We start from the raw sequence: 57,671 nt of genomic DNA, 5'->3' as shown, positions 1-57,671 counted from the left end.
CCACCACCCCGCTGCCCGGCATCTCGTTGCCGGCCACCATCCATCTCGACACCCAGCCCCACGCCCATCACCCCGCCACCGATCCCACCGACCGCCACCGCGCCCGCCCGCTGCACACCCGCCACCCCGCCTACCTCATCTACACCTCCGGCTCCACCGGCACCCCCAAGGGCGTCACCGTCACCCACCACGGACTCGCCCACCTCCTCACCGCCCAAACCGAACGCTTCCACCTCACCCCCACCAGCCGCGTCCTGCAATTCGCCTCCCCCAGCTTCGACGCCGCCATCGCCGAGATCGCCGTCACCCTCACCACCGGCGCCACCCTCATCACCGCACCCCGCCACCACCTGCTGCCCGGCCCCGACCTGACCCGTCTCATCAACCACCACCACATCACCCACCTGACGCTGCCGCCCACCGCACTGCCCCACCTCGACCCCGCCACCCTGCCCACCCTCACCCACCTCATCACCGCGGGCGAACCCCTTCCCGCCCACCACGCCCGCACCTGGACCCGGCACCACACCCTCATCAACGCCTACGGCCCCACCGAAACCACCGTCTGCGCCACCACCGCCACCATCACCCCCGACACCCCCATCACCATCGGCACCCCCATCACCAACACCCACACCTACGTCCTGGACCACCACCTGCAACCCGTCCCCCCCGGCGTCCCCGGCGAGCTCTACATCACCGGCCCCACCCTCGCCCGCGGCTACCACCACCAGCCCGCGCTCACCGCCGAACGCTTCATCGCCAACCCCTACGGCGCACCGGGGGAGCGGATGTATCGCACCGGCGACCTGGCCCGCTGGAACCACAACGGTCACCTGGAGCACCTGGGCCGCACCGACCACCAGATCAAGATCCGCGGTCACCGCATCGAACCCGGCGAGATCGAGGCCGTCCTGCTCGCCCATCCGGCCATCGCCCAGGCCGCCGTCATCGCCCGCGAGGACCAACCCGGCGACAAACGCCTCATCGGCTATGTCGTGCCCACCGCTTCGACGGAGCTTCCTGAGGCCGCACCCGCCGCGGACCTCGACTCGGCCGCGGTACGCTCTCACCTCTCCCGCTTCCTGCCCGACTACATGGTCCCCTCAGCGGTCGTCATCCTCGACGCGCTCCCGCTCAACGCCAACGGCAAACTCGACCGGGCCGCCCTCCCCGCCCCCGACTACACCGGCGGTAGCACCGGCCGGGAACCTCGCAACCTTCGCGAAGGGCTGCTCAGCCGCATATTCGCCGAAATCCTAGACCTGCCGCAGGTGGGGATCGACGACAACTTCTTCGACCTCGGTGGGCACTCCCTGCTCGCCGTCCAACTGCTGAGCTGCATCCGGGATGCCACCGGGGTGGAACTGTCCCTCGTGAACATGTTCCAGCACCCGACCGTGGCGGGGCTCGCGTCGTTGCTGGACGGCGGCGTCGAGGACGACCCGTTCCAGCCCGTGCTGCCGCTACGAAGCCACGGAGAACGGCCGCCGCTGCTTTGCTTCCCGCCCGCCAGCGGTCTGAGCTGGAGTTACACCGGCTTGATCAGGCACCTGCCCTCCGAACAGCCGGTGTACGGGCTACAGTCGCCGGCCTTCGACGGCACGGCTTCCCCTGCCGACCTGGACGCCCTGGTCACCCTTTACCTGGATCGCGTTAGGAGCGCCCAGCCGAGTGGTCCCTATCACCTGCTTGGCTGGTCCATCGGCGGCAATCTCGCCCATGCCGTCGCGGAGCGGCTGCAGCGGAGCGGGGAGAAGGTGGCCCTGCTGGCCCTCATGGACAGCTATCCGCCAAACCTCGAAGCCCCGATCATCGAGGTCGACGACCACGGCATCCTGCTCGATCTCCTGCGCTCGCTGGGGTGCGAGACGGAGGGGACCGAGCACCCGCTCACGGTAACGGAGACCTTGCACATCATTCAGCGCGAATTCGCCACCACCTGGGTCCTGGAGGAGGACCACATCCGCGCCTTCGCGCAGACCATCAAGGACAACCTCCGGCTCTTCCAGCGCAGCACGCCGGGAGTTTTCGAAGGCGACATCCACCACTTCCCCGCCACGGAAGGACGCGTCCCGGAGGAAGGGGTCATGGCCCAGTGGCGTCCCTTCTTCACAGGGAGCCTGCACACCTACCCGGTCAACTCCACGCACAGCGACATGACCAGGCCGGAGCCCCTGCGCCAGGTGGCCGCGGTACTGGCCGACCTCCTGGGAGGACGCCCGGAGTGACCCGCACGTGCTGACGTCCGACTCTTTCCCCACCCGCAGGAGAGCCGGATGCGTACGGCCTGCTCCGGAAAGGCGGCGGAGAAGCCACGCAGGTCCCCGACGAGCCCAACTGAGCCCTGACGCAAGAAAGGTTCGTGGTCAGGAGGAGGAGGCCGTCCGCCTCGTTCATGAGGAATTGGCGATGTTCCGAGAGGTGACGGGCTGGACAGAAGCCATGCGACCGGATGGCATCGTGGCGCTCTGCAGGTTGCTTCTGATGAAGCGCTCATCACCGTGGTGACCCTGGTCGAAAAACCGAAGGTCGGCGGCCGGTACGGTAGCCGATCTGTCGGCGGGGCTGCGAGTCTGTGCGGTGCTGCGTCACGTTACCTTTGCGGGGTGATCCGCGCCGTGGTGATTGATGTGGACGACACGCTCTGTCTCACCGAGGCGGTGTGTTTCGAGTTGGAGAACGAGGTGCTGGCACGCATCGGCCGCGAGCCGATGCCACGTGCGGTGCATCTGTCAACGTGGGGACTGCCCCTGCTCGATGCGATGCCGCAGCGTTCACCAGGCGTGGACCTCGAGAGTTTCGAGACTGTTTATCACGTCGTGCTCCGGGAGTACGTAACAGACGGCCGGTTGGATGTCGTCGTTCCGGAAAATCTTGAAGCGCTCGACGAGCTCGCCGTCGCAGGGCGCAGCATCATGCTGCTGACGTCGCGCACCGAAGTCGAGGTGGAGCACCTGCTCGCTCCAGACCATGTGCTCGCCGACCGGCTCACCGCTGTCTACCACGGGGGCAACATGCGCTTCAGCAAGCCCGACGCCCGAGCCTTCGACGAACTCCTCGCAGTCACCGGGCTGCGGCCCGGCCAATGCCTGTACGTCGGTGACTCACCCGGCGATGCGCAGGCCGCAAATGGCGCGGGACTGCGCTTCATCGCGTGCCTGCAGAGCGGCGTCAGACGGCGTGACGACTTCGATGATCACCATGTCGACGCGTTCATCGACGCGTTCCCGGATGTGGTCGACGCCGTGGCGCGTCTCGAAGGCGGCCACATCCGGGGTTAGCGGTTACAGGGCCCTCGCAACTCGCCTCTGACGGCCCGCATGTTTCGCGGCGCGCCGGCCTTCATCGAGACCAAAAAAGGTGAGGGATCACCTGACGAGTTCCTCGCCGAGCTCTAGGCCGACGGCGGTTCACCGCTGAAGCCGACAGGCCACTCGGGCGGAGACAGATGCGATCAGTCTCTGCTGCGGGGCGGGGTGGCGGTTCCGTGGATGAGTTCGGAGTAGGACGCGAACGCCTGCGAAGCCAGGTCCTTGATGACCGGGCGCGCTTCCGCGGGCATGCTGGAGACGGCGATCTCGATGACGTCGGGATCTCCTTCGTACATCATCATGCCGAACAGCAGGGGAAGGTGTTCCGGAGGAGTGTCGGCGCCTCCCTCCTGAACCATCTGACCCCACTCGGCCGCGGTGATGGTCTTCGCGATAATCGGAAGGACGCGCTCCTCCTCCATGCCCATGTGCTCGTTGAGCAGGGGGATCAGCCGGTCGATGGTGTCGGCCAGAGCCTTGCGGGGCTCGGAGGCGGCGCTGCCGCGCCAGGCTTCCAGCGCCGCGTTGATCTCGTTGTGGGCTTTCTCGATGCCTTCGTGCTGCTCTTCCATCACGTGGACGATCGGAGCGATCTCCGTGGAGCCGCGCTCCAGCAGCCTGGGCCACAGGTGCTTGTCCTCGCCGTGGTGATGGTGATGCAGGGAGGAGTTCAGGAGCCCGATGTGATCGGCGATGAGCTGCGAGCGCTCCTTGTCGCCGACCGTCACCCCGCGCACCAGCGCCGGCAGCAGGGCGAACTCCCGCCGGAACACGGTGTGCACCATGTACATCTCGCGGATATCGGCGTACTGCTCGTCAGCGGTCGTCATTTTTCCCCGTGATCACTTCGCGTGTGCCGATACCGCAGGCCCAGTACGGCTGTAGTAGGAACACGGGGCCGCAGGCCCATCAGTTCAATTAGGACGAACTCCTCGAAAGCGTCGTTATCTCCCGCCGCCGCATCGGTCGAGGAAGCCGTGCCGAACATGAAAAAGGCCACTCCCGAGGCGGAAGTGGCCTTCTCATCGAGCCGAACGGTTACCTGGTCAGCCGCAGTGCTCGAAGACGCTGTTGTAGACGGTGGCTCCGACCTTGCCGCCCCACTTGATGCACTTCTTCGCCCCGGCGGCCGTCACCGGGCCGGCGTAGTAGTCGAAGTTGCCCGCGTCGGTGACCCGGCTCTTCCCCTGCACCTCCAGATAGGCCGATACGGCGCTGGCCTTGCCGAGCGACGTGCTCTTGACCGTGGTCACGCAGTTGCGGCCGTTGGCCTTGTTATAGAGCAGGTAAGCCTTGCCGGCCGAGCCGAGAGCGGCCGAGTCGATCACGGTGTATCCGCTGCCGCAGATCTTCTCGGGGGTGTAGGGGTTGGTGCTGCCACCGCCACCGCCACCGCCACCGCCGCCACCGCTGCCGCCGCCACAGTTCTTCGAGGTCAGCGTCTGTCCGGGGTAGCCGAACGTGACACCGTTGAAGACGGCCTTCTGGATGTTCGCGGGATAGGACCCGCTCGTACGGACCTCGAAGTGCAGGTGAGGCGGGACGCTGGCGCCCGGCTTGGTGGTGTTGCCGACCTCGCCGATCTTCTGCCCCATGGCGACGCGGGTACCGGCGCTCACCGAGCGCACCCGCAGATGCGCGTAGAAGGTCGTCCAGCCGCCGCCATGGTCGATCTTGACCAGGTTACCGAAACCGTTTACAGAACCCTGGTTGGCCGACGTGACGACCGTGCCGGCGGCGGCGGCGACCACGGTGTCACCGAGATCGGCGGTCGCGGAGCTGCCCCGGTTGAAGTCGATCTCCCATGATTGGTGGGCGCCGCTGCCGTTTTTGCCGGTCCAGCTCTGGCCGCAGGGGAAGGGCATCTGAAAGCTCGGTCCCGCGCTGGCCGTGCTGGCTGCGCCGGCCGTACTGCCTGTGCCGGTCGCACCGGCTGCGGGGGCCAGTGCGACCGCGCCTGCCAGGCTGAGCAGCAGGGCTGCCCCTGCTGTGAAACCTCTGATCTTCACGTGGATTCTTCCTCACGCCAGTCGTGATCTTCTTGGATTTCCAGAACGGCACCTTAGGCGATCTTGCCGCCGTATCGGGCATACGGAAAACGTCGATAGGGACACAACTAGGTGGGACCGAGGGCAGGAATGAAGGGCCAACGCCGCCCAACGGAGGTGGCCCTTCGGCTCGCCCGCCGGATGGACGTCCTGGCCACCCGCACCGCCGCGGGCGGGAGGTCCGCAACAACTGCCGGCGGCGCTGCCCCGCTCATCCGGCGACCTCGCGCTCCGAAACGCCGGTGTTCCGGCTCCTCTTTCCGGTCCCGGGAACCTCCTCCTAGTTCGTGGAGGCGGCGGTCGGCGGCTGGTAGCGCAGTCCGTCGAGGGCCATGCCGAGAACGCGTTCGAGCTGTCCGGGTTCGGCGAAGTGGATCATCGTGATTCCGCTGAGGAGTCGTAGGACGTCGTCGAAGCTCGTGTCTGTTCGCGCGGCGCCCGCCTGCTGGGCTCGCTGCAGCAACGGCTCACCCGCGGCGTAGATCTCCGTACGGCAGTTGCGGAAGGTCGCGCTGTCATGGCTGAGGGATTCCGCGAGGGCGCGTTTGGTGGCGGTGTAGCGGACGAAGCGGTGCAGCCAGCCGACGAGGGCGTCCCAGGGGGGCTGGTCGGCGAGGTCGCCGGCGGTGCGGCACAGGGCTTCGACCTCGTCGACGTAGACGCTTTCGAACAGGTCCTGTCGGGTGGGGAAGTGCCGGTACAGCGTGCCGATGCCGACGTGTGCGCGGCGGGCGATGTCCTCCAGCGAGGCTGACACGCCGTCTTCGGCGAAGGCGTCGCGTGCCGCGGAGATCAGCGTCTCGTAGTTGCGCCGGGCGTCGGCGCGCTTGGGGCGCCGCGAGAAGACCTCGGAAACCTGCTCCGCACTCGTCATGGGCACGACTCCTTACTCCACTCGCGAGCGGAGGCGGCTTCTCCGCATGCTTCGGAGGCGGGCCTCCATTTTAGCGTCGCAGTCAACAGATCGGCGATCAAGAACAGACGACGAAGGAATCACCATGATAAAGACCTGGTTCATCGCCGGCGGTTCCCGCGGTCTGGAGTGCACGCTCGCCAAGGCCGCGCTCGACCTCGCCGACGCCGCGGCCGTTCGGGCGGCGATCGACGTGTTCGGGCTCCTCGGCGTCGTGTTACGCGAAGATCATGGCCAGTGACGCTGTGTGGGCAGGTCGAACCAGACGCCGGTTCCGCTCTGTCCGGTGCCGCACAGCCGGGTCCAATGGGCGCCGCAGTTCCCGCCGGTGAGCTCGGCGACAATCCGCAGGCCCCGCCCGCCGAGCTCCAGTTCGTCGACGCGGTCCGGGATGCTGAACGGGCGGTGCAGCAGGTGTTCGATCAGCGTGGACCCGGTGCCGGCGTCGACGACCTCGGCCCTGATCGGCAGGCCGTGATCGTGCAGGATGCGCAGCTCGTAGGGGCCGGAGGCGTAGGAGGCCGCGTTGGTGGCCAGCTCGGTGACGACGACCTCGAGCTCGGCGATCACATCGGCTGCGAGGGGGAGCCGGGCCAGGCGCTCGCGGAGCAGTTTGCGGGCGCGGCGGGCCGCGCTGTCCGGGGGCAGGCACCAGGCGATCATCCGGAAGCGGCTGCGGGACTTGCCGTGCACGCCTGAGTTTGGTGCGGGAGCGTGCTCGGTGAGCATCGTTGCTCCTGTGAGGTAGAGGACGGGAACGTTGGACCGGCGGCTGGGGCCGGGGTGCCGAGGCCGGCGCCTGTGAGAAGGAACCGAATCCTCCGGCACCGGCCCCGGGATATATCCCTGCTGGAAGCGAGGGAAGCGTTGGAGGTGGACGAGTCAGATGGATGGGCGCAGCCTGATTACGATCTGGTTGCGATCCTGCGCCACGGGGCCCATGTACGGACAGTTGCTGAACTCATACTCTCCGCATGTCACGTTGGCGATCGGCGTGGCCGATTACCTTGAGTGATCGGTCCTGCCGATACGGCTACGGACCTGGTGGAGCACTGGCTACCGTGACGTCAACGCAACTCGGCCTTGGAAGGGTCGGCATGAACGTCAGCCATGCGAATGAGCAGGAAATCGACCCCGCCGTCTGGGAACGTCCGCAGATGCGGCAAGCCCTGGCGGCCAGGGACATGGCCGCCGTCTACGGACTGCTGCAACGAATCGGGATCTCTCAACGCCACATAGCCGCGCTTACGGCGCAGTCACAGTCGGAGATATCCGAGATCCTCAAGGGCCGCCAGGTGATGGCGTACGAGGTGCTGGGCCGGATCGCCGACGGGCTGGGGATCCCGCGCGGCTACATGGGCCTGGCCTACGACGCCTCCTCGGCCAGGCTCGTCGGGACGGCGGTGTCCAACCACTACGGCGATTCCGATGAGGACGAGCAAGTACGACGGATGCTCGCCCACGCCGCGCAGGTGACCATCGGCGTGGCGACCGGAGACGCGGAGGAGTGGGCGGAGCCGCTGGCGCCGGTGGAAACCCCGGCCCCGCACAGGATCGGCATGGCCGATGTCGAGCAGGTCGAGACGGTGACCCGCACGCTGCGGGCGCTGGACTACAAGCATGGAGGCGGAGTCTGCCGGGACGCGGTGGTGGCGCAGCTGGCGTGGTCGCAGCGGCTGCTGCATGCCACGTGCACGGAGAAGGTCGCCCTCCGGCTGCACGAGGCGCTGGCGGACCAGCACAACCTGGCGGGCTGGACCTCCTTCGACGTCGGGCTGTACGGCCCGGCCAGAGGTCATCTGGCCCGCGCGCTGGAGCAGGCCAAGCACGCCAGAAACTCCTCGCTGGCGGCCAACGTCCTGTACCGGATGGGCCGCGTCCACCTCCACTGCGACCGGGTCATGGACGCGCTGCGGTTCTTCCAGCTGGGGCAGATCTGCGCGCAGGACGCCAGCTGCGAGCGGACGGTGGCGATGCTCTGTGCCAACGAGGCCTGGGCCTACGCCCTGCTGGGCGACAGCGAGCTCGCCCTCAAGTCGATCAGCAGGGCCCGCGACGAGCTGGCCCGCGCCAGCGCCCGAGACCGGAAGCCCCCGGTGTGGGTGAGCTTCTTCGGCGCCGCCGACCTCGACGCCACGAACGGCATGGTCTACGCGGGCCTCACCGACGCCCATCTCGAAACCGCCGAGCAACTGCTCACCAGCGCGATCGAGAGCCGCGACCCGAGCATGACCAGGAGCAGGGCGTTCGAGCTGACCGCCCTCGCGACGGTCCAGCTCAGGTCCGGTGATCTGAGCGCCGGAATCACCACCGGTCGCGAGGCCGTCGCCCTGGCGGCCCAGATCCGTTCTGCGAGGATCATCGATCGCCTCGCACCCCTGGAAGACGCCGCCACACGGCGGACACATAACTGCGACGCCCAAGGCCTCGCCCGGAGCATCTCGGAAGTGCGCGCGGCATGACGACGACCACCGAAACAACGACCACCGACTACACGGGAGGGCTCACCTATGACCGGCTCCACTCGCTGCTGGAAACCGTCTGCGAAAGGGTGGGGCTCGCACCCGGCGGCGCCGAGCTGATCAAGTTCACCAACAACGCGGTCTTCCGCCTCCATCGGGCGCCCGTCGTGGTGCGCATCGCCGGATCCACCGCCGTCCAGGAGAGCGTGCCGACGGTGGTGCGGGCCGCCCGCTGGCTGGCCGGCCATAATTTTCCGGCGGTACGGCTCCTGCCCGGCTGCGAGCAGCCGATGCGGGTGGAGGGTCACCTGATCACCCTCTGGGAGTACGTCCCGGAAGTGGGGCCGCGTCCCGGCGGAGCGGACGTGGCGGTCCTCCTCAGACGCCTGCACGCGCTTCCCGGCGCGCCGCGCGACCTGCCGATGTGGAGGCCGATGACCGAGATCCGCCAGCGGCTGGCCGAGCCGGAGGATCTGTCCTCGGTCGACCACGCCTTCCTGCTGGACGAGTGCGACGAGGTCGAGGAGCGGCTCGCCATGCTCAGCTACGTGCTGCCCCCGGGAGTGATCCACGGGGACGTGTTCCTGGGCAACGTCATCGCCGGCCCCGGCGGGCCGGTGCTGTGTGACTTCGACGGCATGACGATCGGTCCCCGCGAATGGGATCTGACCCCGGTGGCGGTCGGCAGCCTGCGGATGGACTATCCCAAGGACGAGCACACACCACTCGCCGAGGGTTACGGCTTCGACGTGACCCGGTGGGAGGGGTTCGCGGTGCTGCGGCGCCTTCGGGAGCTCAAGCTGGTGACCAGCGTTCTGCCCATTCTGCGCAGTAATCCGGGGATCCGGCCGCAGTGGGAGAACCGCATGTACAGCTTCAAGGCCCGTGATCTGGCGGCCAGGTGGCAGCCGTACCGGTGATTGATCTTCCGTACCTACCTATAACGAAACGGGTACTGAAATGGGGATTCTCCCCGTCCCGTTCTCGCACCGGCGGAGACAAGGCTGGCGTTCAGGCATCGACACCCGGCCCGTACGGGCAGTACGAAGGGAGCTTCATACAGTGAGCCAGATCCAGATCCGCAAGCGCCGAGGCCTCTTCAACGCCGTCTCGTTGGACCTGCGGACTCCGTCGGGGCGGCCGATGCCGTACTAGTACTTCAATCCCTGCTTTCCCGAATCCCCCGCCCCACCGGGACGCCGGAGCCGATGAGGTCACCACATGGATCGGCTCCGGCGTCTCGTGTACTCCCTCCTCCGGAGGCGGCACCGCCGGGCGGGGTCACCCTTGGTCGTGATGCTCGTTCTGAGCGGCCCGGTTCCAGTCACCGACCCAGACCGCGATCTGGGCGCGCGAGGTGAAGCCGAACTTGCTCAGGATGTGTTCGACGTGACCTTCGGCGGTGCGCTGGGCGATCACCAGGGACGCCGCGATCTCCTTGTTGCTCATGCCCTGGGCGACGAGCTGGGCGATCTCCATCTCCCTGGGGGTCAGCAGCGACGGCCGCCCGGACCTGTCGGGCTGCTCATCCCCGGAAGCGCCTTCGTCGAGGGCGTAGGAGAGCGCCTCGTCGTAGGAGAGCCGGGCGCCTCGTTCGACGGCCATGGAAAAGGCCGACTCTCCCAGAGCCTGGCGGACCTGGGACTCGCATTCGTCGTGGTAGCGCATCAGGTGCCCGAATCCGGACAGCGGTGCTCCGATCGCCTGCCAGGCGGTCCGCAGGATTCCCAGCAGCCGGGCCGCCCTCCGATACCTGTGCTCCGTGGCGGCGATCCAGGCCAGCGCCTCCACGCTGAGCCCGATGCCCAGCGAGTCGTCGAGCAGGCGGGTGAACCTCAGGCTCTCCTTCGCGAGTTCGGCCGCGCGACCGACGTCGCCCCGACGCCATAACTCGATGCCGAGCGCCGTCGTCGCGTACGCCCGGTGCCAGCCTTCCTCGTGTTCGTCACACAGTGCGATGCATTCCTCGCTCACGGAGACGGCGCGTGACGAGTCGCCCAGAAAGGAGTGGGCCAGGGAGAGCCGGATGAGCGTCAGCGCCAGGCCTATCGGATCCCCGGTGGCGCGGTGGCGGGCCGCCGCCTCCTCGTAGAGAGCGACCGCCGATTCGGCGTCCCCCTCGTTCATGGCGACCATCCCTAAATAGAGCGCGACGTAGGCGAGGACCGGCTCCTGTCCCAGGAGCTCTCCGAGACCCCGGCTCTCCTCCAGCATCGCGGTGGCGGAGGGGATGTCATCCTGGAGGATGGCCAGCCAGCTGCCGGCCCACAGCGCCCGGGCCCGGACCTCGCTTGATGAGGTGTCGGCGGCGAGCCCCCGGTCCAGCCAGCGGCGCCCCTCACCGAGGTAGTAGCTGGTGATCCAGTGGTAGAGCAGGTCGGCGGCCATGCCCAGGCCGGTCCCGGGCTCTCCCGTTCTGGTGAAGCAGTGCTCCAGGGCGGCGCGCAGATTGGCGTGCTCAAGCTGCAACCTGCTGAACCAGGTCACCTGGGAGGGGCCGAACAGCCGGCGGTACGCCTCCGCCGACAGCTTCCGGTAGTAGTCGCAGTGCCGGTGCTGTAGCTCCCCCTCCTCACCGGACTCCCGCAGCCGGTCGCGGCCGTACTGCCGGATCGTCTCCAGCAGCCGGTAGCGCACCCCCGACGGATACTCCTCCCGGATCAGGATGGACTTGTCCACCAGCCCGATCACCAGGTCAATGATCTCCTCGCGATCGATGTCGTTCTCGGAGCAGACCGTCTCGGCGGCCTCCAGATCCAGACCGCCCGCGAACACCGAGACGCGCTCCCAGAGCAGTCGCTCCTGGTCGGTGCAGAGGGCGTAGCTCCAGTCCATCAGGGCGCGCAGCGTCTGGTGGCGGGGCAGCACCGCCCGCGAACCCGCGGTGAGCAGCCGGAACCGGTCGTCCAGCCGGTTGAACAGCTGCTGGACGGACATCGCCCGCAGCCGTACGGCCGCCAGCTCGATCGCGAGCGGGATGCCGTCCAACCGGCGGCAGATCCCCTCCACGGCCTCCCGGTTGTCGTCGGTGACGGCAAAATCGGGCAGGACGGCCTCGGCTCGCTCGGTGAACAGCCGTACCGCGTCAGAGTGCGCGAGCGCCTCGACGGACGGCGGCGGAACATCGGAGTCCGGCAGCGCCAGCGGCGGCAAGGTCAGCGTGTGCTCGCCGTCGATGCCCAGGGTCTGCCGGCTGGTGACGAGAATTCGCAGGTCGGGGGCGGCACGTATCAGTGCCTCTGTCATTACGGCGCACTCGTGCAGCAGCTGTTCGCAGTTGTCCAGGATGACCAGGGACTGGCTGCTCCGCAGGTGGTCGGTGAGCACCTCCATGAGCGACCGGGAGGAGAAGTCGCGGATCTCCAGAGCCTCCGCCACGGTCTGGACGAGCAGTTCCGGTCTGTCCAGCGCGGCGAGTTCGACCAGCCACACACCGTCTCGGAAGGCCCGCCGCACGTCGGCCGCGACCCGTAGGGCCAGCCGGGTCTTGCCGACCCCGCCCACACCGGTGAGCGTCACCACGTGGGCCCCGGACAGGAGGCGTTTGACCTCGGCCACCTCGTGCCGACGCCCCACGAAACTGGTCACCTCGGACGGCAGCTTCTGTGCCCGCCGCCGCTTGGAGGTGGCCGGTGCTAACGCATTCATCGGCGCCTCACGCCGGATTCGTCCGGTGGATCACCATGCACCGGAATCGAGCCGACAAAACCTAGGTTATGCCCTAACCGTTTCTGGTTATACATGCCCTTACGCGCCCTTGCTCATGCCTCGTGCACGGTGTGACCGTCGACACCGCCGTTGCCATCGGCGGCGTCGCGCACGAGACCGTGCTGCCCGGGGGTCGATGGGGAAGCTATGCGATCTTCATCCTCGGGGGAGCCGCTCGGTCGTTGACAGCGGCGCGGCGTGTGTCGGATTGTGAAATCAGCCGTTAATAACGTAAAGCGGAGGAATGGGCATGAAATTGCACGTCCTCGACTGTGGAGCGATGAGCTGCGACCTGACCTGGCTGCTGTTCAAGCCGGGCCGCACGATCAGACCCAGGTCGGAGCGGGACAAGCCGGTCGAATGGTATTCCTGCGCGACTCACGCGGTTCTGGTGGAGACGGACGAGGGCACCCTGCTGTGGGACACCGGTTGCCCACGTGACGGGGAGACCCGCTGGGTGCCGACGGGACTCCAGGAGTTCTTCCCCTACGACCAGGTCTCCGAGGAGCGGTATCTCGACGCCCAGCTCGGCGTCGGCGATCGTCAACGATCTGAGCGCCTGGTACGCCTCCGTGGAGAAGATCCGTTCGATCGCGGAGCGGTCCGAGGCCAATGTGATCTTCGGCCACGACGCGGCGCAGCTGCGCTCCATGCGTACGGCTCCCACGGGCTTCTACCAGTGAACGGCTTCCAACCAGTGAGAGAGAAGTGACGACGGTGTACACCGCTCCGAGCAATCCCGAGTCCGTCTTCACCTACGGAGCCCCCGCGCTGAAGTTCGGCCCGGGCGCTTCGGCCGAGATCGGGTTCGACCTCGGCCAGTACGGCGTCCGCCGGGCCCTCGTCATCACCGACCCCGGGGTGGCGGCTACCGGAGCGCCGCAACGGATCGCCGAGCAGTTCGCCGCGTACGGCATCGAGGCACGCGTATACGACGGCGTGCACGTTGAGCCGAGCGACGAGAGCATGCGCGCGGCCATCGAGCACGCACGCGCCTCCGGACCCTGGGACGCCTTCGTCGCGGTCGGCGGAGGGTCGAGCATCGACACGGCCAAGGCGGTCAACCTGCTCACCACCAATCCCGGCGAGCTGATGGACTACATCAATCCTCCGGTGGGAGGCGGCCGGGCGCCGTCGAATCCGCTCAAGCCGCTGGTGGCGGTGCCCACGACCACCGGCACCGGCGCGGAGAGCACCACGGTCTGCGTGCTGGACGTGCTGGAGCTGAAGGTCAAGACCGGGATCAGCCACGTACGGCTCCGCCCGGTCCTGGCGGTGGTCGATCCCGACCTCATGCTGACCCAGCCCGCGGGGGTGACGGCCGCCGCCGGGATGGACATCCTCTGCCACGCGCTGGAGAGCTACACCGCCCGGCCGTACACCTCCTACGAGCGCAAGCGTCCCGAGGAGCGCGTGCCGTACTGCGGCGCCAACCCCGTGGCCGACATGTGGTCCGAGCAGGCCCTGCGCCTGCTCTCCCGTTCCTTCCGCAGCGCCGTACGCCACGGGGACGACGTCGCGGCCAGGGCGGAGATGGCGATGGCGGCGACCTTCGCCGGGCTGGGATTCGGCAACGCGGGCGTGCACATCCCGCACGCCAACGCGTACCCCGTCGCCGGGCGGGTCAGGGACTTCCGGCCGGAGGGGTATCCGGACGAGGAGCCGATGGTGCCGCACGGAATGGCCGTCGCGCTGACCGCCCCCGAGGCGTTCCGGTTCACCTTCGAGGCCCATCCGGAGCGGCATTTGCGGGCGGCGGAGCTGCTCGATCCGTCCGCGGGCAAGCCGAACGACCTCGCGGAGTTCCTGCCCGGCGTGCTGATGAAGCTGATGCGGGACATCGGCATTCCCAACGGCATCGGCGGCGTCGGCTACACCAAGGCCGACGTCCCCGCGCTCGCGGAGGGCACGATGAAACAGCAGCGCCTGCTCGCCACCTCTCCGCGGCCGGTCGACGAGGACGACGTGGCGGGCATCCTGACGCGCTCCATCGAACTGTGGTGAAACGGGGACGTGGCCGTCTTGAGAAGGGCGACGAAGCCGCCTTATGAGGGCGGGGCGGTGGTTTTTACGAGGGCGGTGTGGCCTCTTACATGGGCGGGACGGTCGTCTTTTGCGGGGGCGAGGTGGAGGACGTGACCATCTTTGCGGGAGCGTAGAGAATGTGGCGATTTTTCGAGGAGGAGGTGAGGACGTGGCCATCTGCGAGTCCTTGGCCGGCGGGTCACATGCCGGGAGAGTGACGTCCTGAAGCCGTCCGAGCTGGCCACCGCGCTGCGCCGGGCCGGCGTACGCGACGTCGACGCCTCGTCGAGGAGCCGGGCGGAGTACTCCTCCGACGCCTCGCTGTACCGGGTCCCTCCCGCGGCGGTGGTCTTTCCCCGTGACGCGGAGGAGGTCGCCGCCGCCCTCGCGCTCTGCCGAGCCGAAGGGATGCCCCTGACCGCCCGGGGCGCGGGGACCTCCATCGCGGGCAACGCGGTCGGATCCGGAGTGGTCCTGGACTTCACCCGTCACATGGGACGGCTGAAGTCGCTCGACCCGGAGGCGCGGACCGCGACCGTCGAACCCGGGATCGTGCTCGACACGCTGCAGCGCCTGGCCGCGCCGTACGGCCTGCGCTTCGGCCCCGATCCCTCCACGCACAGCAGGTGCACGATCGGCGGGATGATCGGCAACAACGCCTGCGGGTCCCGCGCGCTCGCCTACGGCCGTACCGCCGACAACGTCCTGGCTCTCGACGTGCTCACCGGAGGCGGGGAGCGGCTCTCCACCGGGCGCGCCGCGGACAGGTTCTCCCCAGGACGCGGTGCGGATGGGTTTTCCACGGGACGGGATGCTCACGGGTTTCCTGCCGGGCGGGGCGCGGACAGGCCCTCCACGGGACGGGGTGCCCATGGGTTTCCCGCCGAGCACGGCGCGGGTGGGCTCTTCACCGGGCGTGACGCGGACGGTACCGGGCTTGGCGTGGACGGCTCGCCGACGCTGATCGGGCTCCAGCGGGTGGTTCGCAACAACCTCGCGGTGATCCGTACCGAGCTGGGCCGGTTCCGGCGCCAGATCTCCGGATACTCGCTGGAACATCTGCTCCCCGAGCGCGGGTTCGACGTGGCCAAGGCCATGGTCGGCACCGAGGGCACGTGGGGCGTGGTGCTCGGAGCCGAGGTGCTTCTGGTCGAGGCGCCCGCGCGCACCGTGCTGGTCGTGCTCGGTTACCGGGACATGGCCACGGCGGCGGACGCCGTACCCGCCCTGCTGCCGCACCGGCCCGTCGCGATCGAGGGCATCGACGCACGCATCGTCGACGTGGTGCGGACCCGGCGCGGAGCCGGGCGCGTACCGCCGCTTCCCGCGGGGGCCGGCTGGCTCATGGTCGAGCTGGGCGGCGATTCGGAGGCCGAGCTGAGGTCGGCGGCGGTCGCGCTGACGGCGGACTCGGCCGCCGACGACAGTCTCGTGATCACCAACCCGGCCCACGCGGCCGCCATCTGGCGGATCAGGGAGGACGGCGCGGGGCTGTCGGCGCGTTCGGCCGCCGGCGCTCCAGCCCACGCGGGCTGGGAGGACGCGGCCGTTCCTCCGGAGCGTCTCGGCGCCTACCTGCGCGAGTTCGAGGCGCTCATGATCGGTCATGGGCTGACCGGCGTGCCGTACGGTCACTTCGGGGACGGCTGCCTGCACATCCGCATCGACTTTCCCTTCGACCGGGCCGACGGCGCGAAGGTGTTCCGCGACTTCGTCTTCGACACCGCCCGTCTGGTCGCGTCGTACGGGGGCTCGATGTCCGGGGAGCACGGTGACGGCCGGGCGCGCGGTGAGCTGCTGCCGCTGATGTACTCCCCGGCCGCGCTGTCGGCCTTCGCGGCCGCCAAGGCCGTGTTCGACCCCGGTGACGTGCTCAACCCCGGCGTGATCGTACGGCCCGCCGCGGTCGACGCCGACCTCCGGCTCCAGCCGCCGCCCCCTCCCGTCAAGGGGACGGCCTTCTCCTACCCCGACGACGGCGGCGACCTCACGGCCGCGGTGCACCGGTGCACCGGGGTCGCGCGGTGCCGCTCCGACATCGTGGACAGCGCCGTCGTCATGTGCCCTTCCTACCTGGCCACCCGCGACGAGAAGGACTCCACGCGGGGCCGGGCGCGGGTGCTCCAGGAGGCGGTGAACGGCGCGCTGCCCGGTGGCCTGCGGGCACCCGAGGTGCGTGAGGTGCTCGATCTCTGCCTGTCCTGCAAGGGATGCAGGTCGGACTGCCCCACCGGTGTCGACATGGCCACCTACAAGGCCGAGGTGCTCCACCAGACCTACCGTCATCGCCCGCGGCCGGCCGCGCACTACACGCTGGGCCGGCTTCCGCGCTGGGCGCGGCTGGCCGGACTGGCTCCGAGGGCGGTCAACGCGATGCTGGGCGTGCGGCTCATCGCCGCGATCGCCAAGCGGCTGGGTGGGATCGACCACCGGCGCTCACTGCCCTCGTTCGCCGAGCGGCCCTTCCGCCGTCGCCGCCCGACGCAGACGGCGGGTCCTGGGACGGACCTGAACGCGGGGACGGGGACAGAGATGGGGACAGACACGGGAGCTGGGATTGGTACGGGGACGGGCCTGAGCGCGGGAACGGGAGCAGCGCCGGGGACGGGGACCGGGACGAGGGTGGTGCTCTGGGTGGACACCTTCACCGACTGCTTCTCTCCGGAGATCGCGATGGCCGCCGTGCGGGTACTGAACCGCGCCGGCATCGAAGTGGCCGTCCCGCGCGCCTCCCTGTGCTGCGGGCTCACCTGGATCTCGACCGGACAGCTCGACACCGCGCGGCGCAGGCTCCGGCGGACCGTGGACGCCCTGGCCCGGTACGCGGAGGAGGGAACGCCGATCATCGCGTTGGAGCCCTCGTGCACGGCGGTACTCCGTTCCGACGCCGTCGATCTGCTCGGCGGCGGAGATCGCGCCGCGAGGCTCGTCGCCGCGTCGGTCCGGACCCTCGCCGAGTTCCTGACCGACCTGCCGGGCTGGACGCCACCCGACCTCGGCGGCGTGGAGGTGCTGGCCCAGCCGCACTGCCACCATCACGCGATCATGGGGTGGGACACCGACAGGGAACTGCTCGTCCGGGCGGGCGCCTCGGTGACGTCGGTCGGTGGCTGCTGCGGCCTGGCCGGCAACTTCGGCGTCGAGCGGGGGCACTACGAGGTGTCGGTCGCGGTCGCGGAGACCCAGCTCCTGCCGGCCGTACGGCGGGCGGGGAAGGACACGGTCCTGCTCGCCGACGGCTTCTCCTGCCGTACCCAGCTCGACCAGCTCGCCGACGCCAGGGCCTACCACCTCGCCGAGCTGCTGGCCGGCCCGCCCCGATGACCGGAGAAACGATCCGCCAGGCCGCCGGAACCCGCCGAGCAGGCCGTCTCACCTGGAGGGACCTCCACGGGAGGACGGCGGGCAATCTCTCCGAAAGGACACGGGGAACCCCGCGGGGAACCTTCACGAAGGGCGCATGGAACACCTCCGGGAAAAGGTTGCCGGAGACGGTTTTCAAGCGTGTCGGGGGACTGCCCCTGCGGCCCCTGGGGCCCTAGGATGCCCGGAGGCTGGCGATAGAAGCCCTTAACATCCGACTTGACGGATGTTGTGCTCTATTTGTTACCAAAGAAGCACTTAATGCCTTATGTTACAGAGTCACGCTTCTGATGCATGTGTGTTCCGCCCCTCCCCCCATGAGGTGATTAGTGAAGAGGCGCCTGCTTCTTGCAGTGCTCGCGTCCGCGAGTATCGCCATTCCGCTGACGGTAATCCCGTCTGCGGCGACCGCGGACTCCATCCGGCCCTCCGGCTTCGAGCGTCTGGAGGGGGCATTCAGCTACACGAACTTCAAGCCTGCCGCCCTGGATCCCGCTCGTCAGCTCAAGGTCCTCATCCAGGTCACAGGCACACCGGTCGGTGACGCCACGGCCGACGCCGAGGAGGCCGGCAAGACCGTCGACAAGCCGTCCCTGCGCTCCGCGCTCAAGAAAGAGCAGCAGAGCGTCGAGCAGAAGGTGGAGACCGAGGGCGGAAAGGTCCTCGCCACCTACACCGACAGCTTCAACGGAATCGCCGCCACGATCCCCGTGCGCAGCCTGCCGGCACTCCAGCAGGCCCCCGGGGTCGTCTCCGTACACCCCACCCGCACGTTCAGCCGTGACAACACGGCCGCCGTCACCTACATCGGTGCCCCGCAGGCCTGGCAGGACCTCGGCAAGACCGGCACGGGCGTCAAGGTCGCGATCATCGACACCGGGCTCGACTACACCCACGCCAACTTCGGCGGCTCGGGTAACCCGGCCGACTTCGCGAACAACGACGGCACGGTGATCGAGCCGGGCACGTTCCCGACCGCCAAGGTCATCGGCGGCTACGACCTCGTGGGCGACGACTACGACGGCGCCATCCCGACCTCGTTGCCCAAGCCCGACCCCGACCCGCTCGACTGCAACGGCCACGGCTCCCACGTGGCGGGCAGCACCGCGGGCTTCGGAGTGGACACCGCCGGTAAGACCTACACCGGCCCGTACGACTCCACCACGCACGCCAAGGCCTTCAGGATCGGCCCCGGTGTGGCGCCGAAGGCCTCGCTGATGTCCTACCGCGTCTTCGGTTGCGAGGGCTCGGCGAGCGAGGAAGTCATCGTCTCCGCGATGGAGCGGGCTCTCAAGGACGGCGCCAACGTCGTCAACATGTCGCTCGGCTCGTCCTTCGGCCGCGTCGACGAGCCCTCCGCGCAGGCCGTGCAGACGCTGACCCGGGCGGGCGTGACCGTTGTCGCCTCGTCCGGCAACTCGGGAGCGAACGCCTACATCACCGGCGCCCCCGCCGTCGCCCCGAGCGCCATCTCGGTGGCCGCCATCGACGCCGCGCGTGCCCAGCTGCCCGCCGCGAAGATCTCGGTGGACGGTGTCGAGATCATCGCGCAGAACTCCAACGAGGCGCCCCTGCCCTCCGGAGCGCTGCCGATCGCGGTGCTCCGCACCAGCTACCCGTCGGGACCGGTGTCGCTGGGCTGCGCCCCGGCCGACTACGCGGCCTACCCGGGTGGCGTCGCCGGCAAGCTCGTGATCACGCTGCGCGGCACCTGCGCCCGGGTCAAGCGGGCCATCCTCGGCCAGCAGGCCGGCGCCGCCGCGGTCGCGATGATCAACACTGACGCCGCCTACCCGGCTCTGGAGGGTCCGATCACCTCCGACCCGGACACCGGTGAGGCGTACACGGTCACCATTCCGTTCCTCGGCATCAGGAGCACCGACGCCGCCGCGGCCGTCTCGCTGAACGGCAAGAGCACCACGCTGACGGCGCTGACCCTCCCCAACCCCGGCTACGCCCAGCTCGCCTCCTTCTCCTCGGGCGGCCCCGGCAACGGCAGCAGCTCGTTGAAGCCGGACGTGACCGCACCCGGTGTCGCGGTCGTCTCGACCGGTGTCGGCACCGGTTCGGGCCCCGCGACGATCTCGGGCACCTCGATGGCCTCCCCGATGGTCGCCGGTGTGGCCGCGCTCGTGAAGGAGGCCCACCCGCGCTGGAAGCCCGGCGTGATCAAGGCCGCGATCGTCAGCACGGCCGACGCCACCTCCAAGATCGTGGGCTACACCGCCAGGGTCGCCGGTTCCGGCGTTGTCGCCACCCGGCAGGCGGTCGGCGCCTCCGTGGTGGCCGAGACCAAGAAGGACGCGGGCAACCTGTCGTTCGGTCTGCAGAAGATGACCGGAGCGTTCAACGGGAGTGAGGACCTCACCCTCCGCAACACCGGCAAGACCTCGGTCACCTACGACCTGGCCGCCGCGTTCAACGGCCAGTCCTACGGCGCGCAGGTCGCGGTCTCTCCCGCGTCCGTGACCGTGGGCCCGGAGAGCAGCCGCACGGTGAAGGTCACTCTGTCGCTCAGCGCGCAGGCCGTGGCCGCGCTCCCCGCCGCCGAGGAGTCCAACTTCGGCACGCTCACCCACATCCAGGGTGCGGTCACCGCCACGCCGAAGCAGGCCGCCGAGGGCGTCTACCCCCTGCGGACCGCGTTCCTGCTCGTCCCGGACGCCCAGTCCCAGGTCTACTCCTCCAACCCGGGCAAGTACACCCCGGGCACCGGTGGGCTCACGACCTCCATCAAGGTTCAGAACGGCGGTAACCACTCCGGTGCCGCCGACGTCTACGCCTGGGGCATCACCGACGCCGATGACGTCACCGGCGCCGAGGACTCGATGGACGTCCGTGCGGCCGGGGTGCAGTCGCTCCCCGGCACGGTGCTCGGCGGCGCCGCCACCGACCGCTCGCTGGTCTTCGCGGTCAGCACCTCGGGCCGCTGGTCCAACGCGGCGGCCAACGAGTTCGACATCCCGATCGACACCAACGGTGACGGGGCGCTCGACTACATCCTGGTCGGCGCGGACTACGGTCTGGTCACCACGGGTGACCTCGACGGCCGGTTCGCCTCGTTCGTCTTCAAGGCCGACGGGTCCCTGGTGGACGCGTGGGTCGCCACGGCTCCGATGAACGGCGGCACGCTGCTGATGCCGGTTCTCGCCTCCGAGATCGGTCTGGCAGAAGGCGCCTCCCGCTTCACCTACTCGGTGACCGGCATCTCGCAGGTTCCCGAGGGTCTCGTCGACGACACCGAGGCGGCGGCGTTCGACGCCTTCGCTCCGGCGATCACGACGGGGACCTACGTGCCGCTCGCGCCCGGCGCCTCGTCCACGATCGAGCTCACCGTCGACCAGGCGAAGCTCGCGGCCACGCCGGCGAAGGGCTGGCTCGTGGTCAGCCTGGACAACAAGATCGGTGACGAAGCCGACCAGCTCGACTTCGGCAGGTTGCCGGCCGCAAAGCCGTAACCCAGCACGTACAGCAGTAACCCAGCAAACACAGCACACAGCACACAGGCGCCCGTCCCCGGATCCTCGGGGGCGGGCGCCTGTGCGTGGAGGGCCCGGCCGGAGGAGCGCCCGTGCGTGGATGGCAGAGGCGGAGGGCGACCGTGTCGAAAGGCGGCCGGCGGCGCGGGTCGCCGTGATCGGGCATGTCCGCGATGGGTGTCGATCTGTTATCTCCTATGACGTACGGTGACGGGGTCGCACAGCGTGTGCTGTTCTGTGATCCACGGTGGTTATCGTGCCGATGGTGAGCGAGGCGGAGGGCGAACTCATCGGCGGGCGATACCGGTTGGTCGAGCCGGTCGGGGTCGGCGGTATGGGCCGGGTCTGGCGGGGTCGCGACGAACTGCTGGATCGCGAGGTGGCGGTCAAGGAAATTCTGTTTCCGCAGGGTATGGATGCCGCCGAGCGGGAGGTGTTCGGTAGGCGGGCGATGCGTGAGGCGCGTTCGGCGGCCCGGCTGAATCATCCGGGCATCGTCACCGTGCATGACGTGATCACTCGTGACGGGGCTCCGGTGATCGTGATGGAGTTCGTCCGGGGTCTGTCGCTGGACCAGCGGATCAAGCGGCAGGGGCGGCTGGCCCCGGCTCAGGTGGCGCGGATCGGCGCGGTGATGGTGGAGGCGCTGGGGGAGGCGCACGCGGCCGGGATCGTGCACCGGGACCTGAAACCGGCCAACGTGCTGCTGTCGGGCAACCGGGTGGTCATCACCGACTTCGGGATCGCCAGCCTGGCCGGGGACGCCACGTTGACCGCGTCGGGGGTGCTGATGGGCACCCCGGCGTTCATGGCGCCCGAGCAGGTCCACGGTCTGCCGGTCACCGCGGCGTGTGATCTGTGGTCGCTGGGGGCGACGCTGTACGCCGCGGTCGAGGGGCGCCCGCCGTACACCGGCGCGAGCATGGTGGCGATCCTGGCGGCCCTGCTGAGTCAGGAGCCCGCGCCGTCGGTGCACGCGGGCCCGCTGGCGCCGGTGCTGGCCGGCCTGCTGCGCAAGGAGCCCGCCGAGCGATTCAGCGCCGACCAGGCCGCCCAGGCGCTCATCGCCCTCGCCCACCAGGCGTATCCGTATCCGTCCCCAGGTTCGCACCTGGAGCCGGCCCTCCCGTCAGTGCCTGCCGCCGGTGATCCCGGTGCGCTCGGCGCGGGCGAGCGGCGCCCGGGCGGCGGAGCCGACGGCCCGGGCAACGGCCAGGAGACCTCTCCCGTCCCCGCCGCGGCGGTGGCGCCGGCCCCCGTCGCGGACCGGTCCCTGCCACGGCGCCGTGTCCTGCTCCTGGCCGGGCTCGGCGCCCTCACCGTCGTCGGCGTGCCGGTCACGATCGCCCTCACCCGCGACTCCGATTCCGAACCGAGCACCACCTCCGTCACACCGAGCACCACCCCCAGCCCCACACCGAGCGCCGCCTCCGGTCCCGGACTGGTGACCACCCTCACCGACCACACCAAAGACGTCTGGTCGGTGGCCTTCAGCCCGGACGGCAGGACCGTCGCCACCGGCAGCGAAGACAACACGGTGCGGTTGTGGGACGTGGCCGATCGCAAAAACGTCGCCACCCTCACCGGCCACACCGAGGTCATCTACTCGGTGGCCTTCAGCCCGGACGGCAAGCTCCTCGCCACCGGCAGCTACGACGACACGACGCGGTTGTGGGACGTGGCCGGCCGCAGCAGCGTCGCCACCCTCAGCGGTCACGCCGACCACAAGGGCGCCGTCTTCTCGGTGGCCTTCAGCCCGGACGGCAAGCTCCTCGCCATCGGCGGCAACGACACGGCACGGTTGTGGGACGTGGCCGGCCGTCAACCCGTCACCACCGTCACCGGCCACACCGAAAACATCTGGTCGATGGTCTTCAGCCCGGATGGGGGGCTTCTCGCCACCGGCAGCGACGACAAGACCGTGAAGTTGTGGGATGTGGCCGGTCGTAAAACGGTCGCCACCCTCACCGGCCACGCCGACGGTGTCCGCTCGGTGGCCTTCAGCCCGGACGGCAAACTCCTCGCCACCGGCAGCGGCGACGATACGGTGCGGTTGTGGGATGTGGCCGGTCGTAAAACCGTCGCCACCCTCACCGGTCACACCGGAACCGTCCAGTCGATGGCCTTCAGCCCGGACGGGGCGGTTCTCGTCACCGGCAGCAACGACAAGACCGTGAAGTTGTGGCGGACCCGCTGACCCGGCAGCGGGCCGCTACGGCCGGGAAACCCGGCGGCGACCCGGGGAGACGCCCCTTCTCCCCACCCCACTCCGAGGCGACCCGGCACCCCCCGAGCTTCTCCCGCTTGCCTCGCCCCGAGGCGACCTGACAATGCCCGAAGGGCTTTTGGCGCGGATCGCTTAGATCGCGGAGCGATTCTCGAGCGCGGCGGATAGCACTGCCGAGTGGCAGGTAGCATGCGAATGTCCGGAAAGCGGCGGTGAGGCTTTCCGTGAACATCGAGATCCGCGCCGGAGCGTAACCCTCCAGGCTCCTCAAACAATCAAGAGACGATCAGCGGCAGCCGGTTTTCATCGCTACGGCCAGCTTTATCGCGTCGCTTCTCCGTATAAAAAAATGCGCACCTGAGCCACCTGGGCGACGAGAACCATCAGCCGGTTTCTCGCGGTTGACCTCGCCTCGGTCAAGAATGACCTGCGGACTGCGGCCCATCTGTCAAGGCATTCCATCGCATGTCACGGCCTCCGGTCGTGGGCATGCGATGCGCGCTGCGAATTTTCGCACGGTGAGCAGGGCAATCGATGTCCTGCTCCACGGCGAGATCGTCTTACTCACATACACGCCACATTTCACAGGCGGCCTCCAGGAGATCCGCGAGCAATGGCGTCTGCCACTAAAGAGCAGATGAATCCTCCAATCATTCAGAGCGAAGGACAGCAAATATGGGACGCGCTCACCTCATCGTCACGCCCCTCGTCATGGGTCTCCTCGTGACGGGCTTCGCCGCCCCCGGGCGACAGTCGCCCCAGGAGTCTCCAACCCGGGCCCCCACGGCTTCTCTCCAGACGTACTACAGCCAGCGGCTTGCCTGGTCCGGCTGCCACGACGGCTTCCAGTGCACGAAACTGACCGTGCCGCTCGACTACGCCCAGCCCGCCGGAGAGAAGATAAAGATCAGCATGATCCGCCTTCCGGCACGCGGCAAGCGGATCGGCTCGGTCGTCATCAACCCCGGTGGCCCCGGCGGTTCCGGCATCGACTACGCCAGGGCGGCCACCTCCGTTCTGTCGCCGGAGGTCCGATCGCGGTTCGACGTCGTCGGCTTCGACCCGAGGGGCGTGGGCGCCTCGGCCCCCGTACGGTGCCTCAGCGGCCCGCAACTCGACCAGTACCTCAGCCTGGACGCGACCCCGGACTCACCCGCCGAGACCAAGGCCCTGGAGCAGGGGGGACAGAAGTTCGCCTCGGCGTGCGAGGCCAGGTCGGCGAAACTTCTTCCCCATGTCGGTACGGCCGACGCCGCTCGTGACATGGACGTGATGAGGGCGGCTCTCGGGGACTCCGGGCTGACCTACCTGGGGAAGTCGTACGGCACCTACCTGGGCGCCGTGTACGCGAACCTGTTTCCCAAGAAGGTGCGCGCCCTGGTCCTCGACGGCGCCATCGATCCCACGCTGTCCCTGCTCCAACTGAACGGAGCCCAGGCACGCAGCTTCGAGGTGGCCTTCAGGTCCTTCCTCGGTGACTGCTTCCAGCGCACGAACTGCCCGTTCGCCAGTCATCAGAAGGACGAGGCCTTCGACCAGCTCACCGACCTGCTGCACCGGGCCGACAAGACCCCGCTGCGCAACACCCTCGACAGCCGGAAGATCAACGAATCCATGGTCGTGACCGGTGTCCTGTCCCCCCTCTACGACCGCACGGAATGGCCCACCCTTCGACAGGCCCTCGCCGCGGCCTTCAAGGGCAACGGCACGAGCATTCTGCGGATAGCCGACATGTACAACGAGCGGTATCCCAACGGCACCTACTCCAACGAGACCGACGCCAACGTCGCCATCAACTGCCTTGATCACTCCTACCCGAAGACGGTTTCGGGCTACGAGGATGAGATGCACAAGGAGATGGCCGGGGCCCCGCACTTCGGCGCCTACGTCGCGGGAGGCTCCCCGACGTGCGCCTACTGGCCGGTCAAGAGCACGGCCACCGACAAGCCGCTTCGCGCGGAAGGCGCTCCTCCCATCGTGGTCGTGGGCACCACGCGTGATCCCGCCACACCGTACAGGTGGGCCCAGGCCCTGGCGTCCCAGCTGTCCTCGGGCAGGTTGATCAGCTATGACGGAGACGGTCACACGGCCTACCGGATGGGTTCCTCATGTGTCGACCAGCTGGTCGATCGCTATCTGATCTCCCGTACGGCCCCGCAGGCCGGCGCTCGCTGCCCCGAGGTCTCATCGACGGATCGATGATCTGGGGGCCGTCGAACGGCTGGAGCTACGGGACATCGGGATCTTCCCGGTGCCCGCGTCCGCCGCGGACATGGCCGATCACCGCCTCAACGTGCCGGTAGGGCGCGAATGGGCGGTGGGACGACCAAGGTCCGGACGACTCGGCTGAGTCACGGGGCGTTGACGGGAGTCGCCCCGGGACACCGGCCGGTCGCGCCGGAGCGGACGGGTTGTTCTCCGCGTGGTGTCAGGGGCCGGTCACGGGCCAGATGCCCGCGCGGCCGAGCTGGGCGGGCAGCCGCTCTCCCAGCTCGGCCTCGATGAGGGCCGCGGCGGCGAGCACGCCGGGCAGGTCGGCGCCGGTCGTCACCCCCGAGCGGTGCAGCAGGTAGAGCAGGTCCTCGGTGGCGATGTTGCCGGTCGCGGCGGGGGCGAAGGGGCAGCCGCCGATGCCGCCGGCGCTGGCGTCCAAAGCGGCGGCACCCGCTTCCAGGGCGGCGAGGGCGTTGGCGTAGCCGGTGTTGCGGGTGTTGTGGAAATGGAACCGCAGGGGGAGCGCCGAGACCTCGCCGACCGCCTCCACCAGGCGGCGCACGTCGGACGGGACGCCGACGCCGATGGTGTCGGCCAGCGCGACCTCCTGCGCCTCCGGGCATCGCCGTACCAGCTCGGCGACCCGCGCGGGGTCGACCTCGCCCTCGAACGGGCAGCCGAAGCTCGCGCCCACGGTCAGCGTCACCCCGAGTCCGGCCTCGCGCGCGCGGCCCGCGATCACGCCGAAGCCTCGGACCGCGTCGTCGACCGACATGCCCTGGTTGCGCTGGGAGAAGGTCTCGGTGGCGACCACAACGACGTTCACCTCGTCCACCCCGGCTTTCAACGCCCGGTCCAGGCCGCGCTCGTTGAGCACCAGCCCGGCGTAACGCACCCCGGGGACGCGGGGCACCCGCGCCATGACCTCCTCGGCGTCGGCCATCTGCGGCACCCGTACCGGATGCACGAAGCTGACGGCCTCGATCCGCCTCAGGCCCGCGCCGATCAGCGCCTCGACATAGGCCACCTTCGCGGCGGTGGGCACGATCACCGACTCGTTCTGCAGGCCGTCACGCGGACCGACCTCGACCACCTCGATATTCATGGATTGTATGCAACCCCTTGTCATTGGACGGGCATATCCCCATCATGGTGACATCTCGCTCGGAGGAATGTACACATGTCGGTGGTTGATGATGTTCGTAGCCTGATCCTCGGGGGCCAGTACGCTCCCGGTGACCGGCTCGGCGAGGTCGAGCTGGCCGAGGCGCTCGGCGTCAGCCGGACCCCGGTCCGCGACGCGCTGCGGCGGCTGCAGTCCGAGGGGCTCGTCGACATCACGGCCAACAAGGGCGCCCGGGTCGTGGAGTACCCCCGGCAGGACCTGGAGACGATCTTCGAGCTGCGGGCCAGGATCGAGGGGCTCGCCGCCCGCCAGGCGACGGCCCTCGCGACGCCGCAGGACGCCGACGCCCTTCACGAGGTCGCCGTCGCCATAAGGGAGCACGCCGAGCGGGGTGATCAGGACGCGGTCTACCGGCTCAACGCCGAGTTCCACCAGTCCCTGGTACGGCTCGGCTCCAGCGCTGTGCTCGCCCAGTCGATCAGCTCACTGATCCACTCGGCCGTGCTGCTGCGCACGTACAGCTCCTTCGACGAGGAGGCCATGCGGCGCAGCGTCAACCACCACATCGAGATCGCGGCAGCCATACGGGCCGGGGACCCGGAATGGGCGGAGGCCGTCATGCGCGCCCACCTGTTCTCGGCCAGGGCGTCACTGCTGGGTCCCCGTCGACAGGAGAACGAATGAGAGGCCTTCCGCTCGCCGACGTGCGTGTCGTCGAGCTCGGCCAGTTGCTGGCCGGACCGTTCTGCGGTCAGCTGCTCGGCGACTTCGGCGCCGAGGTGATCAAGGTCGAGGATCCGGGGCGAGGCGACCCGATGCGGCAGTGGGGCCGGGAGAAGCCGTACGGCAAGTCGCTGTGGTGGCCGGTCGTGGCGCGCAACAAGAAGTCGGTGACGTGCGACCTGCGCACCCCCCGGGGCCAGGAGCTGGTCCGCGGTCTGATCGCGAAGGCGGACGTGCTGCTGGAGAACTTCCGGCCCGGCACCCTGGAGCGCTGGGGGATGTCCCCCGAGGAGCTGTACGCGATCAACCCCCGGCTGGTCATCACCCGGGTCACCGGGTACGGCCAGACGGGGCCGTACGCGCCGCAGGCCGGTTACGGCTCGATCGGCGAGGCCATGGGCGGCATCCGCTACGTCACCGGCGACCCCGACCGGCCGCCGTCGCGCGCGGGGATCTCGCTCGGCGACTCCCTCGCCGCCATGCACGCCTGCATCGGCACCCTGGTCGCGCTGCACGAGCGCGACCGCAGCGGGCAGGGCCAGGTCGTCGACTCGGCGATCTACGAGGCCGTGCTCGCGATGATGGAGTCGATGTTGCCGGAGTGGCAGCAGGCCTCCTACCAGCGCGAACGCACCGGCTCCGTGCTGCCCAACGTCTCGCCGAGCAACGTCTACCCCACCAAGGACGGCGACTCCATCCTCATCGCCGCCAACCAGGACAGCGTGTTCCGCCGACTGGCCGCGGTGATGGGCGCGGACGAACTGGCCGAGGACCCCCGCTACGCCACGCACGGCGCGCGCGGCGAGCACATGGCCGAGCTCGACGAGATCATCGCCGCCTGGACGGCGGGATTCTCCGCCGAGAAACTGCTCGCGCTGCTCAACGAGGGCGGCGTTCCCGCCGGGCGCATCTACCGGGCCAAGGACATGTTCGACGACCCCCACTTCGCGGCGCGCGAGGCGATCGTGCACGTCCCCCACCCGGAGTTCGGCGAGCTGGCGATGCAGAACGTCGTGCCCAAGCTGTCGGCGACCCCCGGCAGCGTGCGCGCCGTCGGACCCGAGCTCGGCCGGCACAACGACGAGGTCTACCGCGGCCTGCTCGGCCTGAGCACCGAGGAGATCGCCGCCCTCGCGGCCGACGGCGTCATCTGACACCCGCGGCCACGACCCGCACGAACCCCGCCGGGGGTCATCCGACGCCCGAAGCCATGACCGCACCACCCCCGTACGAAGGACTCTGACCTGAACAAAGGGCTCTGAAAGGAGCACCGCCATGCGTTACCGGCTAGGGGTGGACGTCGGAGGGACGTTCACCGACATCCTCCTGATCGACCAGGATTCGGGGCGTACCTTCCGCGCCAAGACCCCCTCCACCCCCCACGACCAGTCCGTCGGCGTCCTGGCCGGAATCGAGAAGGCGTGCGCCGAGGCCGGGATCTCGCTGGCGGAGATCGGCCAGGTGCTGCACGGCACCACCGTCGCGACCAACGCGATCCTGGAGGGCAAGGGCGCCCGGGTCGGCCTGGTCACCACCGCCGGGTTCCGGCAGGTGCTGCAGATCGCCCGGTCCTTCGTGCCGGGAGGCCTGGCCGGCTGGATCATCTGGCCCAAGCCCGAACCGCTGGCCGCCCTGGAGGACACCGTCGAGGCGGTCGAGCGGGTCGCCGCCGACGGCTCGGTCGTCACCGCGCTCGACGAGGAGTCCCTGCGGATCTCCCTGCGACGGCTGAAGGGCGTCGAGGCCCTGGCGGTCTCACTGATCAACTCCTACGCGTTCGACGGTCACGAGCGGCGGGTCGCCGAGATCGCCGCCGAGGAGCTGCCGGGTGTGCCGATCTCGATCTCCTCGGAGGTCCTGCCGGAGATGCGCGAGTACGAGCGGACGATCACCACGGTCGTCAACTCCTACGTCCAGCCCCAGGTCGCCCGCTACATGGACAACCTCGCGACGAAGATCGCCGGTGGCGGCGTCGACGGCAACCTCTACGTCCTGCGCAGCGACGGAGGCCTCGCCTCGGCCGCCGCCGCGGCGGCCGCCCCGGTGAACCTGCTGCTGTCCGGACCGGCCGGCGGCGTCGCGGGCGCCACCTGGGTCGCCGAACAGGCCGGTTTTCCCGACTTCCTCACCTTCGACATGGGCGGCACCTCCACCGACGTCGCCCTCGTGCAGAACCTGCAGCCGCGCACCGGCCGCGAGACCAAGGTCGGCGACCTGGCGGTCCGGTCGGCCTCGGTGGACGTGCGCACCGTCGGCGCGGGCGGCGGATCGATCGCGCACGTGCCCGAGCTGACCCGCGCGCTGCGCGTCGGCCCGCAGTCCGCCGGCGCCGTCCCCGGACCCGCCGCGTACAACAGGGGCGGCGAGGATCCGACCGTCACCGACGCCAATGTGGTCCTCGGTTACCTGCCGACCCAGCTGGCCGGCGGCGAGATCGTCCTGGACCGCGACCGCGCGCGCCAGGCCGTACAGCGGATCGCCGACGCCATGGGCCTGCCGTCCGCCGAGGCCGCCGCCCAGGGCATCGTCGACATCGTCAACGAGAACATGTTCGGCGCGCTGCGCCTGGTCTCGGTGCAGCAGGGCTTCGACCCCCGCGACTTCGCGCTCGTCGCCTTCGGCGGCGCCGGCCCGCTGCACGCCAACGCGCTCGGCAGGCTCACCGGCTCGTGGCCGGTCATCATCCCGCCGTCACCCGGCGTGCTCTGCGCGTACGGCGACGCCACCACCTCCCTGCGCGACGAGGCCGCCCGCACCCACATCCGCCGCTTCTCCCGGCTCACCGACGCCGAGCTGGCCGACCTGCTCGCCGAACTCGCCGAGACGGCGGCCGCGACCCTGGAGGCCGAGGGCATCGACCGGGCCGCGCAGACCGTGACCTACCAGGTCGACGTCCGCTACCACGGCCAGGGCTTCGAGATCCCGATCACTCTGGAGCCGGGAACCGGGCTCGACGCGCTCGGCAAGGCCTTCGACGCCGAGCACGAACGGCTCTTCTCCTTCCTGCTCGGAAACGAGCACGAGCTGGTCAGCGCCCGCGCCGCGGTCAGCGGCCCGCGCCCCAACGTTCAGCCGGCGGCGCTGGCCGAGGGCACCGAGGACGCCTCGGCCGCCGTCACCGGCACCCACAAAGTCTGGGTCGAGGGCGGCTGGGCCGAGACCACCGTCTACGACCGGTCGAAGCTACTGGCCGGCAACATCGTCCAGGGCCCGGCGATCGTCGTCGAGATGGACTCCACCACCCTTGTCCTGCCCGGCCACGCCGCCTTCGCGCACGAGAGCGGCTGCCTGCTCATCAGTCCCGTGGAGGCGTGATGGCTCAGATCATCGAGACCGCGACGGCACCGCTCACCCCGGTGGACGTCGACCCGATCACCATCGACATCATCGAGAACGCGCTGCGCAACGCCCGCTACGAGATGGACGAGGTGCTGTTCCGCACCGCCCTCTCGCCCGGCATCCGCGAGCAGCACGACGAGTTCCCGCTGATCGGCGACCCCTCCGGGCGGATGGTCGTCGGCCAGTTCGGCCTGTCGATCCCGGCGCTGCTCGACGGCTTCGAGGGAACGATCGAGGAGGGCGACGTGCTGCTCACCTCCGACCCCTACTCCTGCGACGGCGCGATCAGCCACGCCAACGACTGGCTGGTCGTCATGCCGATCTACGTGGCGGGGCGGGTCGTGGGCTGGGCGTCGATGTTCGGCCACATGTCCGACGTCGGCGGCAAGACCCCCTGCTCGATGCCCACCGACGCGCGCACCATCTTCGAGGAGGGCGTGGTCATCCCGCCCTTCAAGCTCTACTCCAGGGGCGTGCTCAACGAGGACGCGCTGCGCATCATCCTCAACCAGGTCCGCCAGCCCGACTGGAACCGCGCCGACCTCAACGGCATCATCGCCGCCTGCCGTACGGCGTCGCGGCGGATCCAGGAGCTGTGCGCCCGGTTCGGCGCCGACACCTACACCTCGGCGCTCGACGCCCTGCTCCGGCGCAACTACGACGCGATGAAGACGCTGCTGTCGATGCTGTTCGAGGACGGCGAGACGCTCACCTTCGCCGACTACATCTGCGACGACGGCGTCGGCTACGGCCCGTACAAGCTGGTGCTCTCGCTGACCCGCACCGGCGACAAGGTGCTGCTGGACTTCTCGGGCAGCGACCCGCAGGCCCAGGGGCCCATCAACTACTACATCAACGAGAACCTCGCCCGGATGTTCTTCGGCATCTACCTGATCACGGTGGCCGACCCGCAGATCCTCTGGAACGACGGCTTCTACCCCCTGGTCGACGTGCACATCCCGGAGAAGTCGTTCTGGAAGCCGGAGTATCCCGCCGCGCTGAACGCCCGCAACCACGGCATCGGCCGCATCTTCGACCTGTTCGGCGGGCTGCTCGGGCAGAAGACCCCCGACCTGCTCAACGCGGCCGGCTTCTCCTCCTCCCCGCACTTCATGTACTCGGGGAACCGCTCCGACACGGGGGAGTGGTTCCAGCTCTACTCCATCGGCTTCGGCGGCATCCCCGGCCGCCCGATCGGCGACGGCCCCGACGGGCACTCGCTGTGGCCCTCGTTCACGAACATTCCCTGCGAGTTCCTGGAGTCGTACTACCCGATGCGCATCGAGCGCTGGGAGACCGTCGCCGACACCGGCGGCGCCGGGCTGCACCGCGGCGGCAACGGCGTGGACGTGGCCTACCGGTTCCTGGAGCCCGGCACGATCGCCATCCACGACGACCGCTGGCTCACCTATCCCTGGGGCGTCAACGCCGGCGAGCCGGGCGCGCGCGGACGCAAGTGGATCGAGCGGGCCGACGGCCGGGTGGAGACGCTGCCCAGCAAGATCCACGACGTGCCGGTCCGGCCCGGCGACCTGCTGCACTTCGTCACCTGGGGCGGGGGCGGGTGGGGCGACCCGCTGGAGCGCGACCCGGCCCTGGTCGGCCTGGAGGTACGGCGCGGCCTGGTGACCGCCGAGGGCGCCGCGACCTACGGGGTCGTGTGTGATCAGGACGGCGCCGTGGACACCGGCGCCACCGCGGAACTGCGCGAGCGGTTGCGCGCGACCCGGCCGGAGCCCTCGGTGTTCAACATGGGACCGCCGATGGAGGAGATCCTCGCCCGCTGCGAGGAGGAGACCGGACTGCCGGCCCCGAAGCCGCCGGTCCGGGTGTGATCAGGGACCACGAGGAGGTGTTCGGGCGCACCCTGCCGTTCGGGGAGCGCCCGGCGCTTGTCCTCATCGACCTGATGCGCGCTTACTTCGAGCCGGGCGCCGAGCTGTACATGGGCTCGCGCGACTGCCTGGACGCGGCGGCCCGCATCCTTCTCGCCGCCCGCGACGCCGGCGTCCCCGTCATCCACACGCGCGTCGCCTACGGTCCCGGCGGCGTCGACGGCGGGTTGTTCTTCCGCAAGGTCGCCCCGCTACGTCACCTGGTGGGCGACGGTCCGCTCGGCGCCCTGATGCCCGAGGTGGCCCCGCTGCCCGGCGAGCTGGTGATCGTCAAGCAGTACGCCAGCGCCTTCTTCGGCACCAGCCTGGCCTCCACCCTCACCGCCCTGGGCATCGACACCCTGATCGTCACCGGTGTCTCCACCAGCGGGTGCGTCCGGGCCACCGCCGTCGACGCCGTCCAGCACGGCTTCGTGCCCGTCGTCGTCCGCCAGGCCGTCGGAGATCGCGACCCCGGGCCGCACGAGGCGAACCTGTTCGACATCCAGGCCAAGTACGGCGAGGTCTGGGACGACACCGAGGTGATCGCCCGGCTGGCGGGGTGGGTCTGAGAGTTTTCCATAGCCGGGCACAGCGGCCGGACGGGACGACCCGTCCGGCCGCTGCCGCGTCGCCGATGCGCGTCTGAGGGCTTTTCACGGCATGACCCGACGACCGTAGAACTCGACGTTCACATCACGTGTAAGCCGGCGGCTTGCACGTGATGGGCTCCCGCCCTCGACCCGGACCGCCTCCCGGCTCCCGATCCAGGTGAGCGGGGAGGGGATACATGCCGAGGGCAGGAGCTTGCGGCGGTCCGCCCGGCGATCCTGCGATGAACCGCACGCGATCGCGGAGGTTTCTCTCCCGCGTGTGTCAGGCCCGGATCTGGCGGGTGATGGAGGGGTCGGTGATGGCGGTGTCGTTCGCCAGCAGGAAGGCCTTGCTGAGGATCAGCGCCAGCCGGCCGTCCTCCTCGAAGGGAAGGAACAGCCTGGAGTGGGGGTCGCGTCCGGAGACGATGCACAGGTAGGCGTCGTTGGGTTCCATCAGGATGTTCGCCGATCCCAGGTGGATCTTGTAGGTGCGCAGATCGCCCCGGACCACTAGGAAGCGGTCGGTCAATGTGCACCGATCGGCGATGGCCGTACGGCCGATCAGGCGCGACAGCGCGTCGCGCCGCACCTCGGCGGAGGACGTCAGAGCAGCGAACGAGCCGGTCCGCCAGTAGTTCTGCATCTGGTCCGGTCCCTGGTCGGCCCAGTGGGGGTCGGTCATGATCGAGGTGACGGCCACAAAAAGGTCGACGTCTCGCATGGCCTCGCTGAAAACCAGCGCCGGGACCTCCCTCAACGGTGCCTCGTACCAGGCGCCCCCGGCCGGCCTGTGGAAGCGGATCTCGTCGGTGAGCGCGTAGCCCTCCTCGTACAGACCGTGGCTCAGTGTCGCCCGCCACTGCCCGCCCGCCAGTACTCGCTGGGCCGCCCCGTCGTTGTGGCCGCCATCCCAAGACCCCAGATAGTGGGACTTCCAGCCGCGGTCTTTAAACAGTGCGCGTAGTTTGCGGTAGTCCACCACGTGCCCGGCGAACCGGTTGGAGTAGGTTCCGGTCGTCTCCTCGGCGGGGGTGAGCAGGTAGACCTCGCGGAATGCCTGCTTGTACGGCTGGCGCAGCTCCTTGTCCTCCACGACCTCCCGCCAGGCGCGCACCTCCTCCAGGGACGCGCGGGCCGGATGCCACAGCCGCACCGGCACGTCCGGCACGGTCAACCCCAGCTCGGCGCGCCACACGCCGGGCGCGACCTCGAACTCCCAGATCAGCCGGTCGGTGACCGGATGACCTTCAAGCTGCCGGTACGGCGGAGGCGGCTCGCTGGTATATCCGGCCTCCAGCGCTCTGGCCAGGGTGGCCTGTTGCTGCGCGGTCTGCTTGGCCAGCTCGCGCAGCCGCTTGACCTCCTCGGGGTGCTCCCGTTTGACCGCCGCCGGGACCGCCTTCAGCTTCTTGTCTCCGTGCCACCACGACAGCTCGACCTTGCCGTCGGTGGAGATCACCGCCGTGTGCTCACCGACGGCCTGGCGCAGCCGCCCGTCGGGCAACCGGAACGCCACCTCCAGCCGGTTGGCCAGGGCGGGCTCGATGCGCTTGAACTTGCGGTCCAGTTCCTTGGGCACCCCCGCGTGCCGGGTGATCCGGCGAGCGGTGCGCAGCGCGGTGATCACCTCGGGGGTCGGGTAGTCCTCCGCCGCGCGGGCGATCTCGAACAGCAGTGCCTGGGAGGGCAGGGTCTTGGCAGGGGTGGGCGCCACCGCGATCCCGCGTACCAGATTGTCCAGCAGCTCGGGCAGCCAGGGCTCGTCCCGGAAGAGCGCCAGCCGGACGGCCCGGCCGAGAGTCGTCTTCTCGCTGACCTCGAACGCCTTCTCCGCGCTGTAGGGAATCTCTCCGGCGTGGATCGCTGCGACGCGGGCCTCGGCCGCCTCCAGAGCCGTCCGGGCGAAGTCCGGGTAGCCGGGCTGGCCACCGAGCCACTCGATCACGCCGAGCAGCGGGGCGACATGGTCTGGCCGTGGCCGTACCGCCTCGGCGAACAGTGCCCGCCGCTCCACGTCCCAGCCGAGAAGCACGTCCATCTCGGCTACCGCGATCGGCCCGCGCTCCTCGGCGAGCCGGGCGCTCACTTCGGCGTCCATGCCCGCCAACCCCGCCGCCACCAGCAGCACGAAGGGGGATTCGTACAGTCTTTCTCCGTCCGGCATCAGGAATCCGACCAGCTCGCGGGCCGCCACGGCCAGCCGCTGCTCGTCGACCACGTACGGTGCGAATATCAAGCCGCCGTCGACGGTCCGGGCCGCCGCGCCCAGGCCGGCGCTCAGCTGAGAGGCCTCGGGCCAGTACGTGGGGTCGTTCGCGGTCCCGGTGATCAGACTGTGCAGGCGCTGCGCGAGGGGGGAGAGGTTCATGCCGATGGTTCCTGTCAGGGGTGGATCCGGTGGAGGATGGACGGGTCGGCGATGGCTGTCGAACCGTCACCGCGTCCAGGCCGATGCGGTGATCGGCTCAATCGCCTCGTGCAGGTCTCTACGAGGCGATTGCCACATGGTCTCTACGAGGCGATCGCCACGTGGCTGATTCGAGCTCGCCGATCAGATGAGATGGCTCCGGTCCTGGTCAGATGAACGGGCCGACGAGGTCGGCGAACTCCTCCGGGCCGACGATCCGCACGCCCAGGCCCTCGGCCTTGGCCCGCTTAGAGCCCGCTTTCTCCCCCGCCACCAGCAGCGACGTCTTCGCCGAGACGCTGGAGGAGGATTTGCCTCCGGCGCGTTCGATCAGCTCGTTCATCTGGTTGCGGGTCAGCGCCTCCAGCGCTCCGCTCATCGCGCCGGTGACCACGACGGACATCCCGGCCAGCGGTCCCTTGGATGTGCCGCTCGCCTCCGCATCGGTGTCGGTGTCAGGAGCGGCGGGGGGAGTCCAGTCCGGCTGGGTCATGTTGACGCCGGCCCTGATCAGCTTGTCGATGAGATCGCTGAGTCCGACCAGCTCGGCCACCACTCCCGGCGCCTTCTTCGGGCCGATGCCGTCCACCGCCTCGATCGCTTCGGCGTCGGCGGCGCGGATGGCGTCCATGCTGCCGAAGTGTTTGGCGAGGCGGCGGCTCATGGCGCGGCCGGTGCCGCGTACACCCAGCGCGCAGAAGACCCTGCTGAGCGGTTGTGTCTTGGCCCTCTCGATGGCGGCGAGCAGGTTGTCGGTGCTGGTCTCGCCCATCCTTTCCAGGCCCAGCACCTCCTCGCGGGTCAGATAGAACAGGTCGGCGAAGTCGGCGATCAGCCCGGCGTCCAGCATCTGCTGGATGCGGTTCTCGGCCAGGCCCTCGATGTCGAGCTGGTCGCGGCCGGCGGCGTAGCCGATGGAGGCGATCACCCGGCAGGCGCGCCCGCGTACGCACCGCCACCGCTCCTGGGAGGCGTCGATCGCGTCGCCGCACAGCGGGCAGACCTGCGGGATCGGGATCGGCTGCTCCTTGCCGGTGCGCAGGTGCACGACCGGGGCCTCGACCCGGGGGATCACGTCGCCGGCCTTGTAGACGACCACGGAATCGCCGAGCATCAGGCCCCGGCGGGTGATGTCGGCGACATTGTGCAAGGTGGCGTAGGTGACCTTGCTGCCGTCGAGCATGACCGGCTCCAGCACGGCGCGTGGGGCGATGATGCCGCTGCGGCCGACGTTCCACTCCACATCGAGCAATTTGGTGATCTTTTCGGTGGCGGGCAGTTTGTAGGCGATCGCCCAGCGGGGCGCGCGCGAGCTGAAGCCGGCCTGGGCCTGGTCGGCGGCGAGATCACATTTGATCACGATGCCGTCGATGCCGAACGGCAGCTCCGGCCGCACGGCGGCGATCTGCTCAACCCGCTCCTGCACCTGCTCCAGCGTCTCGGCGACGATTCCGGCGACCGGGGTGGCGTCGGTGGTCTGCACGCCTTGGGCGGCGACCCACGCCATGACCTCGCTGTGCGGCAGCTCGCGCAGTCGCATCGCCAACTCGGAGGTGTCGTCGGGGGCGGGCAGCACGCCGTAGCCGAAGAACGTCAGCTCGCACACATACGGCCGGTCCTGGGCGCGCAGCGTGCCCGCGGCGGCGCTGCGCGGATTGGCGAACGTGGTGCCGTCGTGCGCCTGCCGCTTGGCGCACGCCTCCTCGAACTGCAACGTCGTCATTTCAACTTCGCCGCGCAATTCAACGGTGACCGGCTCGGCCAGCCTGACGGGCAGTCCCACGATGGTGCCGATCGCGTGGGAGACGTCCTCACCGGCGGTGCCGTCGCCGCGGGTCACAAGCTGCATCAGGCGGCCGTGACGATAGCGGGCCGAGATGGCCAAGCCGTCGAGCTTGGGCTCGACGCTCCACGCCGCGACCGGGCGTCCGAGCCTGCGCTCCAGCGAGGCGGCCCAGTCGGCCAGTTGCCCGGCGCCGAAGACGTTGTCCAGACTGAGCATCGGCACGGTGTGCGGCACGTCGCCGACCACGGCACCGCCGGCGACCTTGCCCGTGGGCGAGGTCGCCAGCACCGCCTCGGGGTGGGCTTCCTCGTACGCCTGGATCCCGCGCGCGAGCCTGTCGTAGGCGTCGTCGTCGAGCGGGGAGGTGCCGTCGGCGTAGTAGGCGGCGGCGGCGTCAACAGCCAGTTGGACGGCTTCGGCGTAGGCCGTGTCGTCGGCCAGGACAGCGATGGGGGGCTCCTCGGTCATGGTTCGATCATGCTTTAGGGCACCGACAATTCCGTTGCGGGCTCAGTGCCGACGATGCCGTCGAGGTACGCGTCACAGACGCGCGGCTCGTCTCCAGGAACCAGGAACCACGAACCAGGTCGCGATTGAGATAACAGATGCCGAGATCCCATCCCCGTGGACCCCGGCATCCCGCTACGCCGTATCTGCCCAGCCAAAGACGAACGCAGCACTAGGAAGCGGGAAACACCACCACAAGGTCTTCTCCCACGCTCTCGTCCAACGTTCGGGTGTGCAGGCGAACCCGGTATTTCCCCGCCTTCGGAAGGGCGACCGCGACCTTGATGCCCCTGCCCCTCAGGTGCACCCGTCCCGAGCCGAGAACCAGATCCGCGTCGACCACGTCGTCCCAGCCCTTGCGCCGGATCGGCGGGGCCGTACGCAGGACCTTCACGGTGACGCAGGCGACGCCGTACTCCAGCGTCGTGCCGACCCGGGCGGCGCCCCCGTGGGCCACAAGCGGGCTGTCGGATTCGATGTTCTCGGCATCGAGCGTCTCCAGGCTCGCCGCGCGCCCGTCGAAGATGTGGTAGCCGTCCCAATTGGTGGGCAGGTGGACGGCTGTGACCTGGCGGGAGGTCCGCAGCGCGGGCCAGGGATCGAGGCAGCCGCTCACGTACTGAGCGGCCTCGTCGGCCACCTCCTGCCGCCGCAGGGCTCGCTCCTTGGCCTCCCGCTGCTTGAGCTGAGCCGCCGTGAGCAGGAGGTCGGGCTGGTCACGTGCGACGACTTCCGGGCACAGGTAGACCAGCGCCTCGGCTCTCACCTTGCGGTCGCCTGTCGCGCAGCTCTTCCAGCCCTTGCCCAGGAGCTGCTGGTCCGCGACCGGGCGCCCGCCTGCGCTCCAGAACCGTATTTTTTCGTAGAGCCGCCCGTCTCCGGCCAGGCACAGGTAAACGCGCCGGCGATCCTGCGGAGGGGTATCGGCGAACAGGGGGATCGACGAACAGTCGGCGTCGAGCCAGGTGTAGGTCATGTGGGGCTTGACCTCGGGGGCGACGACCGCCAGCGGAGCCAGGACCATCGGCGCGAGGAGCCATCGGGGCGAGCGCAGGGGCTCGGGATCCGGTGCGGTGCCGGGGCGGTTGAGCTCGTGGGCCGTCCGGGCGAGCCAGACCAGCTGGAAGACGGCCAGCACATCCAGGAGGTCGGACAGGACCACGCTCTCCGGAAAGTCGACGAGCCGGTTCAGGACGATGGGGACGGGGATGACCGCCAGCTGGCACGCCCCCAGGACCATCGTGGTCCTCCTCCAGCGGCCGTCGCGTCGCTGGGCGATGAGGATCATCAGAAACCAGGCCAGCCCCGCCGCCGCGAGTGCCAGGTTCACCGCGGAAAGCACGGGTACGCCCCAGTCGGCGTAGCTGGCCGGGGGCGCGGCTTCGAGCACCCATGGAAGCACCGTGCTCAGCAGAGCGGTGGTGACCAGGATCAGGCGGAAGGCCGGTCCCGAGCGCGTCAGCGTCTGCGCGAGGAGGATGACGATGGGCACCCACAGCACCACGTCGAACGCGGTCGCCACCTCGTCGGGGAGCGGCACCGGGATCAACAGCCAGCCGACGTAGACGTAGAGCAGTCGACGCAGCCACAGCGCGCGTCGCGGCAACGGCGCAGCGTCGGCCGGCCCTCGGAGCACCTGCCAGAACATCCACGAATTGACCGCGCCGACCAGAAGCAACCCACCCAGCACCGCGAGCAGCGAGGTCTCGTCGGCGAAGCGGGAGGGCGGGTACCACTGGACCACGGTCCAGGCCGGATCAAGGGAATCTCGGGCCAGACTGATGACGACCGCGACCACCACGGCCGTCATGTTGACGATTACCGCTAACCGCCCCAGACGGTATCTCTGCACTGCATGCCGCCCTTTTTGCGCGAAAGGGCTGATCGTAGCGCCCATCTGGCGGCACTTGTGCGCGAGTTGTTCACAGGGTGATAAACCAAGAATTTCTCCAAGCTGCCGGGGGCGCGCAGCGGCTTCTGCGAGCAACTGCTCGATCTGGCGTGACCGCTGCCCAGCGGTCTTCGCGCCTAGTGGCTCGTCTCGGAGCGTTGACTTGGTAATTGATCCCGGCGGGTGAACCCGTCGGACCGGCCGCTTCTGGACCATGACCGGCGCCTGGCCGACATCCCCGCCTGCCACCGGGAGGGAGACACTCCTACCTGATCGCACCGGGGCCCTGACCGGCAAACGGTCGGCACAAGCAGGACACGACAAGCTTTGGACAAGACGGCGTGGCTAGCGTGCACCGCAGCCAGGTCGGGAGTTGCCATGCCTTCTTCAGTGTCAGCCGGTCCGCGAATTCGTTTGGGCAAGAGAGACGGCGGCTCTTTCCAAATGGCATGCGGAGTATTGATCGCGTTGAGTGGCGCGCTGGCAGCCTTCATCTTCAACGCGGTCTATGCGAGGGGCTGGATTGATCTGGAGGTTTACCGGGAAGGCGGAGCGGCGGTACTGCAGCGTACCTCTGTCTACGATTTGATCGTAGGTGAAAATCGGCTGAAGTTCACCTACTCACCGTTCGCAGCAATGCTGTTCACGCCTCTCGCCTTGGTTGGAATGGAGGTTTCCGTCGCCCTCTGGGTGCTGATCTCCATACTCGCCCTTGAGGCGGTAATATGGATTCTCATCGGCCGTACTGCAGTGAAGAGCCGTAGTCGCCGAACAACTCACACATTGTTGGTTGTTATCGCGATACTTCCCTTGTACCCGGTAACGCTAACGCTGTGGAATGGGCAAATAGGTATTATTCTGCTATTGGCGATCATTGTCGATCTGACGCACGGCAAAAAAAAGTGGCGCGGAATAGGAACGGGCATTGTCGCCGGTATCAAACTCACCCCACTGATATTCATCCCCTATCTTCTCGTCACGCGTCGTTTCCGGGCCGCCCTGATGGCCGGCCTTGGTTTTCTCGGCACGGTAATCCTCGGATTTCTGCTGCTGCCGGCCGATTCACGTGATTACTGGGGTGGTGCATTTTTCGACACGCAACGGGTGGTCGCCGGGCAGGACGCGGATTTTTTCAATCAATCGCTTCGCGGCATGCTTATGCTCATGACCGGCTCTTGGCCCGCCGTGCCTCTCTGGCTCGCCCTGTGCGCGGTAGTCGGCACGGGTGGACTTTTGGTCGCCGCATGGACCGCGAAGAAGGCTGGCGAGCTCGCCGGAATCACCGCCTGCGCCATCGTGGGACTGCTTGTCTCACCCGTTTCCTGGCCGCACCATTGGGTCTGGTGCATACCGCTCTTGGTGCTCTGGGCACAGCGCGCTCAGCGCGTAGACGTTACGCTTGAGAAGGTGGGCGTGGGGGTCCTGTGGTTCATCTTTTTTCTGCCTGGATATATCGCCCTGGCGACACTTCTGATATATCCATCCCACGCCGGAATGTGGCTGATGTCGCTGACGGGTAGTTATGTGCTCAGCGGATTTTTGGCATTGCTGGCGCTTGCGGTTTATTTTGGCCGGATCGATTGGCGGCAGAGAAGGCACGGGTTGGGCGACGCCTAGAGACCTTCAACGGTCAGGGTTGTATGGCCTGACCTCGGCGTGAGGTGGCGGCCGCTCGTCGCGAAACTACCTGAAGTGCATGAGGTATCCCGATAGCGGTGGCTTGACCGCCGAACCGCTGCTGCGCCGCACCCTCTACCCATACGACGAGCACATCGTCATCGGCGCCAATGCAGGGTTCACCCGGCAGGGCCCCGACCAGTGGACATCTCTCGGCAGGCCGGCCTACCTGCGCCGGCAGCGCGAAACGAGCCCGCGCACCCTCGGAGTCGACCGGATCGCGCTGTTCCAGCTGCACCGCGTCGACCCCGAAGTGCCCCTCGAAGATCAGGTCGGCGAGCTGAAGGCGGCCATCAGGTAACAGGCCTTCCCTTCTTCCTGGTTGTACCCTGACGGAGCCACATGCAGGGCGCTGAGGCCGTCCGGAGCGATCGGGCCGATTGTGGGCGTTCTCGGGAATCGCCTGCGACGGGGGGCGGTGCCCGGTGATTCCGGCTGTCGCCGTAGGTTCATGTGGGCGCCACGGATATCGGTGCTCACGTTCAGGCGGAGCTATCCAACGCATATTATCCTGTATATCCTACAGGTAGAGTGGGGTATTATGGATCGCGTAGCAGGTTCTCCATCGGTCGCCGTCGTGGGCGGCGGCGCGAGCGGCACTCTGGCCGCGGTGCATCTCCTTCGCCGGGCGCGGGCGCTGGCCATGCCCCTGGAGGTCGTGCTGATCGACCAGTACGGACGGCACGCGCTGGGGCAGGCGTACTCGACCACCGATCCGCATCACCTCCTCAACGCCTGCGTCAGCAAGATGAGCGCGATCGAGGGCGATCCGGGTCATCTGCTGCGGTGGGCCCGCCGCGACGGGCTGGACATCGACGGCCCGGACTATCTGCCGCGGCAGGTGTACGGGCGCTACCTGCGCGAGGTGCTGTCGGCCGCCGAACAGCGACCGTTCCGGGTGGTGCGCAGGGTGACCGGGACGGTGAGCGCCTTGACCGGTACGGCGGGCGCCCTGACCGGTACGGCGGGCGCCCTGACCGGTACGGCGAGTGCTCTGACCGGTACGGCGGGCGCGCCGACCGGTACAGCGGGCGCGCGGACCGGTGATCGGGGCGTGCGGGTCCAGTTGTCGGACGGCGGGCGCATCGAGGCCGATGCCGCCGTTCTGGCCCTGGGCAATCGCCCCCCGGCCGCCTGGCCACACATCGTGGACGCCGCGAATCCCCGTTATGTTGCCGATCCGTGGGCGCGAGACGCTCTGGCCCGGATCTGCGACGGCGCGCCGGTGCTGGTGCTGGGCACCGGGCTGACCATGGTGGACGTGGCGGTCACCGTGACCCGGGCCCATCCGAAAGCGGTGGTGTACGCGCTGTCGCGGCACGCTCTGCTGCCCCGGACGCACCCGCATCCCGCGCCGCCCGCGGTGCCGGTGCCGATCCCGGACGGGCCGTTGGGAGTGGCCGCTCTGCTGCGTGCGGTGCGCCTGGCGGTGAGGGACAACGCGGGCGACTGGCACGGTGTGGTGGACGGCCTGCGCCCGCAGGCCCAGCAGTTGTGGGCGCGGCTCACCCCCGAGGAGCAGCGGCGGTTTCTGGGTGGGGCCGCCCGCTACTGGGAGGTGCACCGGCACCGGATTCCGCCGGTCACGGCAGCCCGGATCGCCGATCTGCGGGCCACCGGCCGTCTTCGGGTGCTGCGCGGCCGGATGCTCCGGGCCACGGGCGTGCCCGAGGGGTTGTGCGCGCGGGTGGAGGTCGACGGCGCGGTTCGGGAGTTGGAGGTCGGCTGGCTGGTCAACGCCACCGGGCCCGGGTCCGACATCGCCGGTGACCCGTTCCTCGCCTCGCTGATCGCGGGCGGCACGGTCCGGCCGGATCGGCTGCGGCTCGGCCTGGACGCCGGTTCGGGCGGCGCGGTCCTGGATGCGGCGGGGCGCTCCGACGGCCGCGTTTTCACGTTGGGGCCGATGCTGCGTGGGAGCCTGTATGAGACGACGGCGATCCCGGAGATCCGCGCCCAGGCGGCGGCCCTCGCGCCACGCCTCATCGAGGCGATCACCGTCCGACCCGGCCGGTCTCATCCCGAGCCCGGCTCCCCGGAGCACGACGAGCCGCCACTGACCGCACGACCGGTACGGCAGGCGCGGTCAGCCTAGGGCCGGGAACTCCTCGTGGAAACCACTGAAGTCACGTGCTCGGTCGACGAGGTGAATTTCGAGAATCCAGTGGCAGCGCCGCCCGGTGGGATGCCTCGACTCATCGTCGGGCGTCCCTGAGCGGGGGCAGGAGGCGGATGCATCAGCCGGATCGTGGAGATTCGGATCTGTGCCGATGCGCGTCTGCAGAGTGACGCCGTTGCATATAGACGCTCCCTATCGGCGGATAGAAGCAAACGCTTTGACCTGGGGATCTTCGTCGGCGGAGAGTGGGATCACCCCCACCGACAAGGAGCAACGGTCATGGCCAAGGTTCTGTGTGTGCTGTATGACGACCCGGTCGACGGATACCCCAAGACCTATGCGCGCGACGACCTCCCGGCGCTGGACGGTTACCCGGGCGGGCAGACCCTGCCGACTCCCAAGGGCGTCGACTTCACCCCCGGCCACCTGCTCGGCAGCGTCTCCGGCGAGCTGGGCCTGCGGCGCTTCCTCGAGGAGCGCGGCCACACCCTCGTCGTGACGTCCGACAAGGACACCGAAGACTCGGAGTTCGACCGTGAACTCGCCGACGCCGACGTGGTCATCTCCCAGCCCTTCTGGCCCGCCTACCTGACGGCCGAGCGCATCGCGAGGGCGCCGAAGCTGAAGCTCGCGATCACCGCGGGCATCGGCTCCGACCACGTGGACCTCGACGCGGCCATCGAGCACGGCGTCACCGTCGCCGAGGTCACCTACTGCAACAGCATCAGCGTCGCCGAGCACGTCGTCATGATGATCCTGTCGCAGGTCCGCAACTACCTCCCGTCCTACCAGGTGGTGCTCGACGGAGGATGGAACATCGCCGACTGCGTGAGCCGCTCCTACGACGTCGAGGGCATGCACGTCGGCACCGTCGCCGCGGGGCGGATCGGCCTGGCCGTACTGCGCCGCCTGAAGCCGTTCGACGTGCACCTGCACTACACCGACCGGCACAGGCTGCCCCGCGAGGTCGAAGAGGAGCTGAACCTCACCTGGCACGCCGGCACGCAGGACATGGTCCCGCACTGCGACGTGGTCACCGTCAACGCCCCGCTGCACCCCGAGACCGAGGGCCTGTTCGACGACAAGCTCATCTCCACGATGAAGCGCGGCGCGTATCTGATCAACACGGCCCGGGCGAAGATCGCTGACCGCGACTCGATCGTCCGGGCCCTGGAGAGCGGCCAGCTGGCCGGCTACGCGGGCGACGTCTGGTACCCCCAGCCCGCCCCCGCCGACCACCCCTGGCGAACCATGCCGCATCACGGGATGACCCCGCACATCTCCGGTTCGTCCCTGTCGGCCCAGGCCCGCTACGCGGCCGGGACCCGGGAGATCCTGGAGAACTGGCTGGACGGCGAGTCGATCCGCGAGGAGTACCTGATCGTGCAGGGCGGCGGCCTCGCCGGCACGGGCGCCCACTCCTACTCCACCCGGACCTGACAACCGGCCCCGTACGGTCCCGGCCCGCGGGCCGGGACCGTACGGGGATGACCACCCGGCCTTCCCGCGGATGAACATGCGCCCGGCGACCGTCACCAACAACGGAGAAATCGTGGTCACCAAGCAAGAAGCAGCAGAAGCCGTCCGCCAGGCCAAAGTGGTGACAAGACGTCGCAGCCGGCACGAGGGCCGACGCGTGCTCGGTGAGGGCCCATCGTGCAGCGGCCCTCGCAGGTCGGCACCAGGCCGGTTGACGTTTTACGATCGTTTTCTAGTCAGTTTTCGAAACTTTCAGCCATGGTTGAAGGGGGTATAGTCGCACGTTAGAGGCCATGAAAGCCATGATTGCGCCCCTTGTCGCGGGCGTTTTGAGAGCGGGATGGTTGCTCGGATTTACCGGTTTGATCATCGTATTCGTCGAATGTTTCTGAAACTATTGACGACATCTGTTCGTAACACCTAGCGTGGCAGCGATCGAGTTCATGGCCTGAGCGAAGGCCGCCGGCGAGGGCGGAGTGCCTGGTCCAGCGGCTGCGGCGACGGCGGTCGGGGACGGATGGGTCGGATGAGAGCCGCGCTGCTGAAACGTTTCGGTACACCCCTTGTCGTCAGCGATGTAGAGCTCGACGAGCCACACGCGGAAGAGGTCCTCGTCCGGGTCGAGGCGGCGGGCGTCTGCCACAGCGACCAGCACTATCTCACCGGGGACCTGCGGTGCCCGCTGCCGGTCGTCCCCGGGCACGAGGGCGCCGGTGTGGTCGAGGCCGTCGGGCCGGGCGTCACCCGGTTCTCGCCCGGGGACCGCGTCGGCCTGATGTGGCGGCCCCGATGCGGGCAGTGCCGCTACTGCCTCGTCGGACGGCCCGCTCTGTGCGAGGCGGCCGGCATACAGGCGAGCTCGGGCGGCCTTCTCGACGGGACCACGCGCCTGCACTCCGGCGGGGAACGGGTCCATCACCTGCTCGGCGTCTCCTGCTTCGCCGAATACTGCGTCGTCTCCGAGCGCGCCCTGGTGCCCGTACCGGCGGAGGTGCCGGCCGAGATCGCCGCGATCGCGGGATGCGCCGTCGTCACCGGCGTCGGCGCCGTGCTGAACGTCGTGGGCAGGTGCGCGGGCGACGGCATCGTGATCTTCGGTGCGGGCGGCGTCGGGCTGTCGAGCGTCCTTGGAGCGGTCCTCGAAGGCGCGAATCCGATCGTCGTCGTCGACGTCGTGCCCGAGCGCCTGGAGATGGCGATGAAACTGGGCGCCACGCACACCGTCGACGCGTCCAGGGAAGACGTCGCCGAGGCCCTCCGGGAGATCCGCCCCGGCGGCATGGAGTGGGCGATCGAGGCGATCGGCCGCCCCGCCACGCTGGAGACGGCGATCGACGTGCTCCGCCCGGGCGGAACGCTCGTGGCGGTCGGCCTCGGCGCGGTCGGCACGACGTTCGACGTGCCCCTCAACATGCTCGTGCAGCGAGAGAAGCGAGTGGTCGGCAGCCTGTACGGCTCGGCCAACCCGCTCATCGACCTGCCCAGGCTGTTCGACCTCTATCTCGCCGGACGCCTGCCGCTGGACGCGCTCATCGGCCGGCGGTATCCGCTGGATCACATCAACGAGGCCTTCGCCGACCTGACCCACGGTTCGGTCGGCCGGGGCATCGTCCTGCCCTGGGAGTCGCAGTGACCGTCACACAGGACGAGCGTCGCTACGCCGTCTATCCGAGCCTGCGCGACCGGGTCGCCTTCGTCAGCGGCGGCGCGACCGGTCTGGGCTCGGAGTTCGTCTCCGCGATGGCCGCCCAGGGCGTCCGGGTCGGCTTCGCCGACATCGACGTCGCGGGCGCGGAGCGGCTGCTCGACCGGCTCAGCCGTACGGACTGCCCGAAGCCGCTGTTCGTCGAGGCCGACGTCCGCGACATCGCCCGGTTGCGGACGGCGATCGCGGAGGTGACGGACGGGCTCGGGCCCATCTCGATCCTCGTGAACAACGCCGCCAACGACGAGCGCCACGACTCGCAGGCGGTGGACGAGGCCTACTGGGACAACGCGATCGCGGTGAACCTGAAGCACCACTTCTTCGCGACCCAGACGGTGGTGCCCGGCATGCGCGCGCTCGGCGGAGGTTCGATCATCAACCTGGGCTCGGTCAGCGCGCACACCGACTTCGTCGGGCTGCCCGCTTACGTGACGGCCAAAGCCGGCATCGAGGGCCTCACCCGTACGCTGGCCCGCGAGCTCGGCCCGGATCGGATCCGTGTCAACTGCCTCATACCGGGCTGGATTTTCACCGAGCGGCAGCTCGCGCAGTTCGTCACCCCCGAGACGCTGGCGAAACTCGACCAGGTCCAGTCGCTGAAGGACAACATCACGCCGGCCGACGTCGCGCGGATGGTGTTGTGGCTGGCGGCCGACGACAGCGCCATGTGCACCGGCCAGAAGTGGATCGTCGACGGGGGATGGATGTGAACGACGACATGACAGGGCCCAAACGGCGCAGCGCGCACTGGTTCGCCGCCGAGGGGCGTTCCGGCATGCTGTACCGGTCCTGGATGCGTAACCAGGGGTTCGGGCCGGAGGTCTTCGACGGCCGTCCCGTCATCGGCATCGCGAGCACCTGGTCGGAGCTCGCGCCGTGCAACTCGCATCTGGACCGGGTGGCGGACGCGGTCAAGCGCGGCGTCTGGCAGGCCGGCGGGTTCCCGCTGGTGTTCCCCGTCCCGGCCACCGGCGAGACGCTGATGCGCCCGACGGCGATGTTGTACCGCAACATGCTCGCCATGGCGGCCGAGGAACTCATCCGGGCCAACCCGCTGGACGGCGTGGTCCTGCTGTCCGGTTGCGACAAGACCACGCCGGGGCTGCTCATGGGCGCGGCCAGCGTCGACCTCCCGGCCGTGATGGTGACCGGCGGGCCGATGCTCAACGGCAAGTTCCAGGGCCGCGACGTCGGTTCGGGCACCCACGTGTGGAAGTTCGAGGCCGAGATCAAGGCCGGACGGATGACCGTGGAGGAGGGCTACGCCGCCGAGGGCTGCATGGCACGTTCGAACGGGCACTGCATGACGATGGGCACCGCCTCGACGATGGCCTGCATGGCCGAGGCGCTCGGCATGCAGCTTCCCGGGTCGGCGACCTGGCCCGCCGTCGACATGCGCCGCATGGAGGTCGCGCAGGAGGCCGGGAAGCGGATCGTGGACATGGTCGAGCAGGACCTGCGCCCGAGCGCGATCCTCACCCGGGAGGCGTTCGAGAACGCGATCAGGACCAACGCCGCCATCGGCGGATCCACCAACGCGATCATCCACCTGACCGCGCTGGCGGGACGGCTCGGCGTCGACCTGCACCTCGACGACTTCGACGCCCTTGTGCGGGACGTGCCGACCATCGTCGACCTCATGCCGTCCGGCCGGTTCCTGATGGAGGACTTCTGCTACGCGGGCGGCCTGCCGGTCGTCATGCGCCAGCTCGACGAGGCGGGCCTGCTCCACTCCGGAGCCGTCACGGTCACCGGCCGCGCCGTCGGGGAGAACGTCGCGGACGCGGAATGCTGGAACACCGAGGTGATCCGCCCGATGGCCGAGCCGCTGCTGCCGTCCGGTACCGGCACCGCGATCCTGCGCGGCAACCTCTGCCCGAACGGCGCCGTCATCAAGCAGTCGGCCGCGTCGCCGTCCCTGATGCACCACGAGGGCAGGGCGCTGGTGTTCGACTCGCCCGAGGCCTACCACGCGGTGTGCGACGACGAGGATCTCGACGTCACCCCGGACGACGTGCTGGTCATCCGGGGCGCCGGGCCGAAGGGGTACCCGGGCATGCCCGAGGTGGCCAACGTGCCGCTGCCCGCGAAGCTGCTGCGCGAGGGCGTCGGCGACATGGTGCGCATCAGCGACGGGCGGATGAGCGGCACCGGATTCGGTACGGTCGTGCTGCACGTCTCGCCCGAGGCGGCCGTCGGCGGCCCGCTGGCGCTGGTCCGCACCGGCGACCGCATCGAGCTCGACGTGCCGGCCAGGCGGTTGACGTTGCACGTGGACGACGAGGAGCTCGACCGGCGGCGCGCCGAGTGGAGCCCGCCCGCCACGGACGAGGCGGGCGGATACCGGTGGCTGTACCGCGAGCACGTCCTGCAGGCCGAAGAAGGTGTGGACTTCGGGTTCCTGCGGGGCAGCCGCGGAAGCGAGGTTCCGCGCGAGTCGCACTGACGCCCGCGGACGGCGCCGAGTCGAATTCCACCGCTGACACATCGGTATTCAGCACTGAGGAGTGACCGTGAACATCGTCAGATACCGCATGCGAGATTCCGCGGAGCCGCGGGTGGGCCTGTACGACGACGACGACGGCGTCGCCGAGCTCGCGGGCGTGCGGTCACTCGCCGGACTCTGGGCGTCGCCGCTCGCCGAGCTGCGGGAGCGGCTGGCCGGCGGCTCACTCGGAGACCGGGTACCCCTCGGGGAGGTCGATCTTCTCGCGCCGATCGACGGCACGACCGAGGTGTGGGCGGCGGGCGTCACGTACGAGACGTCGCGTGAGGCGAGAGTCGAGGAGAGCGAGCGCGCCGCGACCGTCTACGAGCTGGTCTACGACGCCGAGCGGCCGGAGCTGTTCTTCAAGTCGGTCCCCTGGCGGGTCGTCGGCCCGGACGGCAGCCTGGGAGTCCGCGCCGACTCGGTGGTGGACGTGCCGGAGCCCGAGCTGGCGCTGGTGGTGAACCGCTTCGGGGAGATCGTCGGCTACACGGTGTGCAACGACATGTCCTCACGCAGCATCGAAGGGGAGAACCCCCTCTACCTGCCCCAGGCCAAGATCTATTTCGGCGCCTGCGGCCTCGGCCCCTGGATCAGGCCGGTCTGGGAGATCGAGGACCCGTACGACCTGAAGATCGAGATGACGATCGACAGGGAGGGCAGGCGGGAGTGGAGCGGCGAGGCGAGCACCGCGAGGTTGCATCGGCGCCTCGACGAGCTGGTGTCGTACCTGATGCGCGGTGACGTCCACCCGGACGGGGTCATCCTGTCGACCGGCACGTGCCTCGTGCCGCCGGCGCCGTTCACGCTCGCGGACGGCGACACGGTCGAGATCGGCATCGGGGGCGTCGGAGTGTTGCGCAACACGGTCGTGCGGGGGGCCGCGCCCGGCGAGAGGTCGTTCGAAGGGGATCGGTCATGACCGAGGACATCCGCGGTTTCGCCGGCGTTGATCCGAGGACGGGGCGTGACGTCGAGCGGATCGGCGCCGAGACGTCACCCGCCGATCTCGACGACCTCTGCGCGCGAGCGGCCGTGGCCGCGCGGGAGCTCGCCGGGCTGGCGCGCGCGGGACGCGCCCGGCTGCTCCGATCGATGGCGCGCTCGCTTGAGGAACGCCGGGCCGACCTGGTCGCCGTGGCCGACCGTGAGACCGCCCTGGGCGAGCAGCGGCTCAACGGCGAGCTGACCAGGACGTGCTACCAGCTCGAGGTGTTCGCCGAGGTGGCGGAGGACGGCGCCTATCTTGAGGCGACCATCGACCACGCGGGGGAGACCCCGATGGGACCACGCCCGGACCTGCGCCGGATGCTGGTCCCGCTCGGACCTGTCGCGGTGTTCGGGGCGAGCAACTTCCCGTTCGCCTTCTCCGTACCCGGCGGCGACACCGCCTCGGCCCTGAGCGCGGGCTGCCCGGTCATCGCCAAGGTGCACGAGGCGCACCCGGCGACGTCGGTGCTCAGCCACGAGGCGCTCGTCGCGGGCGCCAGGGCGGCCGGGGTCACCCCGGATGTGATCAACCTGGTCTGGGGACGAGAGGCGGGCGTCGGCCTGGTCGGGCATCCGGCCGTCCAGGCCGTCGGGTTCACCGGCTCCCTCGGCGCCGGGCGCACGCTGTTCGACGTCGCGTCGTCCCGGCCGTCGCCGATCCCCTTCTACGGCGAGCTGGGCGCGCTCAACACGCTCGTCGTGTGCCCCGAGGCCGCCGCGTCGCGCGGCGAAGAGATCGCCGCGGGGCTCGCGGCCTCCTTCACGCTCGGTGTCGGGCAGTTCTGCACGAAGCCGGGCATGGCACTGCTTCCCACCGGCGCGCACGGCGAGGCGATCCGCCGCTCGCTGGCGGAGCACGTCGGCGCCCTGCCCACCGGCTTCATGCTCAGCGAGCGGACGGCCGACGCCTACCGCCGCGGCGTGGAGACCCTGCGCGGCATGGACGGCGTCCGGACGCTCGCCGGCGGCAAGGAGACCGGCGAGGGCGGCGGCTGGACCGGCACGCCGCTGTTGCTGCACGCGGACGCCGGCGCCGTGACGGGCGCGCTGCTCGAAGAGTGCTTCGGGCCGGTCCTGGTGACCGTCGAGTACACCTCCGAGGAGCATCTCCTCCGGCTCCTCGAGACCTTCGGCCCGGCTCTCACCGGGACGGTCCACGCGGACGCGGCGGACGGAGACCTGTCGGCCCGGCTTCTCGCGCAGCTGTCCGGCACGGTCGGCCGTGTCGTGTGGAACGGCTTCCCGACCGGTGTGGCGGTGGCGTGGGGCATGCACCACGGCGGGCCGTACCCGGCGACCACCAGCGCGCTGCACACCAGCGTCGGCACCACGGCGATCCGCCGCTGGCTGCGCCCGATCAGCCTGCAGAACGTTCCGCAGGACCTGCTGCCGGACGAGCTTCGCGACGCCCCGGCCGCCTCCACGGGGCTCGTCCGCAGGGTCGACGGCGTCCTCTCCCACAGCGAATAACGCGCGTCCCACAGCGAATAACGCGCGGCGAGGGCGGCCCGGGATCTCCCGGGCCGCCCTCGCCGTTCCGTGGTGTGATCCGTCCGCTGTCTTGTGGGTGTGATCCGCCGGCGCCATCCGTGGCCGGCGCCGCGGACCGCTGTCAGTCCTCGGCTGAGCCAGAGGCGACGGTCGCCTCCATGACCCGGTCGAAACCGACATGGCGCCGCGGCCCGGTCATGGAGACGGAGATGGTCTCCCTGATGTCCGCGCTCGACGCGCCGACCCGCAACTCGACCGCGCCCGGGTCGACCTGCCGCCGTCCGGACGCTCCGGTGTAGGAGGTCTGGTCGGCGTGCAGCGTGATCGTGACCTCGCGCGTCTCACCCGATTCCAGATCGACCCGGTGGGCCGTCAGCAGCGACTGCACCGGGCGGGCGACCTCGGCGACCGGGTCGTGAAGGTAGACCTGCACGACGTCCGACACCGGGCCGGCCGCGCCGTTGTGGAGCGTCACCCGCACATCGAAGGTGCCGTCGGTCGGCCACGTCGCCTCCGCGCCGGCGACGACGTCCTTCCACGTGATCGGGGTGTACGACAGTCCATGGCCGAACGGGAACAGCGGAGTGGGGTCCACCGAGCTCACCTCGCTGCGCCGGCTCAGCGGCGCGGCCAGGTAGGTGGAGGGCTGGTTGCCGCCGTCGCCGGGGAAGCTCACCGGGAGCCGTCCCGCCGGATCGGCCCGGCCGGACAGCACGTCGGCCAGAGCCCGCGCGCCCTCCTCACCGGGGAAGAACCCGCACACGACGGCCGCCAGGCGGTCGGCCTGCCGGGCCAGCTCGTACGGCCGGCCGACCAGAAGCACCAGGACGACGGGGACGCCGGTGGCCAGCACGGCCTCCAGCAGTTCCTCCTGCCGCCCGGGCAGGCGCAGGCTCGCGGCGTCGCAGCCCTCTCCGGAGGTGCCGCGCCCGAACAGGCCCGCCTGGTCGCCGAGCACGGCCACGCAGACGTCGGCGTCCGCCGCCGCGGCGACGGCCGCGGCGATGCCCTCGTCGTCGCCGCCGAGGACGGGCACACCCTGCTCGTAGCGCACGTCGTAGCCGGCGGGGTCGGCGCGCAGCGCCTCGACCAGGGTCGGCACCTCGATGCCCATGGGCACGTCGGGGTGGTGCACGCCGACGTGCATCGGGAACGAGTAGCAGCCCATCATGGCCTGCGGGGTGTCGGCCCGGGGCCCGACCACGGCCAGGCGCAGGCCCGCCGCCAGCGGCAGCGAGCCGGTGTTGCGGAGCAGGACGACGGAACGGCGGGCCAGCTCGCCCGCGAGGGCACGCTGGGACTCGCCGTCCAGCACGCCGTCGTCCGTCTCCTCCAGGACGGCGGGCTCGGGCGTCCACTCCTCGTCGAGCAGGCCCAGCCGGACCTTCTGCAGGAGCACGCGACGCAGCGCGCGGTCGATGAGGGCGACGTCGACCTCGCCGCGGTCGATCGCCTCGATCAGCGGCGGGCCGTAGGCGTTGACCGTGGGCAGTTCCACGTCGATTCCCGCCGTCAGCGCCAGCCTGGCCGCGTCGCCGGGGGACTCGGCCACGTTGTGGAGGGTCTGGAGGAAGGCGACGGAGAAGTAGTCGGCCACGACGGTGCCGGTGAAACCGTAGGTGTCGCGAAGCAGATCGGTGAGCAGAGTGGGGTCGGCCGCGACCGGAACGCCGTCGATGTCGGTGTAGGAGTTCATCACCGAGTCGGCCCCGGCCCGCAGCGCCATCTCGAACGGAGGCAGCAGCACGTCGGCGATCTCACGGTGGCCCACCGACACGGGGGCCAGGTTCCGGCCCGCCTTGGAGGCCGAGTAGCCCACAAAATGCTTCAGGGTGGCGATCACACCCGCGGACTGCACCCCGCGGACGTACGCGCTGCCGATCGTGCCGACGAGGACGGGGTCCTCGCCGATGGTCTCCTCGACGCGACCCCATCGCAGGTCGCGGGCGACGTCCACGACGGGGGCGAGGCCCTGGTGGATCCCGAGACGCCGCATGGTGGCGCCGATCTGCGCCCCCATCCGCTCGACCAGGTCCGGGTCGAAGCTGGCGCCCCAGCACAACGGTGACGGGTAGACGGTGGCCTTCCAGGCGGCGAGGCCGGTCAGGCACTCCTCGTGCACCAGCGCGGGAACGCCCCACCGTCCCGCCGCGGTGATCGAACGCTGGGCGCCCGCGAGCGTGGTCGCCCCGGTCAGGACGTCGACGGGCTTGGTGCCGAACGGCCGGGTCAGCTGACCGATGCCGCTTCGGACGAGCTCGTCCCACCCGACCGGCAGCGACGTGAACTCGTGCTGGTGCGGGGCCATCTCACCGTCGCCGTCGTCGATGCCCACCCAGACGCCGTAGAGCTGCGCGACCTTCTCGGCCAGGCTCATCCTGGCCATCAGGGCCTCGACGCGGTCCTCGTCGGGGACGCCGACGTCCCTCCACGCCTCCGCCGGAGTGTCAGTGCTCATAGCCACGGTCTTCTTCTCCGTCTGTCGTTGGAATCGCTTGTACGGCCGTCGCCGGCATCAGTCCAGCCACCCCTCGGACGACGGCGTGTGCCGGTCGAGCTCGTCCCACAGTTCGGGGGCGATCGGGGTGGTGGCGAGATCGAGGGTGGTCCTGATCCGCGCGGGTTCCGAGACGCCGACGATGGTCGACGTCACCCGGGGGTCGCGCAGCGAGAACTGCAGCGCGGCGGCGGCCAGGGGCACGTTGTGGGCGGCGCACACCCGCTGCATCGACCGGACCGCTTCCCTGACGGACTCGTCGGTGTCCCGGTAGGCGTAGCGAGGCTGGGCGTCCGGGCCCTTGACCAGCATGCCCCCGCCGTACGGCGCGCCGTTGACGAAGGCGACCCCCCGCGCGACGGCCTCGTCGAGCAGCGGGCCTGCGTCACGGTTCACCAGGGTCCAGCGGTTGTGGTTGATCACCGCCTCGAACACGCCGGTCCGGATGAACCGCCGCATCAGCTCCACGGGGCCGCCGGCGATGCCGAGGTGGCCGACGACGCCGGCGTCGCGGAGCGCGACCAGCGCCTCGACCGGTCCGCCCGGGGCCATCGCCTCTTCGAAGGTGACGTGGTACTCCGGGTCGTGCAGGTACATCATCGGCACGTGGTCGACGCCGAGCCGTTCGAGGCTCTCCTCCACCGAGCGGCGCACGCGCTCGCCGGAGAAGTCGCCGCTGTCCGGATCGGCGTCGGCCTTGGTGGCCAGGACGAACCCGTCGGGGATCCCGCCGCGGCGGCGCAGCACGGCGCCGATGCGCAGCTCGGCGCTGCCGCCGCCGTAGTTGTTCGACGTGTCGAGGAAGTTGAACGGGCCGTCGAGCACGGCCTCGACCGTCGCCTCCGCCCTGTCCTGGTCGACCGCGTAGCCGTACAGCGCGGGCATGCTCGACAAGGGGCTGGTCCCGATGCAGACGGGGGTCACCGTGAGCCCGGTGCGGCCGAACGCGCGGCGCTCCGCCGGGTCGGGCGACGCGTCGCGCGTGGGGTCATCGGTCATGTCAGATCACGAATTCGTTCGTGCGGCGGCCACGGCATCCGGGCTCGGCCCGGAAGATCATGCCTGCCGTGGGCTGACGCCGCAGGTCGTCGGGGGACAGTTCCTCGGTGGAGGTGCTGATGATGAGCCGGTCCAGGTCGGGCCCGGCGAAGCAGCACGACGTCACCTGTGACACCGGCAGGCCGACGGTGCGCTCGACCAGGCCGTCCGGGCCGAAGCGGCAGACGCGCGATCCTCCCCAGAAGGCCACCCACACGGCGCCCTCGGCGTCGACCGTGAGCCCGTCGGGCATCCCGGGGATGGCGGAGGTGTCCGCGAACACGCGCCGGTTGGACAGGGCACCCGTCGTCACGTCGTAGTCGAACACGTCGACGCGGTGGAGGGGGCTGTCCACGAAGTAGCACAGGGTGGTGTCGGGCGACCAGTCCACCCCGTTTCCGATCGTGACGCCGGTGAGCACGGTGTGCAGGGATCGATCGGCGTCGAGGCGGTACAGGCGGCCCGCGCCCGGTTCGAGGTCGTACGCCATGCTGCCGGCGAAGTAACGTCCGGCGGGATCGACGCCCGCGTCGTTCATGCGGATCTCCGGCCGGCCCGCCAGCGGGGCGGCGAGCCGTTCGGTCAGCCCGTCGCGCGTGGCCAGGGCCACGCCGTCGCCGTCCGCGACGACGAGAGTCCCGGGCTCGGTCGTGGGATGCACGGCCGTGACCGGCGCCGGCAGGTCGAACCAGCCGGCGTCGGCGCCGTCGGCGGTGTCCATGCCGGCGTCGAAAACCCGCCCGCGGGGGATGTCGACGAACCGTAACCGGCCCGCGGCGTCGTCCCACACGACGCCCTCGCAGTGGACGCCGGACACGTCCAGCCAGGGTTCCGCCGCCAGGGCGCCCTCGGTGCCCGGCATCACGGCGTCAGCGCCGCCGTGGCGGCCCGGTGCCCCTCGACCAGCCGGCCCAGGATCGCGTCCGTCTCGGCGTCGGGGCGGGTCTCCCCGGTGTGGGCGGCGCGCCATTCGTGCAGCCGCCGGGCCCCGGCCGACCACGTGATCGTCGGCTGGAACGCCGGGACGAACCGCTTGATCTTGGTGTTGTCGAACACCGCGCTGTGCATCAGGTCGCCGATGATGAGGTCCGACCAGAACCAGTCGGGGGCGGCGACGCGGATGAGCTCCGAGGGCAGGTGCAGGAGCCGGGCCGGCGTCCCCTCGGTGCGCCCGATGATCCCGTAGATCTCGTCCCACGTCAGCGCCTCGTTGGAGGTGATGTGGAAGTCCTCCCCGATGGCCTGCCAGTTGCCGATCAGGCCGACGAGCCCCACCGCGAAGTCCTGCGCGTGCGTCAGGGTCCACAGGCTGGTGCCGTCACCGGGCACGACCAGCTCGTCGCCGCGGGCGATCCGGTCCCACGCGGTCCAGTCGCCGGGCAGCGGCGGGTGGGCGTCGTCGTAGGTGTGCGAAGGACGCACGATCGTGACGGGGAAGTCGCGCTCCTCGTAGGCCCGGTGCAGGACGTCCTCGGCGGCGATCTTCTCCCGGGCGTAGTCCAGGTAGGGGTTGTGCCGGGTGGTCGACTCGACGATCGGCACCCGCCGTACCGGCTTGTGGTAGATCGAGGCGCTGCTGATGTGGATGTACTGGCCCGTGCGGCCTTCCAGCAGTTCGGCGGCGGCAGCGGCGTCCTCGGCGCCGAAGCTGAGGAAGTTGACCACGCTGTCGAACGTCGTGCCGTCGAGGGCCCGGCGCACCGACTCCGGGTCCTGGACGTCGGCTTCGATCGTCGTGACCCCGGCGGGGAGAGGCCGGCGGCCGGCGGTGCGGCCACGGTTCAGGACGTGGACGTCCTGGCCCTGACGCACCGACTCGGCGACGCCGGCCGAGCTGATCGTGCCGGTGCCGCCGATGTAGAGAACCTTCACTGCAGGACTCCGGATCTTGGATGGATCGTGGTTTCGTGGGGTGGGCGGGATGCGATCAGCTGCGTGACTTGCCGGCGTACCAGTCCTCGAAGCCGTTCTCCACGACGCTGATCAGCAGGTCCTCCGGCCGGACGCCGATCTCCTCCAGCCGTTTGGCGATCTGGTCGAACATCGCGTACTTGGTGGTCACGTCGTACATGTGCACCATCAGGATCTGGATGCTGACCAGCTGCCGCCGGTCCACGCCGTTGTAGCCCGGATCGAAGACGATCTCTCCGGGCGCGTGCGTGCGGAAGATCTGGAACTTGTCGGT

General features: G+C 69.5%; 38 protein-coding genes and 1 pseudogene (2 of these 39 only partly in view). 25 read left to right on the top strand and 14 right to left on the bottom strand.

The features are described 5' to 3' along the window. On the top strand, positions 1–2,231 hold part of the coding region annotated (locus CHC08_RS02005; RefSeq protein ID WP_143653067.1) for an amino acid adenylation domain-containing protein (this coding region is incomplete at its 5' end). The annotated region extends 2,257 nt beyond the left edge of the window; 2,231 of 4,488 annotated nt are visible. 378 nt (positions 2,232–2,609) lie between these two features. Beyond that, on the top strand, positions 2,610–3,284 hold the full coding sequence (locus CHC08_RS02000; RefSeq protein ID WP_218825069.1) for an HAD family hydrolase: 675 nt from the start codon (positions 2,610–2,612) through the stop codon (positions 3,282–3,284). Positions 3,285–3,457: 173 nt separating this feature from the next. On the opposite strand, the gene CHC08_RS01995 is transcribed toward CHC08_RS02000, so the two are convergent. The 3 genes from CHC08_RS01995 to CHC08_RS01985 form a co-directional block, all read right to left on the bottom strand. Continuing rightward, positions 3,458–4,144, bottom strand: a complete 687-nt coding sequence (locus tag CHC08_RS01995; protein WP_089205362.1) for a hemerythrin domain-containing protein — start codon at positions 4,142–4,144, stop codon at positions 3,458–3,460. A 216-nt stretch (positions 4,145–4,360) separates the two neighbouring features. Continuing rightward, positions 4,361–5,323: a M23 family metallopeptidase gene (locus CHC08_RS01990; RefSeq protein WP_245878070.1), complete on the bottom strand. Its 963-nt coding sequence runs from the start codon at positions 5,321–5,323 to the stop codon at positions 4,361–4,363. A 319-nt stretch (positions 5,324–5,642) separates the two neighbouring features. Next, a complete protein-coding gene (locus tag CHC08_RS01985; RefSeq protein WP_089205360.1) occupies positions 5,643–6,236 on the bottom strand; it encodes a TetR/AcrR family transcriptional regulator in 594 nt (197 codons plus the stop codon). 124 nt (positions 6,237–6,360) lie between these two features. Here CHC08_RS01985 and CHC08_RS49290 point away from each other — a divergent pair, with 124 nt between their 5' ends. Further along, positions 6,361–6,516 (top strand): hypothetical protein, encoded by a 156-nt coding sequence (locus CHC08_RS49290; RefSeq protein ID WP_179281838.1) that lies wholly within the window; start codon positions 6,361–6,363, stop codon positions 6,514–6,516. Here the strand turns inward: CHC08_RS49290 and CHC08_RS01980 are convergent. Beyond that, a complete protein-coding gene (locus CHC08_RS01980; RefSeq protein WP_089205359.1) occupies positions 6,504–7,004 on the bottom strand; it encodes an ATP-binding protein in 501 nt (166 codons plus the stop codon). The genes CHC08_RS49290 and CHC08_RS01980 overlap by 13 nt on opposite strands. A 368-nt stretch (positions 7,005–7,372) precedes the next feature. On the opposite strand from CHC08_RS01980, the gene CHC08_RS01975 reads away from it, so the two are divergent. Together CHC08_RS01975 and CHC08_RS01970 are read left to right on the top strand one after the other, a co-directional pair. Continuing rightward, positions 7,373–8,737, top strand: a complete 1,365-nt coding sequence (locus CHC08_RS01975) for a helix-turn-helix domain-containing protein (RefSeq protein ID WP_089205358.1) — start codon at positions 7,373–7,375, stop codon at positions 8,735–8,737. Continuing rightward, a complete protein-coding gene (locus tag CHC08_RS01970; protein WP_089205357.1) occupies positions 8,734–9,657 on the top strand; it encodes a phosphotransferase enzyme family protein in 924 nt (307 codons plus the stop codon). The genes CHC08_RS01975 and CHC08_RS01970 overlap by 4 nt, the downstream gene beginning before the upstream one ends. Positions 9,658–10,018: 361 nt before the next feature. On the opposite strand, the gene CHC08_RS01965 is transcribed toward CHC08_RS01970, so the two are convergent. Further along, positions 10,019–12,385: an ATP-binding protein gene (locus tag CHC08_RS01965; protein ID WP_089205356.1), complete on the bottom strand. Its 2,367-nt coding sequence runs from the start codon at positions 12,383–12,385 to the stop codon at positions 10,019–10,021. A 310-nt stretch (positions 12,386–12,695) separates the two neighbouring features. Between CHC08_RS01965 and CHC08_RS01960 the strand changes: the two genes are divergently transcribed. The 6 genes from CHC08_RS01960 to CHC08_RS01935 all read left to right on the top strand — a co-directional run bounded on the left by CHC08_RS01960 (position 12,696) and on the right by CHC08_RS01935 (position 25,741). Beyond that, positions 12,696–13,157 (top strand): MBL fold metallo-hydrolase, encoded by a 462-nt coding sequence (locus tag CHC08_RS01960; protein ID WP_218825068.1) that lies wholly within the window; start codon positions 12,696–12,698, stop codon positions 13,155–13,157. Further along, entirely contained in the window at positions 13,154–14,449 is a 1,296-nt protein-coding gene (locus tag CHC08_RS01955) for a hydroxyacid-oxoacid transhydrogenase (RefSeq protein WP_089205355.1), read from the top strand. Before CHC08_RS01960 ends, CHC08_RS01955 begins: the two co-directional genes overlap by 4 nt. 366 nt (positions 14,450–14,815) lie before the next feature. Continuing rightward, entirely contained in the window at positions 14,816–17,794 is a 2,979-nt protein-coding gene (locus tag CHC08_RS01950) for an FAD-binding and (Fe-S)-binding domain-containing protein (protein WP_476718274.1), read from the top strand. Between the two features lie 368 nt (positions 17,795–18,162). Then, positions 18,163–21,291, top strand: a complete 3,129-nt coding sequence (locus tag CHC08_RS01945) for a S8 family serine peptidase (protein ID WP_089205353.1) — start codon at positions 18,163–18,165, stop codon at positions 21,289–21,291. 283 nt (positions 21,292–21,574) lie between these two features. Continuing rightward, complete coding sequence (locus tag CHC08_RS01940) at positions 21,575–23,509, top strand: WD40 repeat domain-containing serine/threonine protein kinase (protein WP_089205352.1); 1,935 nt, start codon at positions 21,575–21,577, stop codon at positions 23,507–23,509. A 705-nt stretch (positions 23,510–24,214) separates the two neighbouring features. Continuing rightward, entirely contained in the window at positions 24,215–25,741 is a 1,527-nt protein-coding gene (locus CHC08_RS01935; protein ID WP_245878069.1) for an alpha/beta hydrolase, read from the top strand. 226 nt (positions 25,742–25,967) lie between these two features. Here CHC08_RS01935 and CHC08_RS01930 read toward each other — a convergent pair whose 3' ends face one another. After that, positions 25,968–26,858: a hydroxymethylglutaryl-CoA lyase gene (locus CHC08_RS01930; protein WP_089205351.1), complete on the bottom strand. Its 891-nt coding sequence runs from the start codon at positions 26,856–26,858 to the stop codon at positions 25,968–25,970. Between the two features lie 75 nt (positions 26,859–26,933). On the opposite strand from CHC08_RS01930, the gene CHC08_RS01925 reads away from it, so the two are divergent. The 5 genes from CHC08_RS01925 (at position 26,934) to CHC08_RS01905 (ending at position 33,387) form a co-directional block, all read left to right on the top strand. Continuing rightward, positions 26,934–27,563, top strand: a complete 630-nt coding sequence (locus tag CHC08_RS01925; RefSeq protein ID WP_089205350.1) for a GntR family transcriptional regulator — start codon at positions 26,934–26,936, stop codon at positions 27,561–27,563. Beyond that, on the top strand, positions 27,560–28,756 hold the full coding sequence (locus CHC08_RS01920) for a CaiB/BaiF CoA transferase family protein (protein WP_089205349.1): 1,197 nt from the start codon (positions 27,560–27,562) through the stop codon (positions 28,754–28,756). Before CHC08_RS01925 ends, CHC08_RS01920 begins: the two co-directional genes overlap by 4 nt. Before the next feature lie 121 nt (positions 28,757–28,877). Further along, positions 28,878–30,917, top strand: a complete 2,040-nt coding sequence (locus CHC08_RS01915; protein ID WP_089205348.1) for a hydantoinase/oxoprolinase family protein — start codon at positions 28,878–28,880, stop codon at positions 30,915–30,917. Next, positions 30,917–32,776: a hydantoinase B/oxoprolinase family protein gene (locus tag CHC08_RS01910; protein ID WP_089205347.1), complete on the top strand. Its 1,860-nt coding sequence runs from the start codon at positions 30,917–30,919 to the stop codon at positions 32,774–32,776. The genes CHC08_RS01915 and CHC08_RS01910 overlap by 1 nt, the downstream gene beginning before the upstream one ends. After that, entirely contained in the window at positions 32,773–33,387 is a 615-nt protein-coding gene (locus CHC08_RS01905; RefSeq protein ID WP_089205346.1) for an isochorismatase family protein, read from the top strand. The genes CHC08_RS01910 and CHC08_RS01905 overlap by 4 nt, the downstream gene beginning before the upstream one ends. Positions 33,388–33,691: 304 nt before the next feature. Here CHC08_RS01905 and CHC08_RS01900 read toward each other — a convergent pair whose 3' ends face one another. The 3 genes from CHC08_RS01900 to CHC08_RS01890 all read right to left on the bottom strand — a co-directional run bounded on the left by CHC08_RS01900 (position 33,692) and on the right by CHC08_RS01890 (position 39,921). Beyond that, the gene (locus CHC08_RS01900; RefSeq protein ID WP_089205345.1) at positions 33,692–35,779 is read right to left on the bottom strand and encodes a DUF4132 domain-containing protein; all 2,088 of its coding nucleotides are present in this window, start codon (positions 35,777–35,779) and stop codon (positions 33,692–33,694) included. 208 nt (positions 35,780–35,987) lie between these two features. Then, positions 35,988–38,072, bottom strand: coding sequence for an NAD-dependent DNA ligase LigA (gene ligA, locus CHC08_RS01895; protein WP_089205344.1), 2,085 nt, complete (start codon positions 38,070–38,072; stop codon positions 35,988–35,990). A 211-nt stretch (positions 38,073–38,283) separates the two neighbouring features. After that, positions 38,284–39,921, bottom strand: coding sequence for a hypothetical protein (locus CHC08_RS01890; protein ID WP_089205343.1), 1,638 nt, complete (start codon positions 39,919–39,921; stop codon positions 38,284–38,286). Positions 39,922–40,380: 459 nt separating this feature from the next. Between CHC08_RS01890 and CHC08_RS01885 the strand changes: the two genes are divergently transcribed. The 9 genes and pseudogenes from CHC08_RS01885 (at position 40,381) to CHC08_RS01845 (ending at position 51,930) form a co-directional block, all read left to right on the top strand. Beyond that, entirely contained in the window at positions 40,381–41,619 is a 1,239-nt protein-coding gene (locus CHC08_RS01885; RefSeq protein ID WP_089205342.1) for a glycosyltransferase 87 family protein, read from the top strand. Positions 41,620–41,731: 112 nt separating this feature from the next. Further along, a pseudogene (locus CHC08_RS01880) lies at positions 41,732–41,962 on the top strand (aldo/keto reductase); the annotation flags it as partial. Between the two features lie 258 nt (positions 41,963–42,220). Next, positions 42,221–43,774, top strand: coding sequence for an FAD/NAD(P)-binding protein (locus CHC08_RS01875; RefSeq protein ID WP_179281837.1), 1,554 nt, complete (start codon positions 42,221–42,223; stop codon positions 43,772–43,774). A gap of 303 nt (positions 43,775–44,077) precedes the next feature. Then, positions 44,078–45,238: an NAD-dependent formate dehydrogenase gene (locus tag CHC08_RS01870; RefSeq protein ID WP_089205340.1), complete on the top strand. Its 1,161-nt coding sequence runs from the start codon at positions 44,078–44,080 to the stop codon at positions 45,236–45,238. 565 nt (positions 45,239–45,803) lie between these two features. Further along, positions 45,804–46,910 (top strand): alcohol dehydrogenase catalytic domain-containing protein, encoded by a 1,107-nt coding sequence (locus tag CHC08_RS01865; RefSeq protein WP_179281836.1) that lies wholly within the window; start codon positions 45,804–45,806, stop codon positions 46,908–46,910. After that, positions 46,907–47,692 (top strand): SDR family NAD(P)-dependent oxidoreductase, encoded by a 786-nt coding sequence (locus CHC08_RS01860; protein WP_089205339.1) that lies wholly within the window; start codon positions 46,907–46,909, stop codon positions 47,690–47,692. The genes CHC08_RS01865 and CHC08_RS01860 overlap by 4 nt, the downstream gene beginning before the upstream one ends. Positions 47,693–47,700: 8 nt before the next feature. After that, entirely contained in the window at positions 47,701–49,428 is a 1,728-nt protein-coding gene (locus CHC08_RS01855) for an IlvD/Edd family dehydratase (RefSeq protein WP_089205413.1), read from the top strand. A 67-nt stretch (positions 49,429–49,495) separates the two neighbouring features. Continuing rightward, the gene (locus CHC08_RS01850; RefSeq protein WP_245878068.1) at positions 49,496–50,392 is read left to right on the top strand and encodes a fumarylacetoacetate hydrolase family protein; all 897 of its coding nucleotides are present in this window, start codon (positions 49,496–49,498) and stop codon (positions 50,390–50,392) included. After that, positions 50,389–51,930, top strand: a complete 1,542-nt coding sequence (locus tag CHC08_RS01845) for an aldehyde dehydrogenase (NADP(+)) (protein WP_089205338.1) — start codon at positions 50,389–50,391, stop codon at positions 51,928–51,930. The genes CHC08_RS01850 and CHC08_RS01845 overlap by 4 nt, the downstream gene beginning before the upstream one ends. A 142-nt stretch (positions 51,931–52,072) precedes the next feature. On the opposite strand, the gene CHC08_RS01840 is transcribed toward CHC08_RS01845, so the two are convergent. The 5 genes in view from CHC08_RS01840 to CHC08_RS01820 are tightly spaced (at most 57 nt apart) and all read right to left on the bottom strand, a layout consistent with a single transcriptional unit that may run on beyond the window. Next, positions 52,073–54,409 carry a beta-xylosidase/alpha-l-arabinosidase gene (locus CHC08_RS01840; protein WP_089205337.1) on the bottom strand — a complete coding sequence of 779 codons (2,337 nt, stop codon included), beginning with the start codon at positions 54,407–54,409 and terminating at the stop codon, positions 52,073–52,075. A 57-nt stretch (positions 54,410–54,466) separates the two neighbouring features. Beyond that, the gene (locus tag CHC08_RS01835; RefSeq protein WP_089205336.1) at positions 54,467–55,447 is read right to left on the bottom strand and encodes an aldo/keto reductase; all 981 of its coding nucleotides are present in this window, start codon (positions 55,445–55,447) and stop codon (positions 54,467–54,469) included. Between the two features lies 1 nt (position 55,448). Further along, entirely contained in the window at positions 55,449–56,348 is a 900-nt protein-coding gene (locus CHC08_RS01830) for an SMP-30/gluconolactonase/LRE family protein (protein WP_089205335.1), read from the bottom strand. Then, positions 56,348–57,358 (bottom strand): NAD-dependent epimerase/dehydratase family protein, encoded by a 1,011-nt coding sequence (locus CHC08_RS01825; RefSeq protein ID WP_089205334.1) that lies wholly within the window; start codon positions 57,356–57,358, stop codon positions 56,348–56,350. Before CHC08_RS01825 ends, CHC08_RS01830 begins: the two co-directional genes overlap by 1 nt. Positions 57,359–57,413: 55 nt before the next feature. After that, positions 57,414–57,671 carry the 3' portion of a tautomerase family protein gene (locus CHC08_RS01820; protein ID WP_089205333.1) on the bottom strand. It continues 108 nt past the right edge of the window, so 258 of the gene's 366 nt are visible here — the last part of the coding sequence; its start codon lies off the right edge, out of view; the stop codon is at positions 57,414–57,416.

Origin of the sequence: Streptosporangium subroseum (genome assembly GCF_900188345.1) — a bacterium.
Lineage (GTDB): Bacteria > Actinomycetota > Actinomycetes > Streptosporangiales > Streptosporangiaceae > Streptosporangium > Streptosporangium subroseum.
Note: the sequence above shows the minus strand (reverse complement) of the source record. Positions and strands in the feature narration are given on the sequence as shown.

What these genes read in the sequence shown, in the direction of transcription:
- CHC08_RS01925 (WP_089205350.1), top strand. Translation starts at nt 26,934, where the DNA reads ATGTCGGTGGTTGATGATGTTCGTAGCCTGATCCTCGGGGGCCAGTAC.
- CHC08_RS01960 (WP_218825068.1), top strand. Translation starts at nt 12,696, where the DNA reads ATGAAATTGCACGTCCTCGACTGTGGAGCGATGAGCTGCGACCTGACC.
- CHC08_RS01910 (WP_089205347.1), top strand. Translation starts at nt 30,917, where the DNA reads ATGGCTCAGATCATCGAGACCGCGACGGCACCGCTCACCCCGGTGGAC.
- CHC08_RS01985 (WP_089205360.1), bottom strand. Translation starts at nt 6,236, where the DNA reads ATGACGAGTGCGGAGCAGGTTTCCGAGGTCTTCTCGCGGCGCCCCAAG.
- CHC08_RS01900 (WP_089205345.1), bottom strand. Translation starts at nt 35,779, where the DNA reads ATGAACCTCTCCCCCCTCGCGCAGCGCCTGCACAGTCTGATCACCGGG.
- ligA (WP_089205344.1), bottom strand. Translation starts at nt 38,072, where the DNA reads ATGACCGAGGAGCCCCCCATCGCTGTCCTGGCCGACGACACGGCCTAC.
- CHC08_RS01940 (WP_089205352.1), top strand. Translation starts at nt 21,575, where the DNA reads ATGGTGAGCGAGGCGGAGGGCGAACTCATCGGCGGGCGATACCGGTTG.
- CHC08_RS01975 (WP_089205358.1), top strand. Translation starts at nt 7,373, where the DNA reads ATGAACGTCAGCCATGCGAATGAGCAGGAAATCGACCCCGCCGTCTGG.
- CHC08_RS01930 (WP_089205351.1), bottom strand. Translation starts at nt 26,858, where the DNA reads ATGAATATCGAGGTGGTCGAGGTCGGTCCGCGTGACGGCCTGCAGAAC.
- CHC08_RS01920 (WP_089205349.1), top strand. Translation starts at nt 27,560, where the DNA reads ATGAGAGGCCTTCCGCTCGCCGACGTGCGTGTCGTCGAGCTCGGCCAG.
- CHC08_RS01890 (WP_089205343.1), bottom strand. Translation starts at nt 39,921, where the DNA reads ATGACGGCCGTGGTGGTCGCGGTCGTCATCAGTCTGGCCCGAGATTCC.
- CHC08_RS49290 (WP_179281838.1), top strand. Translation starts at nt 6,361, where the DNA reads ATGATAAAGACCTGGTTCATCGCCGGCGGTTCCCGCGGTCTGGAGTGC.
- CHC08_RS01965 (WP_089205356.1), bottom strand. Translation starts at nt 12,385, where the DNA reads ATGAATGCGTTAGCACCGGCCACCTCCAAGCGGCGGCGGGCACAGAAG.
- CHC08_RS01845 (WP_089205338.1), top strand. Translation starts at nt 50,389, where the DNA reads ATGACCGAGGACATCCGCGGTTTCGCCGGCGTTGATCCGAGGACGGGG.
- CHC08_RS01970 (WP_089205357.1), top strand. Translation starts at nt 8,734, where the DNA reads ATGACGACGACCACCGAAACAACGACCACCGACTACACGGGAGGGCTC.
- CHC08_RS01855 (WP_089205413.1), top strand. Translation starts at nt 47,701, where the DNA reads ATGACAGGGCCCAAACGGCGCAGCGCGCACTGGTTCGCCGCCGAGGGG.
- CHC08_RS01865 (WP_179281836.1), top strand. Translation starts at nt 45,804, where the DNA reads ATGAGAGCCGCGCTGCTGAAACGTTTCGGTACACCCCTTGTCGTCAGC.
- CHC08_RS01935 (WP_245878069.1), top strand. Translation starts at nt 24,215, where the DNA reads ATGGGACGCGCTCACCTCATCGTCACGCCCCTCGTCATGGGTCTCCTC.
- CHC08_RS01875 (WP_179281837.1), top strand. Translation starts at nt 42,221, where the DNA reads ATGGATCGCGTAGCAGGTTCTCCATCGGTCGCCGTCGTGGGCGGCGGC.
- CHC08_RS01915 (WP_089205348.1), top strand. Translation starts at nt 28,878, where the DNA reads ATGCGTTACCGGCTAGGGGTGGACGTCGGAGGGACGTTCACCGACATC.
- CHC08_RS01835 (WP_089205336.1), bottom strand. Translation starts at nt 55,447, where the DNA reads ATGACCGATGACCCCACGCGCGACGCGTCGCCCGACCCGGCGGAGCGC.
- CHC08_RS01995 (WP_089205362.1), bottom strand. Translation starts at nt 4,144, where the DNA reads ATGACGACCGCTGACGAGCAGTACGCCGATATCCGCGAGATGTACATG.
- CHC08_RS01870 (WP_089205340.1), top strand. Translation starts at nt 44,078, where the DNA reads ATGGCCAAGGTTCTGTGTGTGCTGTATGACGACCCGGTCGACGGATAC.
- CHC08_RS01840 (WP_089205337.1), bottom strand. Translation starts at nt 54,409, where the DNA reads ATGAGCACTGACACTCCGGCGGAGGCGTGGAGGGACGTCGGCGTCCCC.
- CHC08_RS01830 (WP_089205335.1), bottom strand. Translation starts at nt 56,348, where the DNA reads ATGCCGGGCACCGAGGGCGCCCTGGCGGCGGAACCCTGGCTGGACGTG.
- CHC08_RS01885 (WP_089205342.1), top strand. Translation starts at nt 40,381, where the DNA reads ATGCCTTCTTCAGTGTCAGCCGGTCCGCGAATTCGTTTGGGCAAGAGA.
- CHC08_RS01980 (WP_089205359.1), bottom strand. Translation starts at nt 7,004, where the DNA reads ATGCTCACCGAGCACGCTCCCGCACCAAACTCAGGCGTGCACGGCAAG.